The sequence below is a fragment of the Halorussus sp. MSC15.2 genome, from assembly GCF_010747475.1.
GTDB lineage: Archaea > Halobacteriota > Halobacteria > Halobacteriales > Haladaptataceae > Halorussus.
Map to the genome: position 1 here is coordinate 938455 of NZ_VSLZ01000001.1, position 55381 is coordinate 993835.

General features: G+C 65.2%; 61 protein-coding genes, 1 tRNA gene and 1 pseudogene (2 of these 63 running past the window's edge). 39 read left to right on the forward strand and 24 right to left on the reverse strand.

What is annotated here, in order from left to right:
• Window positions 1-656: the end of an aminomethyl-transferring glycine dehydrogenase subunit GcvPB gene (gene gcvPB, locus FXF75_RS04920; protein ID WP_163520391.1), read on the forward strand. 823 nt of this gene lie to the left of the window's left edge; only the last 656 of its 1479 coding nucleotides appear in the window; its start codon lies beyond the left edge, outside the window; it ends in the stop codon at window positions 654-656.
• A gap of 30 nt (window positions 657-686) precedes the next feature.
• Here the strand turns inward: gcvPB and FXF75_RS04925 are convergent, their stop codons facing one another.
• Entirely contained in the window at window positions 687-1043 is a 357-nt protein-coding gene (locus tag FXF75_RS04925; protein WP_163520392.1) for a response regulator, read from the reverse strand.
• Window positions 1044-1189: 146 nt separating this feature from the next.
• On the opposite strand from FXF75_RS04925, the gene FXF75_RS04930 reads away from it, so the two are divergent.
• On the forward strand, window positions 1190-2104 hold the full coding sequence (locus tag FXF75_RS04930; protein WP_163520393.1) for a class I SAM-dependent methyltransferase: 915 nt from the start codon (window positions 1190-1192) through the stop codon (window positions 2102-2104).
• Window positions 2105-2149: 45 nt separating this feature from the next.
• Here the strand turns inward: FXF75_RS04930 and thrS are convergent, their stop codons facing one another.
• The 3 genes from thrS to FXF75_RS04940 form a co-directional block, all read right to left on the reverse strand.
• Entirely contained in the window at window positions 2150-4078 is a 1929-nt protein-coding gene (gene thrS / locus FXF75_RS04935) for a threonine--tRNA ligase (protein WP_163520394.1), read from the reverse strand.
• Between the two features lie 883 nt (window positions 4079-4961).
• Window positions 4962-5129: a hypothetical protein gene (locus FXF75_RS21995; RefSeq protein ID WP_205427193.1), complete on the reverse strand. Its 168-nt coding sequence runs from the start codon at window positions 5127-5129 to the stop codon at window positions 4962-4964.
• Between the two features lie 387 nt (window positions 5130-5516).
• Window positions 5517-7031, reverse strand: a complete 1515-nt coding sequence (locus FXF75_RS04940; RefSeq protein ID WP_163520395.1) for a hypothetical protein — start codon at window positions 7029-7031, stop codon at window positions 5517-5519.
• 150 nt (window positions 7032-7181) lie between these two features.
• On the opposite strand from FXF75_RS04940, the gene FXF75_RS04945 reads away from it, so the two are divergent.
• From FXF75_RS04945 to FXF75_RS04965, 5 genes are all read left to right on the forward strand, one after another.
• Window positions 7182-7421 (forward strand): glutathione S-transferase N-terminal domain-containing protein, encoded by a 240-nt coding sequence (locus FXF75_RS04945; RefSeq protein ID WP_163520396.1) that lies wholly within the window; start codon window positions 7182-7184, stop codon window positions 7419-7421.
• A gap of 59 nt (window positions 7422-7480) precedes the next feature.
• The gene (locus FXF75_RS04950) at window positions 7481-8014 is read left to right on the forward strand and encodes a cob(I)yrinic acid a,c-diamide adenosyltransferase (protein ID WP_163520397.1); all 534 of its coding nucleotides are present in this window, start codon (window positions 7481-7483) and stop codon (window positions 8012-8014) included.
• 144 nt (window positions 8015-8158) lie between these two features.
• Window positions 8159-8710, forward strand: coding sequence for a hypothetical protein (locus FXF75_RS04955; protein ID WP_163520398.1), 552 nt, complete (start codon window positions 8159-8161; stop codon window positions 8708-8710).
• 128 nt (window positions 8711-8838) lie between these two features.
• Window positions 8839-9225, forward strand: a complete 387-nt coding sequence (locus FXF75_RS04960) for a nuclear transport factor 2 family protein (protein WP_163520399.1) — start codon at window positions 8839-8841, stop codon at window positions 9223-9225.
• 2 nt (window positions 9226-9227) lie between these two features.
• Window positions 9228-9425 (forward strand): hypothetical protein, encoded by a 198-nt coding sequence (locus FXF75_RS04965; RefSeq protein WP_163520400.1) that lies wholly within the window; start codon window positions 9228-9230, stop codon window positions 9423-9425.
• Window positions 9426-9548: 123 nt separating this feature from the next.
• Here FXF75_RS04965 and FXF75_RS04970 read toward each other — a convergent pair whose 3' ends face one another.
• A complete protein-coding gene (locus FXF75_RS04970) occupies window positions 9549-10502 on the reverse strand; it encodes a zinc-dependent metalloprotease (protein WP_163520401.1) in 954 nt (317 codons plus the stop codon).
• A 930-nt stretch (window positions 10503-11432) separates the two neighbouring features.
• Here FXF75_RS04970 and FXF75_RS04975 point away from each other — a divergent pair.
• From FXF75_RS04975 to FXF75_RS05005, 8 genes are all read left to right on the forward strand, one after another.
• On the forward strand, window positions 11433-12662 hold the full coding sequence (locus tag FXF75_RS04975) for a Cdc6/Cdc18 family protein (RefSeq protein WP_163520402.1): 1230 nt from the start codon (window positions 11433-11435) through the stop codon (window positions 12660-12662).
• Window positions 12663-12940: 278 nt separating this feature from the next.
• Window positions 12941-13117, forward strand: a complete 177-nt coding sequence (locus tag FXF75_RS22000; RefSeq protein ID WP_205427197.1) for a hypothetical protein — start codon at window positions 12941-12943, stop codon at window positions 13115-13117.
• Window positions 13118-13668: 551 nt separating this feature from the next.
• The gene (locus FXF75_RS04980) at window positions 13669-16401 is read left to right on the forward strand and encodes an AAA domain-containing protein (protein ID WP_163520403.1); all 2733 of its coding nucleotides are present in this window, start codon (window positions 13669-13671) and stop codon (window positions 16399-16401) included.
• 265 nt (window positions 16402-16666) lie between these two features.
• On the forward strand, window positions 16667-16858 hold the full coding sequence (locus tag FXF75_RS04985) for an LSM domain-containing protein (RefSeq protein WP_163520404.1): 192 nt from the start codon (window positions 16667-16669) through the stop codon (window positions 16856-16858).
• Window positions 16855-17028 (forward strand): 50S ribosomal protein L37e, encoded by a 174-nt coding sequence (locus FXF75_RS04990; protein ID WP_163520405.1) that lies wholly within the window; start codon window positions 16855-16857, stop codon window positions 17026-17028. The genes FXF75_RS04985 and FXF75_RS04990 overlap by 4 nt, the downstream gene beginning before the upstream one ends.
• 352 nt (window positions 17029-17380) lie before the next feature.
• On the forward strand, window positions 17381-18886 hold the full coding sequence (purF, locus tag FXF75_RS04995) for an amidophosphoribosyltransferase (protein ID WP_163520406.1): 1506 nt from the start codon (window positions 17381-17383) through the stop codon (window positions 18884-18886).
• Window positions 18887-19018: 132 nt separating this feature from the next.
• Complete coding sequence (locus FXF75_RS05000; RefSeq protein ID WP_163520407.1) at window positions 19019-19435, forward strand: hypothetical protein; 417 nt, start codon at window positions 19019-19021, stop codon at window positions 19433-19435.
• Between the two features lie 85 nt (window positions 19436-19520).
• Window positions 19521-19769: a hypothetical protein gene (locus tag FXF75_RS05005; RefSeq protein ID WP_163520408.1), complete on the forward strand. Its 249-nt coding sequence runs from the start codon at window positions 19521-19523 to the stop codon at window positions 19767-19769.
• A 42-nt stretch (window positions 19770-19811) separates the two neighbouring features.
• On the opposite strand, the gene FXF75_RS05010 is transcribed toward FXF75_RS05005, so the two are convergent.
• Entirely contained in the window at window positions 19812-20369 is a 558-nt protein-coding gene (locus FXF75_RS05010) for a DUF420 domain-containing protein (RefSeq protein ID WP_163520409.1), read from the reverse strand.
• Between the two features lie 124 nt (window positions 20370-20493).
• On the opposite strand from FXF75_RS05010, the gene FXF75_RS05015 reads away from it, so the two are divergent.
• Window positions 20494-20578 (forward strand) — tRNA-Leu (locus FXF75_RS05015).
• Window positions 20579-20779: 201 nt separating this feature from the next.
• Here FXF75_RS05015 and FXF75_RS05020 read toward each other — a convergent pair.
• The 5 genes from FXF75_RS05020 to FXF75_RS05040 all read right to left on the reverse strand — a co-directional run bounded on the left by FXF75_RS05020 (window position 20780) and on the right by FXF75_RS05040 (window position 23804).
• Entirely contained in the window at window positions 20780-21148 is a 369-nt protein-coding gene (locus FXF75_RS05020; protein ID WP_163520410.1) for a hypothetical protein, read from the reverse strand.
• A gap of 218 nt (window positions 21149-21366) precedes the next feature.
• Complete coding sequence (locus tag FXF75_RS05025) at window positions 21367-21957, reverse strand: PH domain-containing protein (RefSeq protein WP_163520411.1); 591 nt, start codon at window positions 21955-21957, stop codon at window positions 21367-21369.
• A 113-nt stretch (window positions 21958-22070) separates the two neighbouring features.
• Window positions 22071-22472, reverse strand: a complete 402-nt coding sequence (locus FXF75_RS05030) for a thioesterase family protein (protein WP_163520412.1) — start codon at window positions 22470-22472, stop codon at window positions 22071-22073.
• Window positions 22473-22662: 190 nt separating this feature from the next.
• Window positions 22663-23394: a DICT sensory domain-containing protein gene (locus tag FXF75_RS05035; RefSeq protein WP_163520413.1), complete on the reverse strand. Its 732-nt coding sequence runs from the start codon at window positions 23392-23394 to the stop codon at window positions 22663-22665.
• Window positions 23395-23396: 2 nt separating this feature from the next.
• Window positions 23397-23804, reverse strand: coding sequence for an ArsR family transcriptional regulator (locus FXF75_RS05040; protein ID WP_163520414.1), 408 nt, complete (start codon window positions 23802-23804; stop codon window positions 23397-23399).
• Between the two features lie 178 nt (window positions 23805-23982).
• On the opposite strand from FXF75_RS05040, the gene FXF75_RS05045 reads away from it, so the two are divergent.
• Window positions 23983-24486, forward strand: a complete 504-nt coding sequence (locus FXF75_RS05045; protein WP_163520415.1) for a multiprotein-bridging factor 1 family protein — start codon at window positions 23983-23985, stop codon at window positions 24484-24486.
• A gap of 181 nt (window positions 24487-24667) precedes the next feature.
• On the forward strand, window positions 24668-25636 hold the full coding sequence (locus FXF75_RS05050; RefSeq protein ID WP_163520416.1) for a sugar phosphate isomerase/epimerase: 969 nt from the start codon (window positions 24668-24670) through the stop codon (window positions 25634-25636).
• A gap of 275 nt (window positions 25637-25911) precedes the next feature.
• Here the strand turns inward: FXF75_RS05050 and FXF75_RS05055 are convergent, their stop codons facing one another.
• Together FXF75_RS05055 and FXF75_RS05060 are read right to left on the reverse strand one after the other, a co-directional pair.
• The gene (locus tag FXF75_RS05055) at window positions 25912-26367 is read right to left on the reverse strand and encodes an NUDIX hydrolase (protein ID WP_163520417.1); all 456 of its coding nucleotides are present in this window, start codon (window positions 26365-26367) and stop codon (window positions 25912-25914) included.
• Window positions 26364-26723, reverse strand: a complete 360-nt coding sequence (locus FXF75_RS05060; RefSeq protein WP_163520418.1) for a helix-turn-helix domain-containing protein — start codon at window positions 26721-26723, stop codon at window positions 26364-26366. The genes FXF75_RS05055 and FXF75_RS05060 overlap by 4 nt, the downstream gene beginning before the upstream one ends.
• A gap of 139 nt (window positions 26724-26862) precedes the next feature.
• Here FXF75_RS05060 and FXF75_RS05065 point away from each other — a divergent pair, with 139 nt between their 5' ends.
• From FXF75_RS05065 to FXF75_RS05080, 4 genes are all read left to right on the forward strand, one after another.
• Complete coding sequence (locus FXF75_RS05065) at window positions 26863-27327, forward strand: DoxX family protein (RefSeq protein ID WP_309221753.1); 465 nt, start codon at window positions 26863-26865, stop codon at window positions 27325-27327.
• A 37-nt stretch (window positions 27328-27364) separates the two neighbouring features.
• Complete coding sequence (locus tag FXF75_RS05070) at window positions 27365-28213, forward strand: VOC family protein (protein ID WP_163520419.1); 849 nt, start codon at window positions 27365-27367, stop codon at window positions 28211-28213.
• A gap of 131 nt (window positions 28214-28344) precedes the next feature.
• Window positions 28345-28728: a hypothetical protein gene (locus FXF75_RS05075; protein WP_163520420.1), complete on the forward strand. Its 384-nt coding sequence runs from the start codon at window positions 28345-28347 to the stop codon at window positions 28726-28728.
• Window positions 28729-28828: 100 nt separating this feature from the next.
• On the forward strand, window positions 28829-29998 hold the full coding sequence (locus FXF75_RS05080) for a Gfo/Idh/MocA family protein (RefSeq protein ID WP_163520421.1): 1170 nt from the start codon (window positions 28829-28831) through the stop codon (window positions 29996-29998).
• A 22-nt stretch (window positions 29999-30020) separates the two neighbouring features.
• Here the strand turns inward: FXF75_RS05080 and FXF75_RS05085 are convergent, their stop codons facing one another.
• Window positions 30021-30476, reverse strand: a complete 456-nt coding sequence (locus FXF75_RS05085) for a hypothetical protein (protein WP_163520422.1) — start codon at window positions 30474-30476, stop codon at window positions 30021-30023.
• A 117-nt stretch (window positions 30477-30593) separates the two neighbouring features.
• A pseudogene (locus tag FXF75_RS05090) lies at window positions 30594-31444 on the reverse strand (translation initiation factor eIF-2B).
• Window positions 31445-31939: 495 nt separating this feature from the next.
• Here FXF75_RS05090 and FXF75_RS05095 point away from each other — a divergent pair.
• A complete protein-coding gene (locus tag FXF75_RS05095) occupies window positions 31940-32287 on the forward strand; it encodes a hypothetical protein (protein WP_240334494.1) in 348 nt (115 codons plus the stop codon).
• A gap of 32 nt (window positions 32288-32319) precedes the next feature.
• Here the strand turns inward: FXF75_RS05095 and FXF75_RS05100 are convergent, their stop codons facing one another.
• Both FXF75_RS05100 and FXF75_RS05105 read right to left on the reverse strand, forming a co-directional pair.
• On the reverse strand, window positions 32320-32502 hold the full coding sequence (locus FXF75_RS05100) for a ribbon-helix-helix protein, CopG family (RefSeq protein ID WP_163520423.1): 183 nt from the start codon (window positions 32500-32502) through the stop codon (window positions 32320-32322).
• 184 nt (window positions 32503-32686) lie between these two features.
• Window positions 32687-32881: a hypothetical protein gene (locus tag FXF75_RS05105; RefSeq protein ID WP_163520424.1), complete on the reverse strand. Its 195-nt coding sequence runs from the start codon at window positions 32879-32881 to the stop codon at window positions 32687-32689.
• Window positions 32882-32951: 70 nt separating this feature from the next.
• Between FXF75_RS05105 and FXF75_RS05110 the strand changes: the two genes are divergently transcribed.
• A complete protein-coding gene (locus FXF75_RS05110; RefSeq protein WP_240334495.1) occupies window positions 32952-33764 on the forward strand; it encodes a CAP domain-containing protein in 813 nt (270 codons plus the stop codon).
• Window positions 33765-33894: 130 nt separating this feature from the next.
• On the opposite strand, the gene FXF75_RS05115 is transcribed toward FXF75_RS05110, so the two are convergent.
• From FXF75_RS05115 to FXF75_RS05125, 3 genes are all read right to left on the reverse strand, one after another.
• Window positions 33895-35376, reverse strand: a complete 1482-nt coding sequence (locus FXF75_RS05115) for an RtcB family protein (protein ID WP_163520426.1) — start codon at window positions 35374-35376, stop codon at window positions 33895-33897.
• Window positions 35377-35381: 5 nt separating this feature from the next.
• Window positions 35382-36485, reverse strand: coding sequence for a DoxX family protein (locus FXF75_RS05120; RefSeq protein ID WP_163520427.1), 1104 nt, complete (start codon window positions 36483-36485; stop codon window positions 35382-35384).
• A gap of 66 nt (window positions 36486-36551) precedes the next feature.
• The gene (locus FXF75_RS05125) at window positions 36552-36974 is read right to left on the reverse strand and encodes an archease (RefSeq protein WP_163520428.1); all 423 of its coding nucleotides are present in this window, start codon (window positions 36972-36974) and stop codon (window positions 36552-36554) included.
• A gap of 209 nt (window positions 36975-37183) precedes the next feature.
• Between FXF75_RS05125 and FXF75_RS05130 the strand changes: the two genes are divergently transcribed.
• The 3 genes from FXF75_RS05130 (at window position 37184) to FXF75_RS05140 (ending at window position 40081) form a co-directional block, all read left to right on the forward strand.
• On the forward strand, window positions 37184-37675 hold the full coding sequence (locus FXF75_RS05130) for an N-acetyltransferase (protein ID WP_163520429.1): 492 nt from the start codon (window positions 37184-37186) through the stop codon (window positions 37673-37675).
• A 161-nt stretch (window positions 37676-37836) separates the two neighbouring features.
• Window positions 37837-39033, forward strand: a complete 1197-nt coding sequence (gene priS, locus FXF75_RS05135) for a DNA primase small subunit PriS (protein ID WP_163520430.1) — start codon at window positions 37837-37839, stop codon at window positions 39031-39033.
• Between the two features lie 121 nt (window positions 39034-39154).
• Complete coding sequence (locus FXF75_RS05140; RefSeq protein WP_163520431.1) at window positions 39155-40081, forward strand: hypothetical protein; 927 nt, start codon at window positions 39155-39157, stop codon at window positions 40079-40081.
• Between the two features lie 128 nt (window positions 40082-40209).
• On the opposite strand, the gene FXF75_RS05145 is transcribed toward FXF75_RS05140, so the two are convergent.
• Window positions 40210-42471 (reverse strand): CDC48 family AAA ATPase, encoded by a 2262-nt coding sequence (locus FXF75_RS05145; RefSeq protein WP_163520432.1) that lies wholly within the window; start codon window positions 42469-42471, stop codon window positions 40210-40212.
• The gene (locus FXF75_RS05150; protein ID WP_163520433.1) at window positions 42468-42713 is read right to left on the reverse strand and encodes a hypothetical protein; all 246 of its coding nucleotides are present in this window, start codon (window positions 42711-42713) and stop codon (window positions 42468-42470) included. Before FXF75_RS05150 ends, FXF75_RS05145 begins: the two co-directional genes overlap by 4 nt.
• Window positions 42714-42921: 208 nt before the next feature.
• On the opposite strand from FXF75_RS05150, the gene FXF75_RS05155 reads away from it, so the two are divergent.
• The 5 genes from FXF75_RS05155 to FXF75_RS22005 all read left to right on the forward strand — a co-directional run bounded on the left by FXF75_RS05155 (window position 42922) and on the right by FXF75_RS22005 (window position 46027).
• Window positions 42922-43701 carry an alpha/beta fold hydrolase gene (locus tag FXF75_RS05155; RefSeq protein ID WP_163520434.1) on the forward strand — a complete coding sequence of 260 codons (780 nt, stop codon included), beginning with the start codon at window positions 42922-42924 and terminating at the stop codon, window positions 43699-43701.
• 192 nt (window positions 43702-43893) lie between these two features.
• Window positions 43894-44145, forward strand: coding sequence for a hypothetical protein (locus FXF75_RS05160; RefSeq protein ID WP_163520435.1), 252 nt, complete (start codon window positions 43894-43896; stop codon window positions 44143-44145).
• A gap of 326 nt (window positions 44146-44471) precedes the next feature.
• Entirely contained in the window at window positions 44472-44813 is a 342-nt protein-coding gene (locus tag FXF75_RS22410; protein ID WP_375335529.1) for a hypothetical protein, read from the forward strand.
• 46 nt (window positions 44814-44859) lie between these two features.
• Window positions 44860-45801 (forward strand): DUF1028 domain-containing protein, encoded by a 942-nt coding sequence (locus FXF75_RS05170; RefSeq protein ID WP_163520436.1) that lies wholly within the window; start codon window positions 44860-44862, stop codon window positions 45799-45801.
• A gap of 79 nt (window positions 45802-45880) precedes the next feature.
• Window positions 45881-46027: a hypothetical protein gene (locus tag FXF75_RS22005; RefSeq protein WP_205427199.1), complete on the forward strand. Its 147-nt coding sequence runs from the start codon at window positions 45881-45883 to the stop codon at window positions 46025-46027.
• Window positions 46028-46379: 352 nt separating this feature from the next.
• Here FXF75_RS22005 and FXF75_RS05175 read toward each other — a convergent pair whose 3' ends face one another.
• Complete coding sequence (locus tag FXF75_RS05175; RefSeq protein ID WP_163520437.1) at window positions 46380-46667, reverse strand: amphi-Trp domain-containing protein; 288 nt, start codon at window positions 46665-46667, stop codon at window positions 46380-46382.
• Window positions 46668-46843: 176 nt separating this feature from the next.
• On the opposite strand from FXF75_RS05175, the gene FXF75_RS05180 reads away from it, so the two are divergent.
• A complete protein-coding gene (locus tag FXF75_RS05180) occupies window positions 46844-47131 on the forward strand; it encodes a PadR family transcriptional regulator (protein ID WP_163520438.1) in 288 nt (95 codons plus the stop codon).
• Window positions 47132-47438: 307 nt separating this feature from the next.
• Here the strand turns inward: FXF75_RS05180 and FXF75_RS05185 are convergent, their stop codons facing one another.
• The gene (locus FXF75_RS05185; RefSeq protein ID WP_163520439.1) at window positions 47439-48629 is read right to left on the reverse strand and encodes an AI-2E family transporter; all 1191 of its coding nucleotides are present in this window, start codon (window positions 48627-48629) and stop codon (window positions 47439-47441) included.
• A 135-nt stretch (window positions 48630-48764) separates the two neighbouring features.
• Between FXF75_RS05185 and FXF75_RS05190 the strand changes: the two genes are divergently transcribed.
• The 6 genes from FXF75_RS05190 to FXF75_RS05215 form a co-directional block, all read left to right on the forward strand.
• A complete protein-coding gene (locus FXF75_RS05190) occupies window positions 48765-50030 on the forward strand; it encodes an MgtC/SapB family protein (protein WP_163520440.1) in 1266 nt (421 codons plus the stop codon).
• Window positions 50031-50120: 90 nt separating this feature from the next.
• Window positions 50121-51452, forward strand: a complete 1332-nt coding sequence (locus FXF75_RS05195) for an aspartate aminotransferase family protein (protein ID WP_163520441.1) — start codon at window positions 50121-50123, stop codon at window positions 51450-51452.
• A 174-nt stretch (window positions 51453-51626) separates the two neighbouring features.
• Window positions 51627-52073, forward strand: a complete 447-nt coding sequence (locus tag FXF75_RS05200) for a hypothetical protein (protein WP_163520442.1) — start codon at window positions 51627-51629, stop codon at window positions 52071-52073.
• A gap of 32 nt (window positions 52074-52105) precedes the next feature.
• On the forward strand, window positions 52106-53356 hold the full coding sequence (locus tag FXF75_RS05205; protein ID WP_163520443.1) for an alanine--tRNA ligase-related protein: 1251 nt from the start codon (window positions 52106-52108) through the stop codon (window positions 53354-53356).
• Window positions 53357-53459: 103 nt separating this feature from the next.
• Window positions 53460-54005, forward strand: a complete 546-nt coding sequence (locus FXF75_RS05210; protein WP_163520444.1) for a PAS domain S-box protein — start codon at window positions 53460-53462, stop codon at window positions 54003-54005.
• Window positions 54002-55381, forward strand: the 5' end (the start) of a protein-coding gene (locus FXF75_RS05215; protein ID WP_309221771.1) for a PAS domain-containing protein. The gene runs 1440 nt beyond the window's last position; 1380 of the gene's 2820 nt are visible here — the first part of the coding sequence; the start codon lies at window positions 54002-54004; its stop codon lies beyond the right edge, outside the window. Before FXF75_RS05210 ends, FXF75_RS05215 begins: the two co-directional genes overlap by 4 nt.

The window sequence follows — 55381 nt, forward strand, 5'->3', positions numbered from 1 at the left end:
TCCACAAGACGTTCGCCACGCCCCACGGCGGCGGCGGTCCGGGCGCGGGACCGGTCGGCGTCGTCTCGGACCTCGCGGAGTTCCTGCCCGCACCGCGCGTCCGGGAAGTCGGCAGACGCGACGGCGAGGGGACCGGAACCGGCGGCGTCTACGAGCGCTTCGACCCGGAGAACACGGTCGGCAAGGTCCACGGCTTCGCGGGCAACTGGCTCGTCCTCGTGAAGGCCTACGCCTACATCGCGCGACTCGGCGACGAGGGTCTCACGGACGCCTCGGCGAAGGCGGTCCTCAACGCCAACTACCTCGCCAGCCAGATAGACTACGACATCCCGTTCGGTCCGTTCCACCACGAGTTCGTCGCCAGCGCGGGCGACCAAGACGCCGCCGACGTGGCGAAGCGCATGCTCGACTACGGCGTCCACCCGCCGACGACCAAGTGGCCCGAAATCGTCCCGGAAGCGCTGATGACCGAACCCACCGAAATCGAGGGCAAGGACACCCTCGACCAACTCGCGGAGGCGTTCGACGCCGTCGCGGCCGAAGACGACGAGACGCTGGCGAGCGCGCCGAACCGGACCACGGCCGGACGAATCGACCAGACCAGCGCCGCGCGCGACCTCCGACTGTCGTGGCAGTCGCTGGACGACGCGGAGTGAGCGCCGAGCGAGGAAGGGAGCGTCGCCGCCTCAGAGAACCGACGCGATTTCCGAGAGGACGTCCTCGGGTTCGAAGGGCTTGGTCACGTAGCCGTCCGCGCCCGCTTTGACCGCCTCTTTCATCTTCTCCTGCTGGTCCACGCTCGTCACCATCACGACCACCGGCGGGTTGTCGCTCGACTTGATTCGCTCGGTCGCCGCGACGCCGTCCATCTCGGGCATCATGATGTCCATGGTGACCACGTCGGGCGAGTGCTGTTCGAACAGTTCGACCGCCTCGTTACCGTCTCCGGCCTCGCCGACGACGTCGAAGTCGTCCTGCACGGCCTGCCGGACCATCGTGCGCTGGAAGTCGCTGTCGTCGACGATTAACAATTCTGGAGCCATTCGTTACTTGTCCGTCGTTGGAGAGGGGCACCAAGATAAAACCCGTCGAAAGTCGCGCTTCAGTTTCGGTTCGAACCGGCCGACGCGACCTGCCGACCGGTGACGATTCGGTACGCTTTTTCTCGCCGAAGGTCGGATGGAAATCCGTGCGCGAACTCTCGCTTGACGACCTGCCGAAGCACTCGCCGTGGCCCGCGCGCCTGCTCGGACGCGAGGACTGGGACGAGCAAGCCGGGTTCGGCGGCATCGGCGTGTCGGTCTACGACGAGGTGTACGGCAAACTGCTATCGCTCGCCCGCGCGAACCCCGAGATGGACTACCGCGCGGTCCAGCGGTCGGCGAACCACCACGCCGAGGAGAGTCCCGTGGCGATTTCGCGGGGCGAGAGCCTCTATCTCGTGGACGTGGACGAGAAGCAGGAGCTACAGGACGAGGCGCTGGTAGCCTCGTTCGCGGGGACGCTCTCGGGCGGCGAGACGGTCGTCGCGCTGGGGTGTGGTTGGGGGTACGAACTCGGCGTCCTCGCCGACGCCTACCCCGACTGCGAGTTCGTCGGCGGCGACCCCGCCGAGAACGGCGTGGCGCTGGCCCGCGAACTGTTCGCCGACCGCGACCGCATCACGGTCGGCGAGTTCGACTTCCGCGACGACCGATGGGACCTGTTGGAGGACGTGCTGGCAGACGGGAGTGCGGACGACGGTACGGGTGCAGACGACGGCAGGAATGCGGAAGGCAGCGAGGGGACGGGCGACGTGGTCCTGTTCACGCAGGGGTCGCTGACCGCGCTTCCGAGCGTCCGCGACGTGATATCCGAAACTCTCGCGGACTATCTCGACCGAGTCCGGACCGGTGTCCACCTCGAACACGTCTTCGAACTCCACCCCGAGGACACGCTCCTCGGGCAACTCCGCCGGAGCTACACCGACCGGCGGGAGTACAACGACGACCTGTTGACCGCGCTCCGCGCAACCGACGGTATCGAAATCGCCAGCGCGACCTACGACGTGGTCGGCGGTAACCCGCTCCATCCCCTCTCGGAGATTCGGTGGGAAGCGGTCTGAGACGCGGAAACCGGCCGTCACAGAGAACCAGCGACAGTTCGCTCGTCAGTCGAGGAAGTTCGGTTCGACCGCCTTGCTCTCGACCTCGCCTTCGAGGTGGTCGCGGAACGCCTCGACGCTCACGTCCTTCTCCTCGCGCTCCTCGCGGTCGCGAACCGAGACGGTCCCGGCCTCCTCCTCGTTGTCGCCGACGACGAGCATGTAGGGCACGTTGTCGTCGTGGGCCTGCTGAATCTTCTTGCCGACCGTCCACGACCGGTCCTCGATTTCGACCCGGAAGTCGCCGAGGTAGCGGTTCTGGAGCTGTTTGGCGTAACCGATGTTGTCGTCGCTGACGGGCAGGATGCGGACCTGCTCGGGCGCGAGCCACGTCGGGAAGTTGCCCTTGAAGTGCTCGATGATGACGCCCATGAACCGCTCGAAGGAACCGAGTAGCGCGCGGTGGACCATCACCGGGCGGTGTTCCTCGTTGTCCTCGCCGACGTAGGTCAGGTCGAGGCGCTCGGGGATGTTGAAGTCGAGTTGGACCGTGCCGATGGTCCACTCGCGGCCGATGGCGTCCACGGCGTTGATGCCGATTTTCGGGCCGTAGAAGGCCGCTTCACCGTGTTCGACGTCGTACTCCAGCCCCTCGGATTCGAGGGCGTCCTTCAGCGCGTCTGTCGCCTCCGACCAGATTTCGTCGCTGCCGACGGCGTTGTCGCCCTTGGTCTCCAGTTTGTACTGGACGTCGAGGTCGAAGTTGCCGTAGATGTCGTCGATGACGCTCAGCGCCGAGAGGATTTCGCCGCGAATCTGGTCCTTCCGGATGAAGGCGTGACCGTCGTCCTGCGTGAACCCGCGAACGCGGAGCAGGCCCGAGAGTTCGCCGGACTGCTCGTTGCGGTAGCAGGTGCCGAACTCCGAGAACCGGACCGGCAGGTCCCGATAGGAGTACTGGTGGTCGTCGAAGATGTGGGCGTGGTTCGCGCAGTTCATCGGCTTCAGGCCGTACTCGGTGTCGTCCTGCTCCCACGCGAACATCTCGCCCTCTTCCTTGAAGTTGTCGTAGTGACCCGTGGGCTTCCAGAGTTCCGCCTTGTTGAGTTCGGGCGTCCAGACCTCGTCGTAACCCAGTTCGTCGTTCTTGCTCCGGATGTAGTCCTCCAACTCGCGCCGAATCGTCATCCCGTTGGGGTGGTAGTGGGGCGCGCCCGGCGAGTGGTCGGGGATGGAGAACAGGTCCATCTCGCGGCCGATTTTCCGGTGGTCGCGCTCCTCGGCCTCCTCTCTGCGCTCGATGAACTCCTCCAACTCGCCCTCGCTCTCGAAGGCGGTACCGTAGACGCGGGTCAGCATCTCGTTGTCCTCGTCGCCGCGCCAGTACGCGCCGGAGATAGAGAGCAGCGCGAACCCGCCGATTTCGCCGGTGGACTCGACGTGGGGTCCCTTACAGAGGTCCTCGAACTCGCCCTGCTCGTAGAAGGAAATCGACTCCTCGTCGGCGGCCTCCTCGTCCAGAATCTCGCGCTTGAAGGGGTTCTCCTCGTAGAACTCGAACGCCTCCTCCCGAGAGCGCTCGAACCGTTCGATTTCGAGGTCTTCCTCGATGATGGCGTAGGCCTCCTCTTCGATGGCCTCGAGGTCCTCCTCGTCGAGTTCGACGCCGTAGATGTCGTAGTAGAACCCGTCGTCGGTCCACGGCCCGATGGTCAGTCGGGCCTCGGGGTGGAGGCGCTGGAGCGCCTGCGCGAAGACGTGTGCCGCCGAGTGGCGGAGCACGTCGAGGTACTCGTCGCTGGAGGGCGTGACTATCTCCAGTCTCGCGCCGTCGGGGAGTTCGCTGGCTTTGTCCACGAGTTCGCCGTCGATGACGCCCGCGACGGTGTCCCGGCCGAGACCGGGGCCGATTTCGTACGCGGCGTCTTCGACCGTGGCCCCTTCCTCGAGTTCGAGTTCGGACCCGTCGGGAAGGACGACCGTAATCTGGCTCATGTTTCGTTTACGGTTCTGGTTACCTGATAACCCTTTCTACACGAGGGTTGTCCTCGCCCAACGCGCGTCGTGGCACCGACCCATCTATGGCTCACCACCGACCCATCAACGCTTCTCGACCTCCACTGGGATATACTCACTTTCAGTCCTGCTGGTCGCCCGAAACCGGTGAGAGGGAGTGCGTGCCTGTCGAGAACACTCATATCTCCGGTTCCTTCTGGTACACCGTCGAGTGATTCCGTTCGGGGAAAAAAGTGATGTCACTGCCATCACCCCCGGTGTTTTCGTATACCAGAATACGATTTACGAGTTCGTCCAGTATCGAATCCTGACCGCTGTTCGGCGACGGATGCGTCGTAAATTCGGAACAAGACCTACGAACTCTACGATGGGAGACCGGAGCGCTGCCGCGAGTACGAGTCGGTGACGTCGCCAAGGGAGGACGAGACGGACCGGAATAGCCGACGACCGTCCACCGACGTGACGTCTGACCGTTCGATTTTCGATTCGGGTCTGGGTGCACGTGACGCAGCAAACGCCACGGCCCGGGTCCATCAACATCATCTCCGCCTTTCGCACGTTCACATGGAATCTGACGGCCGCCGAACCGGGAATTCGACGGTCCGGACGTGCAATCTCCGGTCGTACGCCCGGGTTCGTCCCGTCGAGACGCCGCTTCGGATGCCTCGAGTTGCGGTCGCTCGTGATAACTACCGACGAACGGCACTCTCGGCAGGACCCCTACAGTGGTCTCTCGGCCAGTGTGTGTGTGTGTGTCCAGAAGACGCGTTTCCGGGATGGCTCTTTCAGGTGGTGCAACACGCAGAAGTTGCTACGAGGAGCCGTGGGGTGGAGAACCTAAAGTCCGGACTTGGGCCGGTGCTCAAGCTTCGGCCGAGTCGATGTCGCCGTCGATGCGGACGAACCGGTAGTCACACTCCGGGCATCCCCACTTGGTCTTCTCGCCGAGGTGGAGGTGCGTGCTCGCGGTGCGGTAGAACGTCCGCTCGGTGCCACACTGCGGACAGTCGTGGTCGAGTTCCTGAGCCATGTTCCAACGTCGAATCCCGTCGCATTTCAGGATACTGGTTTGGTCGCGCTCGTCTCTCCGTCAACGTCGTGTTGAGCGTAGATGCGTGGGGTCTGCGCGCTCGTCGTCCCCCCACGGTACGCTCGTCGTCGTGTCTCGGCTCTTCCGAGCGTTCGCCTCGGCCGGTGGTGAAGTAGAGAACGCGCCGACGAAACGGCAATAAATTAAATAACGATATATCAATACTCTTCGTCTGCGATGGTTGGACAGTGTGGGTAAACGACTGGAAAGAGAGGTCCTCCGAGGCGATACGCCTCTCTAAGCAACCGTCGGCGTTGCCCGACTGTGAAGGCCGTCCGTCCGCGTTCGGTCTCTCGAACGCGGTGACTACGTCACGATTCGGACGGTTCAGTCGTTCAGCCACTCGTGGAAGGTCCCGTCCACGAGGGTCTCGGACTGCCGTTCGACGTAGGCCGCCTGCATCCCCCGGACCGCCGATACGAGCGATTCGCCGTCTTCGACGCGTCGGCGGACTTCCCGACGTTTCCACTCGGCCGGGGTGACGCCCTCGGTGAGGCGGACGCGAAGCAGGTCGAGGTACTCGTCGGCCTCGGACGCCGAGAGACCGCGTAGCGAGAGACCGTCGCGAGCACACTCCAACAGTTCGGCGAGAATCGTCTCGGTGTCGGTGACGTCCTCGCCGTTCGAAGTTATCCACCGGAGGTCGGCGTCGAGACCGTCCCGCATCGCGGCGTCGAAGTTCTCGCGGGCGACCTCCCAATCGAGGGCCAGTACCGGGTGTTCGCGCCGCGGGAGACTCTCCATGAGTCCGGCGAACGCCGCGACGAACGCGAGACTGTCGCGAATCGTCGGTTGGGCCGGGAGCGCTCGGAACTCGATGCGGGCGTTGGCGGCCGACCGAGTCGCGCCGTCGAACACGGGTCGTACCCACCGCCAGAAACTCCCGTGTTTGTGCTCGAAGTGGCGGAACGTGTCGTCGAACCGTCCCTCGGATTCGACCCGCATCGGCACCAGCGTCGGGTCGGTCGCGATGCGGTCGATGGCCTGCTCGACGGTCGTCACGTCCGCCGGGAATCGAACCTTGTCCCGGCGTTCCTCGGGGTTGAACACGCCCTCGAAGACCGGGATTCGATTCTCCATCCACTGGTCGTCGAGGACTGCGTAGGCGTCGTCGGTGTCGTACAGTTCCGGCGGGAAGAACGGCGAGTTGACCCCGAGCACGAGCAGCGGCCCGGCGACCCGGAGCGCGTACCGGAAGCGCTCGGGCAGGTCGGGAGCATGGGGCACCTGATAGTGCGGTTGGATGGAGGTGGTCAGACTCTCGGGCATCACCACGTCCGCCGAGAGTTCGACGTGGGGCGTCTCGATTCGCCGCTTCGGCGAGTAGGTGTCGGCGTTCGCCATCGCCTGATACCGCGTATCGTCGGCCATGTTCGTCGTGATGCGCGTTCCATCGCGGACGACGCTGTCGGTCAGATACGTCTCGGCCGACTCGCCCGCGGGCGGAACGGTCCAGAGACCGTCGCTCACCAGCCTTATCTCCTCGGTCCGCGCTCTCGTCTGGGCGGCTTCGAGTCGGGACTGCGCCTCGGTCTGCTGGGCGCGCAGGCCGAACGCGTTGAACGGCTGGGGGTTCGTGTGGAACTCGGCGTTGTGCAGGCCCAGTTCACCCTCGAAGTTGACGAGTTCCAGCAGCGGACGCGGCATCCGTTCGAGGGTGGCGTCGTTCTCCGCGACCCCGTACAGTTCGTATTCGAGACCGACGATGGCCTGCGGGTTGTCGAACGTGCCGTCGCGGAGTTCCTCCTTGAGTCGCTCGGCCTCGCGTTCGACCGTGGCCGCGAAGTCGTCCTCCGAGACTGTCAGTGCCTCCTGCACCGAATCGACCAATTCGGCGCTCATGTGCGGGCGTTCAATCTCTTCCGACGTGAATCTAATCCCGGAATCGAAGTCCGTCCGGAGTCCGCGCCGTCAACCGTTCGGAGTCCGTGGTATCAACAGTCCGGAATTCGCGGCATCAACTACTTGCCCGGCGAGGACGAACTGTCGCGCATGTCAGTGATACTCTACGCGCTCGACGGTTGTCCGTACTGCGAAACGGTCCACGACGCGCTCGACGACAACGATATCGAGTACGAGACGCGATGGGTCGAGGCGCTCCACTCCGAACGCGACGAGGTGAAACGGGTCAGCGGCCAGCGCGGCGTCCCGGTTCTGATAGACGAAGACGCCGGCGTGACGATGGCCGAGAGCGAGCAAATCGTGGAATACGTCGAAACCTCGCTGGCCTGACCGCCGACGAACCGTAGTTCGGGACGGGAGTTAAGTGCGGTCGGTCGGTAGTCGGAGGCATGAAGATTTACACCGGACGCGGCGACGAGGGCCAGACCGACCTCCGAGACATGTCGCGAGTCTCGAAGGCCAGTCCCCGAATCGAGGCCTACGGCACGGTAGACGAGGTGAACGCGCTCGTCGGGCGGGTTCGACCCACGGGACACGACGACGTGGACGACCAGTTACGGGAGATTCAGAACCACCTCCACGTCGTACAGGCGGACTTCGCCAATCCCGACCCCGACGAGGACGACCCGCGCGTCCGCGAGGAACACGTCGAGCAACTGGAGAGGTGGATAGACGGCTACGACGACGAACTCGACCCTCTCGAATCGTTCATCCTCCCCGGCGGCGGCGACGCGGGCGCACGACTCCACCACGCCCGGACGGTCTGTCGCCGCGCGGAGCGCCGCGCCGTGGCGCTCGAAGCGGAAGAGGACGTCAACGACGCCGCGGTGACGTACCTGAACCGACTCTCGGACGCCCTGTTCGTCCTCGGACGGGTCGTCAACCAGCGCGAGGACGTGCCCGAAGAGTCGCCGACGTACTGACCTCGATTATCGCCGACGTACCCGCCTCGATTATCGCCGACGTACCCGCCTCGATTATCGCCGACGTACTGACCTCGATTCTCCGATGGAGTAATGCAGAGACCGACACGTTAATTCAGTCTCGGCCGCATGTAACGTGTAAGCATGCGGATACGCGAGTGGCAGGACATCGTCGAGGACGTGGTCGAGAAAGACGTTGACCCCGACGACTGGCGGGCGGTCGGCGGTAAGCGGGCCGGCGGCGTCGGCGAGGACCTCTACCTCGGCCACCCGCGCGGGGGCGTTTACCACCTGAAGACCTACGCCAAGAACCCCTACGAGGTCCGCGGCGTCGGCGCGCGGGTCGCGCGCAAACTCGACGACGAAATCGGGTCGTTCCTCCCCGAGCAGGAGACGGAGGGCCGCTTCGCGGTCCAGAACCCGCCCGAGAGCGAGGACGACGCCGAGGAGAAGGCCCGCCACCTCGAAGCGGTCGTCGAGGCCCACGCCGAGGCACCGACCACGCCCAACGACTTCTTCGACGACGTGATGGACGCGCTGGACAGTCCGGCGTTCGGTCCCATCGACTTCGACAGGTACGACCGTCCGGACTCCACCGAGGAACTCGCCGAGCGGTTCGAAGAGGCCGAGGAGTTGCTGAACGAGGAACTGGAGGACCTCGTCGAGGAGGACGACGTGGGTCGCGGGTTCCAGTAGAACGCTCTGTTCGACTTCGGGTCCGGTGTACTCGTGGATACGGGTCCGGGATTGTGAGTTCGGGGCTGTAGTCCGGTATTCGGTGCGGGACGAGTAGTCTTAAACGAGTTGACGGACACTACTTCCCCATGAACCCGACCGAGACCGTCGAGGACTACTACGCGGCGCTCCGCCGTGGCGACCCTCTCGCACCATTCTTCGCAGAGTGTGCGGACGCGGTGAAGTTCGGCGTGAGCGAGCGATTAGAGGGGTACGACGCCATCGCGGAGGGACTGGCCGAACAGACCCGGACGACGAAGGACTGGAGCGTCGAGAGCAGACGATTGCGGGTTAGCACCAGCGACTCCGTCGCGTGGTTCACGGACGACGTCGGACTCGCGTGGACCGATTCGGCGGAGACCCGACAGTCGTTCGACACGCGGTGGAGCGGCGTTCTCGAAAGCCAGTCAGACGAGGGTGAGGAAGCGCGCTGGCGATTCGTCCAGATGCACGTCAGCGCCCCGCACGAGATTTGACGATGGTCAGTCCGACATCCGAAGAGGAGAAGCGCGAGGCGATGGCCCGGCTCAAGGCCACCATCGTCGTACTGGTGGGGGCCTCAGCGGGTCTCATCACGCTATCGGGCGGCGGGTCGCTGGTACAGATAGGGGTCGCAGTCGTCGTGGGTTCGGTGGTCGGGACGGCCCTGCTCGCGTACGTCCTTCGTATTCTGTAGTCGCCCGTTCTTGTCGGGGATTTTCGCGGTTCGCTCGGGCTTCCCAGAGAATTTCGCGACTCAGTCCGGTTCACTAGCGTCCTTCGGTTTCGTCGGCTCTTTCTCCGGAGTTCCCCGGTTTCGTCAGGGACTCACCCGCGCCAACCAGCGTTGCGGGTCGTCCAGTTCCGCGTCGGTCGGGAGATTCTCCGGGCGGTCCCACACCACGCTCGCGCCTTCGATACCGCGCGCGGCCGAGACTACGTCGAAGAAGGCCTTGCCGCGCTCGTACTGCCTCCGTTTCAGGCCGAGACCGAGTAGTCGGCGGACGAGTCGGGAGACCGGGTCGCCGCCGCGCCTGCGTGCCTCCATCTTCTCGCGGAGGTCGGCGTACTCGTCGTCGAACGCGCCGTCCATCAGGAGTTCGGCGTACCCTTCGACCGCGGTCATCGCGGCGTCTAACTCGCGGAACGCCTCGCGGTCGAGGTGTCCCGTCGCCAGCGCGTCGATGCCCGACTCCATCCGGGATTCGAGGTGGTCCGAGAGCCACGGGGCCGCGCCGAACTCCGCGGCGTGGGTCACCTCGTGGAAGGCTATCCAGCGCCGGAACCGGTCGTAGTCTACGTCGAGTTCCCCGGCGATGCGCTCGATGTTCGGCCGGACGAAGTAGAGGGCGTGTTCGTCGCCCTCGGCGAGGAGAAGGGGGTCGTACTGGCCGAGGACGTTCTTGGCCAGCACCGTGAGCATCACCGACATCGTACCGGTGTTAATCGTCCGGGCGACCCCCGGCATGACCGCGGGACCGTGTTCCTCGACGGGTCGCATCACCCGCCGGAAGGTGTCGATGTTGGCGTCAATCCAGTGGTGGCGATTCTGCACCTCGATGGTCTCGGGCACGTCGAACTCGGCCCCGGACACCTCGCGTACTCTGCTTCGGGCGTCGCGAACGTCCGCCGCGTACCCTTCCCGTTCGGTCTCCGAGAGGTCGAGCGAACCGGGAGGCGTCACCGCCTTCGCGGCCTCGGCGACGGCGGTCCAGTCGATAGGTCCTTCGCCCGATGCGTCGGCAATCGCCCGGACGCTGCGATAGAGACTCACGGCTTCGAGTTGGGGACGGGCGGTCAAAATCTTTCTGCTGGGTCTGGGCGGGTCTCACATCGATTCCGACGCAGTAGACCGATATCGTCACGCGTCGTGAGTCGGACTCCGGTCTCGTTCGACGGGGTGGGACACACCACCGTCGCGTTTGTAAGAGGGTCGAGAGGGGGTTCGGTGCGTCGGCGGTCTCGTCGGCCGCTGACACCACTACCGCGGATGTATTCGCAAGCAGTAGATATAGCAACATTAGAACAGCTACAATCAGCTATCTCAGCCTGAGATGTTCGATTTTCGTGTATTTACATTCGAGACGGTGGTGTGTGTTTCACTAGTTACAGCGTGAGTCGTTACAGACGCGATGGAGGTGTGTGAGTCCCTCACTGACCGCATCACTGTCTAGTCTATTTTCCGTTTCGAGTTTACGGATTTATATTCGTATTTCGGTCTAATTTTCGTTCGTCTGCGCCTCGTACTTCTGTAGTCTTCGGTTATCGTCTCGCCATCTGGGATTCGTCGTACGGTTTCTTCGCAGCCTTATCCACGTCGTGTCAGTCGGATACCTCGCGGCCACCCCTCCTCCCCCTCCACTTACATCCGCGAGGTAGGTGTCTGTGGCAGTCGGCCACCCTACTCGAACCACTCGACGGTCCCGTTCCGAAGAAGCGCGTCGAAGGAAGAGGTGTCCCAGAGAGGCGAAAAATCACGACGAGTAGAACGTCTACGGGAATCCCCGGTGCACCCGGTGAACCGCCAGAGCTTACGCGAGAGCATTCAGCGAGGTCACGGGACGAGAACATCCGCGAGGGTACTTCGAGCGGTCCTTCCCGGGAACTGGTTTCAAACCCTTGCTTTTCATCGTTCGACGGGGAGATACATCCGCGACGATACCCCCTCCATTTATATGCTGAAGTGCGAAGCAACTGCCATCAGATGGCTACCGACGACGACGTAGACCGCGACCCGCTCTTCCGGTACGACGAACCGATATTTGCCGATGAGGACCTCCTTCGAATCTCCCACCTCCCCGGGCCGAACCGAATCGTCGGCCGCGACGAACACATGCAGAAGGTCGCAGAGGCCCTCAACCCCGCCATCTTCGGTCAGGAACCCACCCACCTCTTCATCTTCGGAAAGACCGGGACCGGCAAGTCGCTCATCTCCCGCAGCGTCTCCAAGCGCGTCGAGAACGAGGCCCGCCACGAGGACGTGGACGTGGAGACGGCGTTCATCGACTGCGGCGAACAGACGACCGAAGCGTCGGTCATCAAGACGGTCGGCAGAGAACTCAACGACCGGAGCGAGACCGGCATCTCGGTTCCCCAGCGCGGACTCGGCACCGGCGACTACTACGACCGCCTCTGGCAGATAATCGACGCGTGCAGCGACGTGGCGATAATAATCCTCGACGAAATCGACATGCTGGAGGACGACGAGGTACTCCGAAAGCTCTCGCGCGCCGGTGAGAACCGCCGCGTGACCGACTCGACCATCGGTATCATCGGTATCTCGAACAAGATAGATTTCCCCGACGAACTCAACGAGCGCGTCAAGTCGAGCTTCGCGCACGACGAACTCGTGTTCCCACCGTACGACGCTCACCAGCTCGTGGACATCCTCCAGAACCGTGCCGACGCGTTCCGGGACGAGGTCCTCTCCGACGACGCCATCCCACTCACGGCTGCGTTGGCGGCGCAGGAACACGGCGACGCCCGAAAAGCGATAGACATCCTCCGGAACGCCGGGCGAATCGCAACCAAGGAGGAGGACGAGAAGGTGACCGAGCAACACGTCTACGCCGCGAAGGAGAAGACCGAGGCCGACCGGTTCGCCGAACTCATCGAGGGCGCGCCGACGCAGGCGAAGGCGATTCTGCTCGCGCTCACCGTACTGACCGAGAACAAGCCTCACGACCAGTTCCCGACCCAACAGATTTACCGGCAGTACCAAACCATCGCGCGGAAACTCGACATGGACTCGCTGTCCGAGCGCCGCGTTCAGGAGATTCTACAGGAGCAGGACTTCCTCAACGTCATCAACTCCGAGACCAAGGGCCGCGGCCGGGGCCGCGGAGTCCACACCAAGCACAGACTGCTCGAAGAACCCGAAATCGTGAAGAAGGTACTCAACCGGGATTCCCGAATCGCTGACCTCGGTATTTGACCCCGGATTCGCTATCGTGGTTCCGCTCCATCGGCGTATCTCCCTTTTTCAGTTCTCCACTTCGACTTCTCTTCTCGGTACTCCGCCCCTTCCTCTTCTCGGTACTCCGCCCCTTCCCCAGACTCGTCTCGCTGCTAAACTGTCTCACTGCGTCGAACGGGTCGAACGACTCCTCCGAGTGGCTGCCCCGGAGATATATTAGGGCCATATTATGACAGTAAAGGTATTTTAAATATATCTGGACAGAATTTATACGGCAGGACGTCGCGGTAACGTCCATGTCAACGACAGCAACGTGGAGCGACCCGAACGACTGCCCGTTCTGCGGTAGCGAGCTTCGGAACCCCGGTGCAGGGTTCATCGACCACATCGACGAGAATCCGGACTGCGAAGCGGGGTTCCAGACGTGGCGGAGTCAGATAGCCGACGATATCCGCGGCGGTTGGTCCGGATAAGCCGTCTACACCGTACCAGATTCATTTTCTCGGGTCGAACTATCGGGAGTTATACCTTCGAAATCCGGTACTGAGTTCCTCGTAAACTCATTTACTAGCCTCATTCGGCTGTCACTCGCAACTCGACAATATTCCGAGTACGTAACCGGAGAGAAGTCTCCGAACCATCCCTGCCTTATACGATAATAGGATTTTAACCGATATCATAGGAAGGCTTAAGCTCTAGACTCGGCTACCGACTCCTACGATGAGATGCCCACAATGCAGCGGTGAACTCGTGGCCGCCCACGGCTACGAGTCGTGTGCGGACTGCGGTCACGTACCGCCACACGGTGCCGACTGACGACCCACGAGTAGACCGAGAGAGTACGGCCGGACCGTTCGTGGTCCAGTCCATTCGAGACGTGATTCCATTCGGGACGTAATTCCACTCGAGACGTAATTTCGGTCTACCCGAGACGTATCGCATCCGGAAACCATCCTCCGTTTTTCGACCCGAGTTCGACCGCGACCGAAGGGGTTTTTCTACCGCCGGACGCTACGGTGTTCCCGTGAACGTCCGGGGAGAAGTCGTGGATGTCGGAGAAGTTCGTACCGTCAGTACGCAGTACGGCGAGCGCGAACTCGCCGAGGTCACGGTCCGCGAGGACACCGGTCCCAAGCGCGTCACGCTGTGGGGCAAGTGGACCGAGAGCGCCGACCTCCTCGAACCGGGTATGGAACTACTCGTGACCGACGTCGAGGAAGGCGAGTATCAGGGCGAGATGACCTACTCCACCGGCGAGGACTCGTACGTCGTCGTGGAACCGACCTTCCTCGTGGACGTGACCGACATCCGGTCGTGGGTTCAGTGTCCGCGGATGTACTATCTCAACAAACTGTCCGGCATCCCGCTGGTCTATCCCGTGGTCAAAGGGACTATCGTCCACGAGGTCTTCGGAGATTTGCTCCGGGGCCGCGACTTGGAGGAGTCCATCGACGAACGCGTCGCCGAGGCGGGACTCGAACTCGGTCTGCTCGGCCGGGAACGCGAGGAGGTCGCGGAGGAGGTCCGTCAGAACGCGGCGGCCATCGAAGGCTGGCTCGCGCAGGGTGCCCTCACCGACGAGGACGACTGGCGGAGCGAGCAGACGCTCATCAGCGACCGATTCGGTATCAAGGGTCGGGCCGACGCGCTCCGACGCGGGATGCCCGTCGAACTCAAGACCGGCAAGAACCTCAAGCGCGACCCGCGATTTCAGGACAAGATTCAGGCGGCGTGCTACGCCCTCATCCTCCGGGAGAAGGGCGTCCCCGCGGACACCGGCACCTTGCTCTACACGAAGAACTCCGCGCTCGACCGGACCGAAGAAGACGGCGACCTCTCGCCGGCCAAGGAGTTCACCATCGGCGACGGTCTCCTCGACTTCGTCGTGCGCACGCGTAACGAAATCACGGCGATGGAGTACGACGCGGTCGCCTCGGAGGCGGACGGTGCGGGCGTCCCCACCGGCTACGAGGCCGACGCCAAGTGCGAGTACTGCTTCGAACAGGACACCTGTATGGTGGTCTCGGGCCGACTCGACCAAGAGTCCAAGGCCGGCCAAATCGGCAACGCGATTCCCGAAGAAGAGCGCGACTACTTCGACCGCGTCTACCGACTGATAGAGGAGGAGCGTCGAGCGACTCACGCCGAGTACGCTAAACTCTGGGAGCAAACCGCCGAAGAACGCGCGGACGACGACCGCGCACTCATCGGTCTCGAACCCATCGACCACCGCCAACTCGACGGCGGTCGGTGGAAGATGCGGGCCAAACGCACGGGCGGTGCGGTCTCTAAAATCCGCGAAGGCGACGTGGTGCTCGCCAGCGATGGCGACCCGGTGGACGGCCACGCCGAACTGGCGCGCGTGGAGCGACTGGGCCGCGAGTCGCGCAGCGATTCGGACCTGTCGAGTGAGGAGCGAAGCGACCCGCGAGACGGGGAGGTCGTCGTCACCGCAGACGAACCGGTCGAACTCCGACGACTCGACGTCTACCCCTCGGAACTCTCGGCCGACCGGATGCTGACGGCGCTCCACGACTTCCTGTTGAAGGGCAACGAGCGCCGGAAGGACGTGCTGTTCGGCCGTGCGGAACCCGAGTTCGAGGACGGCCGCGAGACGTACATCGACAACAACGAGGCCCAGAACGACGCGGTCAACCTCGCGGTGAACGCCGAGGACTTCGCGCTGGTCCACGGGCCGCCGGGCACGGGCAAGACCTACACCATCGCGCGGACGATTCGAGCGATGGTCGAGCGAGGCGAGCGAGTTCTCCTCTCGGCGTTCACCAACCGCGCGGTGGACAACGCGCTCGAAGCACTGCGCGACCAAGGGTTCGAAGACGTAGTCCGCGTCGGCACCGAGAGCGGCGTCCGCGAGGACATGCAGGACCTGCGACTGGAGCAGGAGGGCGACCCCGGCGAGCGCGTGGCGGAGTTGCGCGACGCCAGCGTCGTCGCCGCTACCACCGCGACCTGCGGGTCGCGCGTCATGCGCGAGCAGTCGTTCGACGCGGCGCTGGTGGACGAGGCGTCCCAGTTGACCGAACCAAACACGCTCGCGGCGGTCAACCTCGCCGAGCGGTTCGTCCTCGTCGGCGACCACCAGCAGCTACCGCCGGTCGTGCGGACCGAAAACGAGCTATCGACTTCGCTGTTCGAGCGTCTCATCGAGGACCACCCGGACGCGGGCGTGATGCTCGACCGCCAGTACCGGATGAGCCAGCGGATTCAGGCGTTCGCCTCCCGCGAGTTCTACGACGGTGAGTTGCGCCCCGCGTCGGGCGAAGTTGCCGCCCAGCGACTCGCGGACCTCCCCGAGGTCGCTCACACCGACCTGCCCGAGGACCTGCGAGGCGGAGGCGGCGTCTCCTTCGTGGACCCCGACGGATACACCGACGGCAACACCAACCCGGTGGAGGCCGAACGCGTGGCCGAAGTCGTCGGCGAGTTCCTCGCGGCGGGCGTCGACCCCGAGGAAATCGGAGTTATCGCTCCGTTCCGCGCGCAGGTCGCCGAAATCGGTCGCCGAGTCCCCGACCCGGTGACCGTGGACACGGTGGACCGATTTCAGGGGTCGAGCAAGGAGGTCATCGTGGTCTCGTTCGTCGCCACCGAGAATCTGGAGAGTCCCATCTTCGAGGACCCCCGCCGGGTGAACGTGGCGCTCACGCGCGCGAAGAAGGCGCTGGTGCTGGTCGGCGACGCGGACGCCCTCCGGAGCGAGGGTCTCTACTCGCGCATGGTCGATTGGGCGGAATGAGCGCGTCGCACATCTTCGTGCGACGTACCACTGGGGGCGTCCTCACCATCGCCGTCGTTGGACGCCACTGTAGAACTCACAAACCGGACATAGAACGCGCGAACCGGTGTCTTTCGGGCGACCGTTCTTCGGCCGTCTCCGGCACCGTTCGGTTCGGCGTCGGTCCCGAACCGGCCACACTTCAATTCGTTGATTAAATATTGAAACTTTCCACGAAGAGCCGTTTCCGGTACGTTTAAGACTTAGACGGGTGGCGCTATTGTATATGAGTGGACGACCGCTCGACGTGCTGGAAGCCTCTCTCGACGAAGAGGTCACAGTGCGATTGAAAGGCGGCGAAGAGTTCGAGGGCGTTCTCACCGGGTACGACCAGCACATGAATCTGGTGCTGGAAGACACCGAGGAGGAAGACACAACCATTATACGCGGCGATAACCTCGTGTCGATAAGCCCATGACTGGAGCAGGAACCCCGAGCCAGGGGAAGAAAAACACGACGACGCACGTGAAGTGTCGTCGCTGTGGCGAGAAGTCGTATCACGCGAAAAAGAAGGAGTGTTCGAGTTGCGGCTTCGGCAAGTCCGCCAAGCGCCGCGACTACGAGTGGCAGAGCAAGTCCGGCGAGTAGTCGCCGCCTGCCACCGAAGATGCGACTCTCCGTTCTCTCTATCGTCAGTCTATTAGCGACAGGTGTGTCTCCTCTCGGTGCGTCCGCGGCGGTGTCGTAAACTCGTCCATCCCGTGCAGTCTCCCCTTACCGGGCGCATTCTAGCGACTCACGTTATCGAGTCATACCAGTACCGTACACCACCGAGTGGTACCGGACCGAACACCCCGACCGACCGACGTTGCGCTCGCTGTCGCGAACTATCGTCGTGACAACTGGAAGTATACATGTTCGTGTGTACTTCTACGGCTTCTGGCGGAAAATCCCGCACGATAGCGAGAGTTTTTACTACGGTGACCCAGTATCTCCGACCATGCCAGACGGCCGGGACCCGGTCCCCAGTAGTCCGACCGAGAACGCTAATTCGGGACGCTCCGAGACGGCCCTCTCGGGACCGACCGAGAAATGCGGCGTCGTCGGCGTCTCGCTCACCGAGCGGGACGCCGCGCGGCCGCTCTACTACTCGCTGTACGCGCTCCAGCACCGCGGGCAGGAGTCGGCGGGCATCGTCACCCACGACGGGTTCCAGCAGCACGACCACGTCGAGATGGGTCTCGTCGGCGACGCCTTCACCGAGGACGACATCGGGAGTCTGCGCGGGAGCGCGGGCATCGGCCACGTTCGCTACCCCACTGCTGGGAGCGTGGACAAGTCCTGCGCCCAACCGTTCACCGTCTCGTTCCGGAGCGGTGCCTTGGGCCTGAGCCACAACGGGAACCTCGTCAACGCCGACGAAGTGCGCGACGAACTCGCCGCGGAGGGTCACGCGTTCACCTCGGACGGCGACACTGAGGTCATCGCCCACGACCTCGCGCGCAACCTGCTGGAAGAGGACCTCGTCCGCGCGGTCAAGCGCACGATGGGCCGCATCCACGGGTCGTACTCGCTGACCATCATGCAGGACGACACCGTACTCGGCGTCCGGGACCCCGAGGGGAACCGGCCGCTCTGCATCGGCGAACTCGACGACGGCTACGTCGTCGCCAGCGAGTCGGCCGCCATCGACACCCTCGACGGCGAACTCGTCCGCGACGTGAGACCCGGCGAACTCGTCGTCCTCCAACCCGACGGCGAGGGGTTCGACTCCTACCAGTTGTTCGAGCGCGAACACACTGCCCACTGCTTCTTCGAACACGTCTACTTCGCCCGGCCCGACAGCGTCATCGACGACAAACTCGTCTACGAGGTTCGGCGCGACCTCGGGCGCGAACTCTGGGAGGAGAACGGCATCGACACCGACGTGGTGATGCCGGTCCCCGACTCCGGGCGAGCATTCGCCTCGGGGTACGCCGACGCCGCGCAGGACGACGGCGCGACCGTCGAGTTCGCGGAGGGACTGATGAAGAACCGCTACGTCGGCCGGACGTTCATCATGCCGACGCAGGACGAGCGCGAGCGCGCGGTCCGTCTGAAACTCAACCCCATCAAGTCCACCGTGGAGGGCAAGACGGTCACGCTCGTGGACGACAGCATCGTCCGCGGGACCACCTCCACGCAACTGGTCCAACTGCTCAAGGACTGCGGCGCGGCCGAGGTCCACATGCGAATCGGCGCGCCCCCCATCGCCGCGCCCTGCTACATGGGTATCAACATGGCGACCCGCGAGGAACTCATCGCCGCCGACCGGTCCACCGAGGAGATTCGGGACGAAATCGAGGCCGACAGCCTCGGATACCTCTCGCCAGACGCGGTCGCCGCCGCGCTCGGCGAGGACCGCGACGACCTCTGCATGGGATGTGTCACCGGCGAGTACCCCTACGACATCGACGGCGAGGAGATGGACTCGGCCCACGCCGATAACCCCCGTCCCGAACTGTAGCGGACGCGCGATACGGACCGGGGACCGGACGCCACCGGTCGTACGGGACACACCGATTTCTCACGCCGCGCCGCTCACCGCCTCGACTCTGTCGGCCACAGTTGCTACCTGTCTGGACGACGACGTTCCCGTATGGTCGAAGAAGACCTCGGCGAGGCGACTATCACCTACGAGGGACCTGACGGCGACACCGTCGAGAAGAACGTCCAGAACGAACACGTCGCGTACTTTCAGGACCACTGGATGGTCAAGACCGGCGAGGACGACGAGGGCCGGGACCTCGTGCGCCGCATCCCCGCTTCCCGGGTCTACCACGTCGAGCGGACGGTCGAGCAGTTCGAGCGCGAAGTCGAGACCCTCCGCGACCAAGTCCAGTCGGTCGCCGACGACCTCCGGTCGAAACTCCTCGGTAGCGGGGGCGGCGGCAGTGGAGGCAGTGGCGGAAGCGGCCGAACCGGCCGTGGCGGCGAGAGCGAGACGCTCCACATCGACGTGGAGAGCGGGAAGTCCGTGACGGACGACGGAGGCAGTGAGGGCGACGAGCAGTAGTCGTCTGCGAGGTAGCCTGTCGAGACGAATCCGGTGCTCTGAGGGGCCACAACGGTTAATCATCGCGGAACCGTTCAAAACGGTGATGGCTCGTGGCCGCGACAGGAGCGACCGGCGACTCCCCCGGGAGGAAGGCGAGGACCGCGCGCGAACCGACGCGGAAGCGGCGGCAGAGACCCGCCCGCAGGCCGAACTCCGGTGGGTCCAGATTCCGAACCCGAGGGAAGCGGTCGAACTCGGGCGCAACGGCCGCGTCGTCGACAGCCGCTTCCACGCCGGCTACGACTCGTGGGAGGTTCTGCTGGAGACCTACGAAGGCGAACTGTCGCGGTGACTGCGTAGTACGGAGACCCGTCGGAGTGGAAACGCCGCGCTGTCAGAACAGGTAGAGCATGAGGTAGACGACCACGCCGAGCGCGAAGGAGGTCAACCACAGCGAGGCCGCGACCCGGCCGACCCTCGCGTGGTTCGTCTTCGAGAGTTCCGACGCGGGCCGGGTCAGCGCCAACAGGAGGACGTAGTAGAGAAGCGGGATGCAGACCACGGCCAGCAGGACGTGAATCCCGAGAATCGGGTAGTAGACGAACTGCTCGACGACCGCCGGACCGTCGAAGTGGGTCGGGCCGAGGAGCGCGACCCGGTAGAGGTACAGCGTCAGGAACGCCGCGAACAGGACGACGCCCGCGAGCATGCCAGCGCGGTGGCGCGCGACCTTCCCCTGCCGAATCCACCGCCACGAGGCCGCGATGACGCCGAACGCGACGACGCTGATGACGGCGTTGACGTGCGGGATGGCCGCCAGCACGGCGTCGGGCGCTCGCGGGAGCGTTCCCGCGGGCACGACGCGGAGCGCGGCCGCGAACACCAGCGCGAGCGAGACGACTGTCAGTAGTCCGGTCACCGCGGGGACGTGCCGCTCGACGAGTCGCTGCATAGTCGGGCGTAGGGAGCGGAGCGAAATACGCCTTACCGTGTGTGGCGGTGCCGTCCCCGTGTTGAAACGAAAGGCATTTTATTCGGGTAGTGTCTACATCTGAGTGCAGCAAGAGAACGAGCGAGCGTGGGTAGCCAAGCTAGGCCAACGGCGCAGCGTTGAGGGCGCTGTCCCGTAGGGGTCCGCCGGTTCAAATCCGGTCCCACGCATCGCATAGCGTGGCTTTGCCACGTTGAAAGAGTGGGCGAAGCCCACTGTAACCGAGGTGGTGTAACCGCCGAGGACGATGCAGGTGGAGTCCCTTGGGACTGCACCCACGCACAATTCCTTTCGGACGCGACACCTTGAGCGACAGCTACGGCGGTACTCGTCTACGTCGAGTAACTAGCACACGCTGATTCCCGGAGTACTCACTCCGTCCGCGAACGCGTCGGGCGGAACTTGACCGTCACCAGTCGCCCCGACCGGACGGACCGCACCGCCGTGATGCGGTACGCCTGCGTCGGCGAGACGCCGGCCTTCGGGCCGACGAGAAGCGTCGTCGGTTCGCCTTCGACTCGGACCGCGAGTGTCCGGTACATCTTCGTCTCCTCGCGCTGGCGAACTGGACGCCGGACGAACGTCGCGCCCCGACTGGCGTAGTCGCGGGGCAGGAGTCCGGAAGCGAGAGAATCGCGGTCGCTGGCGGTGTCGTCGCGTTCGGAGAGCGCTTCGCACTCGGAGGGAGCGTCACGGTCGGTGGCGGAGCGGCCGGCATGCCTTCGGTCGAAGTCGTTCACTACGCGGCGGTTCCACCGAGAGGCGAATAAACCGTGACGACGGTTCATTCCGACGGCGCGTCCCCGGCCGGAATCGCGACCGATGAACGGTTCCGTCGCGGTCCAAACGGTTCACACGTTCCGGAAAGCGCCGGTTACAGCCTCTCGAACATCCGAACCGACTCGCAGTAATCGGCGATTCGACCGCAAAACGGCGGCGTCTCGACTCGCCGGGACGGCTACATCTTGTCGAGGAGGTCGTTCTTCTTCTCCTCGAACTCCTCGTCGGAGAGGACGCCCTGGTCGTGCAACTCCTTGATGTTCTTCAGTTGCTCGGTCGGGTCGGGTTCGGAGGCCGCCGGCGCGTTCGCCTGCTGGCTCTCCTTCATCTTCTCGCGGATGAACCGGACCATCTCTCGGACTTCGTCGGCATCGGGGTCTTGAACCCCGAACTCGTAGGCGCTCCCGCTGGTCTTGACGGTCAACTTCTTGGTCACCAGTCCGGTGTCGAGGTCCACGCCCTCGATTCGGCTGTACGGGATGGTCTGTTCGTCGTCGCCGGTCATCTGCGGAATCTTCGAGACCAGTCGCTTGTCGGTCGCGCCCGTGAGAATCGAACTGAGGAGGCTGTTTTTGGCGTCCACGTCCGAACCCAGTACGCCTCGCCCCTCGCCTTTCTCTTGGATGTTCTTGCCCTCGATGAGGAACATCACCTCTTCGTCGGGGTCGAGAACGTCGTCCATCTTGCCGATACGCTCGGCCGTTACGTAGTCGCCTTCTGGTTCGTAGTCGAGCGCCGCGTTACTTGTGTCACTTCCAAATAATCCCATGGAATGATACATCAAACAGTAATGCAATAACGTTAACTGTATATTCTAACGCACATGTGTGGGGAATAAAATTATCTCGCTATCAGATTCGCTCGACCGTTCGAAAGCAGCGATTACAGCCCTTCGAAATCCCGAATCTGCTCGCGCCACGCCTCCGGAATCGGCCGGGAGGACCCGGTCTCGCTATCGACCGCCACCTGAACCGTCTCGCCGGTCGCCGCGATCTCGCCGTCCGCCCGGACCTCGTACTCCATCGGAATCGACGTGGTCCCGAGTTCGGTGACTCGCACTCCGACGGTCACTTCGCCGACCATCTCGACCGGCCGTCGGAAGTCGATTTCCAGATTCGCAAGTACGGATTCCACCTCGTGTAAGGGCACGTCGAGCACCTCCTCGAAGTAGGCCACGCGGGCCTGTTCGAAGTAGGTCGCGTAGACAGCGTTGTTGACGTGACCCATCGTATCGAGGTCTTGAAATCTCACGTCCACGTCGACGGTAAACGAGTAATCGCTCATCGGTGTCACCTCGGAGTGCCCGATAGTTCGGTCTATCGCTTTCCGGCGTCGGGGTAGCCTCGCGAATCGGGTCAGTTGGAACGCCCGCACTCGACGCACAGCGATAGGAATTAGCGAACCGTGTCGGACCCCGGTAACGGAGCGCCGCGAACGCCGCCGGAACCGACGAGTACAGCCACTCGTCCGCCGCTCAGTCGTAGGTCTCCCGGAGGTAGGCGTCGATGTCGGCGACGGTCTCGGGGTCGTAGGTCCAGAACCCGCGAAAGATTCCGGAGTCGTCGCCGATTTCCTCGCCGAGGAGCGCGCAGGCCCGACGCTCGTCGCCGCCCCCGTCGAAGACGACGAACCAGAACGCGCCGATTTCGTCGGCGTCGTCCTCGTGGACCGTCGCACCCGGCACGTCCGGCGACCAGTCTCGTTCGCCGTAGACGTGTACGTCGAGCAGACTCTCGCTCGCCAACGCGGCGTAGAGGTCGCGCTGGGCCTTCAGCGCCGACAGCGATTGAAACCCGGTCCGTAACGTTCCCCGCCCGTGCCGGTAGGCCCGGTCCTCGATTTCGCGGGCCGTCAGCAGCATCTGGCGCTTGTCGAACGAGGCGAACGTGGTGTCCGAGAGCAGGTCGAGCAGCGCCCGAGTCGCTTCGTCGTGGGTCGGGGCCGTCCCGTCTCGACCGAGTTCGAGGTCGGACTCGCTCGGCGATACGAGGTGGCGGACCGCGGCCGCACCGACGCTTCCGACGAACTCTCCGCCCGCGGTCACGACGACGAACCCGCCCGACCCGTCGTCCGGGAGGTGTTCGTGTTCGACCGTCACGTTGCGCGTCTCGAAGTGCGATTCGAGACCTTCGTAGGGGTCGGGCGCGAACACCGTGACGGTCTTCCGGCGGTCTGCGACCGCGTCGAGGAACTGGCGGAGACCCATCGTCACCGTCCCGTGTGTCGGTCGAACGCCGACTCGTCCGACTGTTCGACCCCGTCACGCTGCTGGGCGAGCGAGCGGTCGAGGACGGTCTCGACGAACTCGGGGAGCGATTCGAGCGTCACGCCGCCGGCGTCGGCGTCGTAACTGACGTACCCGGCGGCCGCGAGTCGCGGCAAGTGGACGTGGTGGAGTGCGGTCCGAACGCTGTCGCGGTCTCGGGGCGTGACCATGTCGGCCGGGTCGTCGTGAGTGCCGAGCCATCCGGCGACGACGGTGGCCACTTCGTCGAGCGTCGCCGACTCGCGGCCCCGGAGGTAGTACAGCACGTATCTGCGGTGAACGTCCGCGAGAACCCCGAACGCGGCGTCCGTTTCGGCGGCCGCGTCGGGGTCCGGCGCGTCGTAGTTCATGCTCCCAAGAGAATTAGTCACGAACGACCATTAACTAGCGGGTCGTGACGGACGACGAACAACTAGTCGAGTCACGACGAGCGACGAGTAACTGGTCGGCAGGTGTCGGCACGAACGGTATTCAGGTTCGAATGACAAGCGGGGTATTCAAATGCGTCGTACCCTAACTGGGTCTCACATGGCTAAGTACTCGACTGGTGGGTCGTCCGGCGGCAGTAGCGGCGACTCGTGCGAACTCTGCGGGAAGTCGAGCGACTCGCTGACGGCGGCCAACGTGGCCGGAGCGCAGTTGCAGGTCTGCTCGGACTGTGCGTCCTCGCACAACGACAACGCCCAGACCCAGACCTCGACAGACGACGACCGGGAGCGCAAGCGGAAGGCCGCACAGAACACAGCGAAGGCGAGCGGCGTCTACGACGGCGATTCGAGTCACTGGGAGGAGGAGGGCACCGACTACGACGACGACCCGCTGCCGTATCTGGTCTCGGGCTACGGCGAGACGGTCGAGGAGGCGCGACGCGACGCGGGTCTCCAGCGCGACGAACTCGCCGAGGAACTCGACGTGTCGGAGAACGACCTGCTCGCGGTCGAACAGGGTCGCGCGAATCAGGCCAACGTCGGCGGGTCGCTCATCGAGGCGCTCGAAGACCGCCTCGACGTGCAACTGGCCGAAGAACAGTAACTTCGCCGAGCGAACGAGGTCTCCGCCTCGCGGACGGTGACTCCGCAGAACGAAGGTGACGAATCGAGCAAACTGTTACTCTCGCGCTCGCGCGACTCTCTCCGAGGAATCGGCCTCTCGCCGTCTCTCGACGCGTTCCCCCTCCCGTAATCTTATTTACGCCGACCGTGGTGCAACGGACATGGACATCGGCGTTCTCACAGTTCCGCTCGGCGGACAGTCGCTCGACGACGCGCTCGCGTACCTTCACGGTATCGGCGTGGACGCGGTCGAACTCGGGTGTGGCGGTCACCCTGGCGACTCCCACCTGCCGCGCGAGGAGTATCTGGACGACGACGCAGCACAGGACCACCTCTTCGACCTGCTCGACGAGTACGAGATGCGTATCTCGGCGCTGGCGACCCACAACAACCCGCTGCATCCCGACGAGGAGACGGCCGAGCAGGCCGACACCGAACTCCGCGAGGCCATCGAACTCGCCGACCAGTTGGACGTGAACACGGTCACGTGCTTCTCGGGGCTTCCCGCGGGGAGTCCGAACGACGAGACGCCAAACTGGGTCACCGCGCCGTGGCCGGGCGAACACGCCGAGGCCCACGAGTACCAGTGGGAGGAGGTCGCCGTCCCGTACTGGTCGGACCTCGCGGACCACGCCGCCGACCACGGCGTGGACGTGGCAATCGAGATGCACCCGAACATGCTCGTCTACGAACCCTCGGGCATGCTCCGCCTGCGCGAGGCGACCAACGAACACGTCGGCGCGAACTTCGACCCCTCGCACCTCTACTGGCAGAACATCGACATCACCGACGCCATCCGCTTCCTCGGCGAACACGACGCCATCCACCACTTCCACGCCAAGGACACCAAGGTCTACGACGCCAACGCGCGGTACAAGGGCGTCCTCGACACGACGCCCTACGACGAGGAGGCCGACCGCTCGTGGCTCTTCCGGTCTGTGGGCTACGGCCACGGCGAGGAACATTGGAAAGACATCGTCAGCACGCTCCGGATGGTGGGCTACGACGGTGCGCTTTCCATCGAACACGAGGACTCGCTGACCAGTTCCAACGAGGGTCTGGAGAAGGCGGTGGCGATGCTCCAGCGCGCGGTGTTCCGCGACCGACCCGGCGAGGCGTACTGGGCCTGACTAGAGGGCATAGAGAAATAGAGGGAGATTCGTTTTGCCCAGATTAGGTGATTTTATACTCTAGCTCAAGCTACTTCTATTATGGCCAGTCCAAACCCAATAGAGCTTATTATTCCGACGCTCGCGCTTGGAGTCTTTGGTTTTGTCCTTTTTGGCCCGTTTGGTGGTGTAATGGGTGCCGTCGTTGGGATGATTCTTGGCGCGGTCGCCAACGTCTCGGGCGAGGACGGTCCAGACGACGAGGGACGCGCTGGCGACGAGTAGCGGGCTGAAGATTAGAGTTCCGAGAGCACCCCGTCGGGATAGAAGGTCTCCTCGGTTTCGAGTGCAGCACGCGACTTCCAGACGCACTCGATTTCCTCGCCCGTCTCGGGTTCGCGGGCCGTGAACTCCTCGCGTTCGTAGGGCCAGTCTTCCACGACGTCGGTCTCGTACACCCGCCACACCTCGTGGTGGGTCTCACCGTCGAACGTGAACACGTCCTCGTCGGTCCCCAGATAGGAGACCCCCGTCAGTTCGACGCCCAGTTCCTCCCGGAACTCCCGGCGGAGCGCGTCTTCGCTGCGCTCGCCGAACTCGACGCCGCCGCCGAGCGGCCGGTAGAACGTCTCGCCCGACTCGGGGTCGCGGTGGCGCTCGACCAGCAGTTGCTCGTCGTCGGTAACCCGGTCGTCGCTCGTCCGGCGACTGACGACCCCGAGCGCGACCATCCGGATACGCCGGCCGGTCATGCGCTCTCGTCGGACGCGTGGTCGAGGTTGTCGGTCCCCCACTCCCGCAACTCCTCGAACACGGGCGCGAGTTCCCGGCCGCTCTCGGTCAGACTGTAGTACGTCGCCAGTCGCTGTTCGTCCACCCGACGGTTCACCAGTCCCGAGTCCTCCAGTTCGTCGAGGACGCGCGAGAGTGTACTCGAACTCGCGTCGGTCTCCTTCCGGAGTTCGCTGAACCGCCGCTCGCCGTCCTGAAGCACGTGGAGGACGATGAGTCGCCACTCCGACCCGATTCGCTCTATCGTTCCTACGACCGGGCAGATGCCGTCGTTCTCCGCCTTCACGTTATCAGATGGATTAGGGGACGGTGCCATGAGTAGCAGTCACTTCGAGTCGTATTGCCGAATCTACATATGGGTTCGGAATCGAAGTAGCATCCGTGATGAAATCGAGTTCCCGAACGACAACTCGAATCGGTCCTGAACCGCCGGAGAACGCAGGAGGTGGTCGGCCGTGAGTGGTGACGCCCCTGTCGGCCGGGGGTGGAGTCCGGTCGCGCTCAGACTGGCACTGGGGATTCCGATGCTCGTGGCCGGTCTCGGAAAGGTGGCCGGCGTCGGGCCGAAGGCGATGGGTATCGAGGGGTTCTCGGGGTTCCTGTCGAGTCTCGGCGTCCCGCTGCCGACCGCGTTCGCGTGGGGGGTCGGTCTCTTGGAACTGGTCGGCGGCCTGCTGTTGCTGGCCGGACTCTTCGTCAGAGTCGTGGGCGTTCTCGTCGCCCTCGACATGGTCGTCGCCACCGTGCTGGTCCACCTGCCGAACGGCTACCCGGCCGGCGACGGCGGCGTCGAACTGACGCTCACGCTGGCGCTCGTCGCCGTCGCGCTCGCGCTGAGCGGTCCCGGCGCACTCTCGCTAGAACGGGCGTTGTTCGACCGAGAGCTGGCGGTTCCACCCACGGGGGCCGAATCGCGATGAGGGAGTTACGTCGCGCGCGACGGCGAGTGGTTCGGTCGTGACCCGACCGACCGTCCCCGACCGCACGCGCGTCGGCCGCACCGCCCTGACCGTCGCCGACCTCGCGGAGACGACCGACTTCTACCGCGACGTGGTCGGTCTCGCCGTCCAGTCGCGCGACGACGAGTCGGCCACGCTGGGCGTGGACGGGACGCCGCTGCTCGTGCTGTCGGAGAGCGACGTGCCCGACCGCGACCCGGAGAGCGCAGGTCTCTACCACAACGCGTTCCGGGTTCCCTCGCGCGGTGCGCTCGGCGACGCGCTCCGCCGGGTACGCAACCGCTGGCGACTCGACGGCGCGTCGGACCACCTCGTGAGCGAGGCGCTCTACCTCACCGACCCCGAGGACAACGGCGTCGAAATCTACCGCGACCGGCCGCGCGAGGAGTGGGAGTTCGGCGACGACGGGACGGTCCGCATGGACACGCTTCCGCTGGACGTGGACGCTCTCGTCGCCGACGCGAGCGGGACGCCCGACGCCGGGGCACCGCCGGGGACCGCAGTCGGACACGTCCACCTCGAAGTATCGTCGCTGGCCCGGTCACGCGAGTTCTACGTCGACACGCTGGGACTCGGTGTTCGAGCGGCCTACGGCGACTCCGCGCTCTTCGTCGCCGCGGGGGAGTACCACCATCATCTCGGACTGAACACGTGGCGGCGTCGGTCGCGCCCGGCCGCGGGCCGCGGGCTGGCGTGGTTCGAGTTGGTCGTCCCGGACGAGGACGCGCTCGCGGCGGTGCGGCGACGACTCGCGGACGCGGGCGAGTCGGTGACCGACCGCGACGACGGCGTGGCGGTCACCGACCCAGACGGCGTCTCCGTCCGGTTGCGGGTCGATTCGAACTGACGCTACGGCCGACGCGTTCTCGTCGGCCGTAAACGCTTCCACTCGTCACGTCCTGCGTGTTACGTCAGCGGCGACCGGTGCGGACTGCCCGGTTCGCGCCGCGCGAAGTCGCGTTCGAGAGGTGACGACAGATGTCAGACAGCTCGGCCAACGATATCCCCGAACAGCTCAAGAGCGCCTGTAGAACCGCTATCGGAGACGAACTCCGGAGCATCACCTACTTCACCGAGGACGGCGAGGAGCAACTCTACCTCCGCGAGGACCTCGACCCCGGCGCGGACCTCGTGGGGTTCGCGGACAACGAGCGCCTCGGGTTCCGGACGCAGGCGGTGTATCAGGACACCGAACTCGGCGGCTACCGGTTCAACATACGCGTGTTCGAGCGCGGCTACCTGACCCGGGTCATCGTCGGCGACCACGGCGCGTTCGTGACGACGGACGAGATGGAGATGGACCTGTTCAAGGAACTCGCTTCGGCAGTCGAGTCCGTGCTCGCCGAAGAGGACCCGGAGTGAGAAATTCACTGGCCGACGACCGGAACCGGGCGACTCCCGACGACCCGCATCGGACGACCTCCTGAAACATTAAGCGTCTCCCCCGAGTACCTCCGACGACATGACTGTTCGAGTCGGCGTTCTCGGGTACCGATTCATGGGGAAAGCCCACGCCAACGCCATGGCGCGACTGCCGATGTTCTTCCCGGACGCCCCGGACGTCGAGCGCCACGTCCTCGTCGGCCGCGACGAGGACGCGCTCGCGGACGCGGCCGACCGCCTCGGATTCGAGAACACGGCGACCGACTGGGAGGACGTGGTCGGGGAGGTGGACGCCTTCTACAACCTCGGTCCGAACCACGTCCACGTCGAACCCTCCGTCGCGGCGCTCGAAGCGGGCACCCCGGTCCTCTGCGAGAAACCGCTGGCGAACGACCTCGACGGGGCCGAGCGCATGGCCGACGCCGCCGAAGATGCCAGCGTGCCGACCGCCACCGCGTTCAACTACCGGTTCGTCCCGGCCATCCGGTACGCGAAGAATCTGGTCGAAGACGGCGCTCTCGGTGAAATTCGTCACTTCCGCGGGCGGTACCTACAGGACTGGCTGGCTGACCCCGAGGCCCCGTGGTCGTGGCGCAACTCCGCGGAGATGGCCGGGAGCGGGGCGCTGGGCGACTTGGGTGCCCACACCGTCGACCTCGCCCGGTTCCTCGTCGGCGACGTGGAACGCGTCTCGGGCCACCTCCGGACGTTCGTAGACGAGCGCCCGGTCGAGGGTGAGGCGGGCGAGGACACGAGTGGCGAACCCGAGACCCGGCCCGTCACGGTGGACGACGCCTACTCCGCGCAGGCCGAACTGGAGGGCGGCGTAATGGCGACCTTCGAGGCCTCGCGGTTCGCGACCGGCCACAAGAACGACCACACCATCGAAATTCAGGGGACGGAGGGGAGCCTGAAGTTCTCGCTCGAACGACTGAACGAGTTGGCGGTCCTCCGCGAGGGGAACCGCGGGTACGAGACGATTCTGGTGACCGAGGAAGACGACCCCTACGTCGAGCACTGGTGGCCGCCGGGTCACGTCCTCGGTTGGGAACACACCTTCGTCCACGAGAACTACGAGTTCCTCTCGGCGGTGGACGGCGCGGCGTCGGAGATGAGGAGCGGAGGCGGTGAAACCGCCGACGGGTCGGGCGACTACCACCCGAACTTCGAGGACGGACTGGCGGTCCAGCGCGTCCTCTCGGCGATTCAGGAGAGCGACGAGCGCGGCGAGTGGGTCGAAGTAGCATAGTTCGTCCGGCGGCGAGCCGTTTTCACTCTATCTCTTCCGCGTCCTCGCCGAATCTGGTGGCTTCGACGAACTGCCGGGAGAGGAAGTCCTCCAGCAGAAGGAACACGTTGTACAGCACCGTGGCCTGAAACCCCACGAGCGGGAAGGCGAACCACCCCGGCGTCGAGTGGGTGACGACGAACCGGACCAGCAGGTAGGCCACGACGAGGTTGCCCAGCGTCGAAACCACGTGCACCATCGAGGTGACGACGAGGGGCGTTTCGTCGGATTCCGGTTCTCTGACTATCTCTCGAAACGCCACCGCCCCGAGAACCCCGAAGCCGAGTATCGCGCCGAACGCCAGCAGGAGGATGTGAAAGAGGTCCGGCGTCTGGACCTTGTATATCAGCATCGCCCCCGACCCCCAGATGGTGAGCGTGTAGCCGTAGGCCTCCGACTCGGCGGTGAGGTTGTGGGCGAGTCGGCTCCTCGCGTCCATCGACGGGAGTGAACACGGGCAACTCCTTTGGCTTGCTGGGCGGACCGCGCAACGGCCCCTGTCGGTCAGAACTCCCGAGCGCGCTCGCCGGTCAGCATTCTCGGACCTCCTCGCCGGTCAGAACTCCCGGACTCCTTCGTCGGTGACGACCGCGTCGAGCAGGTCGGTCGGCGTCGCGTCGTAGGCCGGATTCTCCACCGAGAAGCCCTCCGCGGGTTCCAGCAGGACCTCGCTGGGCGACCGGAAGTCGTTCTCGAACCGGAAGCCCTCGCCGACGAGTTTCGCCGACGACCCGACGACGGTCACGGGGACGTCCACTCGGTCGGCGGTCGCGGCCAGCGGGAACGTGCCGATTCGGTTGTAGAGGGTGTCACCGACGATGCAGTCCATGCCCAACAGCACGCGGTCGCACTCGGGGAGGAAGTGGCCGGACGCCCCGTCCACGACGAGGTGGGCGTCCACGCGGTCCATCTCGGCGAGGACGCGGGCGGTCTTGCGCCCGAGGTAGCGCGGCCGGGCCTCCGTGACGTACACCGTGAGATAGCGACCTTCGGAGACGGCCTGCTCGATGGTCTCCAGCACCGTCGAGGAGTAGTCGTGAGTCAGAATCGTCGCGCCGTCCTCCACGAACTCCACGGCGTTCTCGGCCGCTCGGCGCTTGGCGGTCTCGACCTGCTCGACCACGTCCTCCACTGCCTCGCCGAGTGCGTCCTTCGCGTCCACGACGTCTCGACGTCGGCGTCCTCGACCATCGAGACGATGGCGCGCTGGGTCGTCACCAGCGACGCGTGAGAGGGGTTGGCTCGCCGGAGCGCGGAGGAGTTGCGTTCGAGGTCGCGCTCGAAGTCCTCGACCGAGGCGAACTCGCGCTCGCGGAGGTCCTCCAGCGCGCGGGCGGCCTTCACGGCGACCACGGAGGAGCTGTGGGTCTGCATCTCCCGAATCTCCTCGACCGTCTCGTCTATCATACAGAAACGGTCTCCGCCGCGGGCCAAATGTCTTGCCTCTCCGGGCGCGAGCGACCCGTTCGCGGGGTCGGCACGTCGTCGTTCCGAGATTCACGGGCGGCGTGTCTCCTGTCGAGCCATCGATTCCGTCGCCCGAGGGCACTGCTTTGCCTCCCCGACTGACCGAACCACCCGTTCCACGTGGTGCCCACGACCAACTCTTCGAACGAACTGCTCCGCTCTGTCGTTCTCGGACATCGGATTCGTGCTTCAGTCGGTGGTCTTCTGGACGGCTATCCCTCTCGATTACCGGATTTGGGTATATACTATAGCTCTAAAATATATACTATCGGGTCCTACAGCGACTACCAAAGAGGACCGAGTAGGCAGGACCTTCAGGAAACCCGGACGGAAACCGGACCATCGAATCTCGTGCTCGCGGAACCGTCCTACCGGACCACCACCACGACGGTTCGCGGCGACAGTAGAAAGTACGCGCCCCATGTACCACCGCGTATGACCGCAGTTCGCTACTACTGCCCGCGGTGCGGGGCCATCGCCGAACTCGACCGGGAGGGGTACCTCGCGGACAAGTGCGTGACGCCCGTTCCCCTCGACGGGTGGGAGTACGCCGACGCGTACGACGACTTCGACGATAGCGCGGCCGACGGCGTCGAAATCGTCTGCGGGGCGGCGGAGACGGAGGGCGAAGGCTGTGGCGACGTCTACTACCTGAGTTTCGTGAAGTTCGAGGACGGCGAGGAGGTGGACCCGAAGGAACGGTCGTTCGTTCCGCCCTCGGTGGACGGTCCCTCGATAGGAGAGTCGGAGGACGACGGGCCGCGATTCGACTTCGAGCCGTAATCGCGGTCCACGGCCCGCCGCATCTACAGTTTTCAGTCCTCGTCGTCGGCCGATTCACTGTCGGCGCGCCGTTTCAGGTACTGGTCGAGGAGTTCTCGGATGGCGGCCTCGCGGTTCTCCCGGTGGTCCGCGAACGCGATGTCGTCGATTCGTTCGAGTTCCCCCTCGTCGAGTTCGAGCGTGACCGTCTCCATGTCGAGGTGGTCCTGATGCATATTGGGAATCCACCGAAGCACGGACACAAATAAATTCGTCAGACGGGCGGCCGACGCCGACCGAACGTGAACAGCTACTGGGTGAAACGAGAACGCAAATCCGGAAGAAGAGAAGTCGGAGACGGAGAAGACCGCAGACGAAGAACGAGAGAAGAGGTAGTAGCGTAAATCGCGTGTTTTCAGTTTACTGCTGGACGGCCGGAGCGACCGGCGTCTCGGACGGCGTCCGGACGAACATCGCGTGACCTATCATCCCGACCGAGACCATGCCGGCGAGCGGGACGGCGGTCGTGAGACCGAATCCGACGACGGTGAGGAGGGCAGTCAGGCCGAGGAGTGCGAGCGGGATTAGACCGAGAATCAAATCATAATAATTCATCGTACTATATACTACGCCACACGGGTATATAAATCTGCAGGGTTGGAGACGGAACGGATGGTAGTATGTTATGCATAAGTTATGGCTCTCGCGGACGGTCGTACCGAAGAGTCGAACTGAAACGCGACTAGCCGGACGATTTTCGTCTCTCGCGGCCGATAGCGTGGTCTGTACGGTCAGGGAGCTACTGCTCCGAATCTACGACCGCTCTCCCGATGCCGTCACAGTCGGCATTGCGGTCGTCGTGCTGTCCAGCGCGTTACTCGGTGCAACGTCGCCAGCTATCGCGGATTCTATAGATGGAACTGATTCTATTGAGTCTTCTCCGGAGTCCAGTAAGACGGTTATCGCTGCAAATCAATCGGGTTCCGACGCGGCGACTCGGCAAGCGAACGAGACGACGCAGTTCTCCCGCGAGCGAGTCAGACGGCTCGTTCACCGATTCGTCAACCGCGAGCGGGCACAGCGCGGTCTCGACCCGCTGGCACTCAACGAGACGCTATCGAGGATTGAGCGATACCACAGTAGAGACATGGCCGAGAGCGACTACTTCGCTCACGTCTCCCCGGGTAACGAGACGCTGACCGACCGATACGACCGTTTCGGCTTCGAGTGTCGAGTGTCGGTCGGGGAGAACCGATACGCCACGGGAGCGGAGAACATCGCCTACACGTACTACGAGGAGTCGGTAGACGTGGGTAACCGGACGGTCACGTACTCCACGCCAAAACAACTCGCACGGGGAATCGTCGCGCAGTGGATGAACTCGTCGTCCCACCGGAAGAACCTCTTGCGGCCGTACTGGCGTCGCGAGGGCATCGGCATCGCGACGGAGGAGACGCCGACCGGGACTCGGGTGTACGTGACCCAGAACTTCTGTTAGGGCAGGTCGTCTCGGCGCGCCGTCACTCGCTCGGCGAGGAAAGCGCCACCGAACACGCTCCGATAACTGGACAGGTTCGGAGAACACGCGTCAGGAAGCGAGCCATAGACGATGGCTACGCGAGGTCGGACTACCCTTTGATGTTACAGACCGGGAACGTCCGGGCTACCTTGTCGCCGATGCCGAGCGCGTCCGAGACCCGGACCACTTCGTCCACGTCCTTGTAGACGCCGGGCGCTTCCTCGGCGACGGTCGCGCCGCTCTGTGCCTTGACGTAGATGTGTTCCTGTTCGAGGTCGTCCTGCACGTCGCCGCCCCAGAAGTCCTGCTTGGCCTGCGTCCGACTCATCGTCCGGCCCGCGCCGTGGGCGGTCGAACCGAACGTGAGGTCCATCGAGTCCTCGCCGCCCCGGAGGACGTAGCTCCCCGCGCCCATGCTCCCGGGGATGATGATGGGTTGGCCTACGTCGAGGTACGCGCCGGGGACCTCCTCGTGGTCCGCGGGGAACGCGCGGGTCGCGCCCTTCCGGTGGACGTAGAGTTCGCGCTCCTCCCCTCCCTCGACCGAATGGGTCTCCTTCTTGGCGATGTTGTGGGCCACGTCGTAGAGCAGGTCCATGCCGAGCGACTCCCAGTCCGAGTCGAAGACCTTCTCGAACACCTGCCGGGTCCGGTGCATGATGAGTTGGCGGTTCACCCACGCGAAGTTGATGGACGCGCACATCGCGTCGTAGTAGTCCTCGGCGAGTTGGCTCCCGGCGGGCGCGGCGGCGAGTTCCTTGTCGGGCAACTGCGAGAGCAACCCGGCGTGGGCCTTCTCGATGTCCCGGAGGTAGTCGGTGCAGACCTGATGGCCCAGTCCCCTGCTCCCGCAGTGGATGAGGACGACGATTTGGCCCTCTTCGAGTCCGTAGGCGTCGGCCACGTCGTCGAGATACGTGTCGGTCACACGCTGGACTTCGAGGAAGTGGTTGCCCGACCCGAGGCTCCCTATCTGGTTCTTGCCGCGGTCCTTGGCCTTCTGGGACACCTTCGAGGGGTCGCTGTCGTGGCGCACGCCTTCGTCCTCGCAGTGGGCCAAGTCCTCCTCGACGGCCCACCCCTCTTCGAGCGCCCACTCCATCCCCCGGTCGAGGATGGCCTCCACGGTGTCGATGTCGCCCTCCACGACGCCGCCGCCGCCGAGTCCGGAGGGAATGTTCGCGAAGAGGGCGTCCACGAGTTCCTCTTCGCGGCCCCGAACGTCCTCGTACGTGAGGTCGGTCTTCATCATCCTGACGCCGCAGTTGATGTCGTAGCCGACCGCTCCGGGCGAGATACAGCCCTCCTCGGCGTCGATTCCGGCCACGCCGCCGACGGGGAAGCCGTACCCCTGATGGCCGTCGGGCATGCAGACGTTGTACTTCCGGACGCCCGGCAGGTGAGTGGAGTTCCGCAACTGTTCGAGGGTCTTGTCGTCGGCTATCTGGTCGAGCAGGGTCTCGCTCGCGAGGACGCGCGCCGGAGCGCGCATGTCGCCTTCCTGCGGAATCTCCCAGACGTAGTCGCGCACCTTGCGGAGGGTGACCTCTCCGGCGTCGTAGGTGGTGTCTCCGTCGTCGTTCGCGGTCATACTCGTCAGTTGGTCGTCCTACCGGAATACGTTTCGCCATCGGTCTCGCCGCGCGAGGCGTCGACAGACGCGCGCTCCCTTAGCCAGTCGTCCACCGCGAGCGGACCCGGTCCCGTGATGAACAGCATCGACACCATCCCGAAGAGGGTGACGTGGGCCAACACCGGGTCGTCGGCCAGTCCGAACAGCGTCAGGGTCAGCATCGTGAACGCCGTCGCCGCGGTGGCTCTGGTGAACAGGCCGACGAACAATGCGAACCCGACGGCCATCTCGGTCAGTCCCGCGCCGACGACCCAGAGACCGGGGTCCACGGGGACCACGGCGGTCAGGTCGTACTTCTCGACCACCGCGAGCGCCGGGCCGGGCGCGAACAGCTTCTGGGTGAACCCGAGGTAGAAGAAGTTGAACCCCAGCGCGAGTCGGACCAGCGTCGGGGCGTACTCGTCGTACGGTTCGGTCCGGGCGTTCAGCCACGACGCCGCTCCGTGGACCGGGTCGAGGCGACCGTAGAGGGTGCCCTCCGCGTCGGCGACCCGCTGGAGCATCTGGTCGGCGCTGGGTCGGCCGCCCCCGAGCAGCACGAGCGCGAGGAACCCGCCGACGTACTCGCTGGCGAGGACGAGCGCGGGGTCGGCCAGCAGGCCGAAGGCGTAGACGAGCAGGCCGACCAGCGCGACCACTCGCGTCGCCAGTCCGAACAGCAGGAGGAAGCCGATGCCGACCTGCAGGACCCGCGCCTCGGCGTGGACGACCGGACTGAAGAAGTAGCCCGCGAACCCCGCGCCGACGAGCGGAAGCCCGATGGAGAGTCTGAGCATCCACGGGACGAGGTCGCCGTAGCCCCGGAGCGTCTCGCGCAGGACGTCGAAGTCGCGCTCGGCCGGGCGGAACCGGAGGTAGGCGAGCAGCGCGGCGACGACCGCGAGCGCACCGCCGCCCAGCAGCGCGGCGTTGAACGGGTCGGCGACCACGTCCAGCAGGAACGCGAGCGCGTCCTTCACGTCGGCCGCGCTATCGACCACGTACCGGACGTGCGCGCTGGCGGTCCCGGAGACCGAGAGGAGGAGGACCGCGAACGAGAGCGGGAGCGTCGGACGTCGCCAGTTCATATCGCGTTCGACGCCCCCGCAGGCCGTAAAAGCCGGGTCTCGTTCACGGGTCGAAGCGCGTCTCGTTCACACGTCGAAGACCACGTAGGCCCGCCACCCCTCGTCGGTCTCCTCCAGCGCCATCTCGGAGTACGTGACCGCCTTGAGGTCGCGCGCCGAGACGTCGGCGAGCGGAACGCCGCGGGCGCTCCCCTCCAGCACCCACTCCCCGTCTGCCTCGCGTTCCTCCCGGACCTCGGCCTCGTTGTCCACGGGGAGGACGCCGCGTACGTCGCGCTGGTAGATGAGTTCGTCCAGATAGTCGAACAGCAGCGCCTCGCGGCCCTCGGCCCGCACGTCGAACTCGAAGCGCTCGCCGCCCATCTCTGGAATCTCGTCGCACATCGCCGCGGCCATCCCGTCGGCCGCCGCGGCGAACACCGCGTCGAGCGTCGGTGCGTTCGCCGCCACCGCCACGTCGGCGGTGTGGTCGCGGAGTTCGTAGCTCATACTCCCACTCACGGAACCCCGCGGGAAAGGTTTCGCTTTCTCGCCGACGGTGGGTTCGCACCCGGCGTCCGGCAGTCCTCGGAGCGTCGTCCGGTGGAGGCGGGGAACCGAAACCGGCCGCGAGGCGTCGGCCGCCGGGAGGGAGGCGGGAGTCGGCCGTCCGGGACGGGGCGGTGGAATTATATTGACCACGGACCTACGCCAACCTAGTGAGCGTCAACGTCGATACCGAAATCGCTCGCCCCGGCGACGAGAGTCACGTCGATGCCGCGTGGGAACTCAAAGAGCGTATCCGGCAGGCCGAGGACGTCCTGAAACAGCGCAAGGGCTTCTTCACCGACGCCTACCGGCGCTCGACGGTGTACGTCCTCCTGACGCGCGACGGCGACGGCGACGAGAACCTGATGGGGTTCGCGGCGGTCCGACGCGACGGCTACATTCTCTTTCTCGCGGTCGCGCCCGAGTTCCGCGGCGAAGGCGTCGGTAAACGCCTCGTGGGACAGGTCGCGGAGAACCACGACAGCGTCACCTGTCACGCCCGCGCCAGCAACGAGAACGCGCTAGGGTTCTACGAGCATCTGGGATTCGAGGTGGAGCGTCACATCGAGAACTACTACGAGGACGGCGGCGACGCCTACTACCTGAAACTCGGCGACCGCGGCGGCTTCACCGAGCGACTCTCGGAGTTCGTGCGGGGCTGACGGCGGCGAGACCGGCGGGGCAGTAGAGCGAGTTCGAGGAGAGTTCTCTGGGAGAGTCGAGTTCGAGCGGACGCTGTCGTCCGGTCCGAACAGACGCTGGCGTCGAATCCGACGGGGGATAGATAGCCTTAAAGACGCGGCCCGAGCATAGCCCAGACAGCATGGAAGAGCGCACCCGAGCGTACCTCCGCGGTCGGTTCCGCGACCACTATCGCCGGAAAGAGTGGCTCCCCGAGTCCTCCGGCGACGCACGCGGGTCCGAGGAGACGCCGCCGCCGGACCCGGAGGCGCGCGAGTGGGGGTACATCCCGTGGACCTCGGGAGCGACGACGATGGTCCGCCACCAGTCGCTGCTGGAACTCGGCGAACTCGGCGACTTCCTCCAGCGCGAGCGTCCGCGCCACGTCTACTTCTCGGCCGGGCGCTACGAGGACCCGGGTGCCGACGAGATGGAAGCCAAGGGGTGGCGCGACTCCGACCTCGTGTTCGACATCGACGCGGACCACCTCGAAGGCGTGGACCCCCAGCGGGACGCCTACGGCGAGATGCTCGCGGCGGGCAAGGAGGAGGTGCAGAACCTGCTGGACCTGCTGGAGAACGACTTCGGCTTCTCGGACCTGACGGTCGTCTTCTCGGGCGGGCGAGGCTACCACGTCCACGTCCGCGACGAGGGCGTCCGCGGACTCAACCGGGACGAGCGCCGAGAAATCGTGGATTACATCCGGGGCGAGGGCATCGAACGCGACGCCATCCAGCGCGTCGAGATGGGCGGCACCGCGACCCGGCGCGTCCTCAAGAAAGACGGCGGGTGGGGTCGCCGGGTCCACCGCGAACTCCTCTCGCTGGCCGACGAACTGTTGGCGATGGAAGACGACGACGCGCTCGAACGCCTCAAGGAGTTCGACGGCATCGGCGACGGTCGGGCGCAGACCATCCTCGGTGCGGTGTCCGAAGACTACGAGAAACTCGAAAGCGGGAACGTCGAGCGCGGCGGGCAGGGTATCCGCGAACTGACGAAGGTGATGACCCAGAAGGTAGTCGCCGAGCAGTCGGCGGCCATCGACGAACCCGTGACCACCGACCTCCGGCGACTCATCCGCCTGCCGGGAAGCCTCCACGGCGGGACCGGACTCGAAGTGACTCGCATCCCCCGCGACGAGGTGGCCGATTTCGACCCCCTCAGCGACCCGGTTCCCGAGACGTTCGAGGGCCACGAGGTGACCGTCGAGGTGACCGACCCGGGACCGGTCGAACTCCGCGGCGAAAGCTTTACGCTCTCGGCAGGTGACGTATCGCTTCCCGAATACGTGGCCGTCTTCCTGATGGCGCGCGGCCGCGCCGAGAAGGGGAGAGAATGACGGACTGCGGCCCCTCGCGGTACGGAAACCGACCGAGCGCGCGACGAAACGGCGACTACCCCCGAAGAACTGGCGCGACCGAACGCGACGAACGTGACAGAACGACCATGACAGCACGACGATGAATCTGGACGAACTCCGCTCCGTACAGAGCAAGGAACGGTCGAAGGACAGCCTCCAGCACCTCCGGGAGTCGTTCTACGCCGACGTCGCCGACTACATCGCCGACCTCAAGGACCAGCGCGACCAGGCGGCCGACCGCGCGGAGAGTCCGTTCGACGACCCCGAAGTCAACCGACTGACCGACGAGATACACACCGCCGAGGACGTGGTCGAGGCAGTCTACGAGCGCCGGGTCGGCAAAATCGTCAAGCGCGCAAGCCTCGCGGCGGCGGGGATGCCCGCCGACGAGGAGGGGTTGACCGGCGAGGAACAGGAACTGTTCACCGAACTGGTCGAGCGCATCGAGTCCAACAAGGAGGACGTGCTGGACATCCTCTCGGGCGAGGCCGACGACGTCGGGGCCTCGCCGACGTCCGCACCCGGCGACTCCGCGACGGCCGACTCGGCGCCGGACCCCGCCGGGCCGTCCGACGCGGGGGCCGCACCCGACCCCGGCGACGCGCCCACGGCCAGCGCGAGCGCGTCGAGCGAAGATGTGAGCGCCGCGGACGTGATGGGCGGCGACGACGGCGCGACGGACGCGGTGTCCGCCGCTGCGAACACCGATTCGCCTACCCCCGACTCGACGCCTCCCTCCGGCGAGTCGGACGCGGACGGCGCGCGCCCGGCCACCGCGGAGGCGGCCGCAGTCGCCGACGCCGACGCGGAGCAGTCGGCCGAGAGGGAGAGCGAGGCGTCGGAATCCGATTCGGACCCTCTCGACGGTCTGGACGAGCGAACGACGGTCCGCCTGACCGACGACGTGGGCGAGATTTTCGGCGTGGACGAGCGCACCTACGACCTCGCCAGCGAGGACGTGGTGACGCTGCCCGAAGCGAACGCCGAACCGCTCGTGGAACGCGGTGCGGCCGAGAAACTGGAGTAGTCGGTTTTCTAGCCGAAGAATCAGCAGTCGCTACGCTCGGCGTAGTATTTCGTTCGAGAAAATTGTACAACCGTGAGAGTACATCTGCAAGGGAGAGCGCCGTCGGCGCTCCCCCGCTGGAAACGGTCCTATTGGAACGTCCGGCCCAGCTGGTCCTTCTCGGCCTCGGGGTCGGCCGAGTCGAACTGCTCTTCGATTTCCTCGTAGCGCTCTCTGGTGTCCTCGGTGACGCTCGGCGTCACCTCGTCGAGCGCCTGCTCGAAGTGGTCCGCGTTGATGCGGACGTTGCCGACGCTCTCGTCGATGTCCTCGGGGTCCACGCTGTTGATGAACTCCCGGCTGGCGGCCATCGACGCCTCGCGGGTGACGGCTTCGATGTCCGCGCCGACGTAACCGTCTGTCCGTGCGGCCAACTCCTCGAGGTCAACGTCGTCCGCGAGCGGTTTGTCGCGGGTGTGGACCTCGAAGATGGCGCGGCGAGCGTCCTCGTCGGGCACCGGCACGTGGACGTGACGGTCCAGCCGTCCGGGCCGCAGGAGCGCGCTGTCGATGAGGTCCGGTCGGTTCGTGGTGGCGACGACCACCACGTCTTCGAGTTCCTCCAGTCCGTCCAGTTCCGTGAGGAGCTGGGAGACCACGCGCTCGCTGACCTCTGAGCCGCCGCCCTGACCGCCGCCGCGTTCGCCCGCGATGGAGTCTATCTCGTCGAAGAACACCACGGTCGGGGCGTTCTCGCGGGCCTTGCTGAACATCTCACGGACGCCCTTCTCGGACTCCCCGACCCACTTGCTGAGGAGTTCGGGACCCTTAATCGAGATGAAGTTGCTGTCGCTCTCGTTGGCGACGGCCTTCGCCATCAGGGTCTTGCCGGTCCCGGGCGGGCCGTACATCAGCACGCCCTTGGCGGCCTCCATGTCGAGCGTCTCGAACACCTCGGGGTAGTCCAGCGGCCACTGGATGGTCTCCCGGAGGCGCTCTTTGGTGTCTTCGAGTCCGCCGACTTGGTCCCACGTCACGTCGGGGACTTCCACGAACACTTCGCGCAGCGCCGAGGGTTCGATTCCCTTCAACGCCTCCTTGAAGTCCCGTTCGGTGACCTGCAGGGAGTCCAGCACGTCGGCCGGAATCTCGTCGGATTCGAGGTCGATATCGGGGCGGATGCGCCGGAGCGCGTTCATCGCCGACTCCTTCGAGAGGCTCTCCAAGTCCGCGCCGACGAAGCCGTGCGTGTTGTCGGCGTACTCTTCGAGGTCGATGCCGTCGGCGAGGGGCATCCCGCGGGTGTGGACCTGCAGGATTTCGAGGCGACCCTCGCGGTCCGGGACGCCGATGTCGATTTCGCGGTCGAATCGGCCGGGGCGACGGAGCGCGGGGTCGATGGCGTCCACGCGGTTCGTGGCCGCGATGACGGTGACCTCACCGCGCTCTTCGAGACCGTCCATCAGCGAGAGCAGTTGGGCGACGACGCGTCGTTCCACGTCGCCACCGGCCTCCTCGCGCTTGGGCGCGATGGAGTCCAGTTCGTCGATGAAGATGATGGCCGGTGCGTTCTGCTCGGCCTCCTCGAACACCTCGCGGAGTTTCTCCTCGGACTCCCCGTAGTACTTCGACATTATCTCGGGGCCGGAGATGGTCTGGAAGTGGGCGTCGATTTCGCTTGCGACGGCCTTCGCCATCAGGGTCTTGCCGGTCCCCGGCGGGCCGTGGAGCAGCACGCCCTTCGGCGGGTCGATGCCGAGGCGACTGAACAGTTCGGGGTGACGCATCGGCAGTTCAATCATCTCTCGAACCTGTTCGAGTTCGCCTTCGAGACCGCCGATGTCCTCGTAGGTCACGCTGGGGGTGCCTTCGCCGCCGGCGCCGCCCTGCGCGATTTCTTCGGCGGCGCGTTCGCTGACGTTAATCTCCGTCGAGTCGGTGACGACGACCGTCCCCTCGGGGTTGGTGCTGGCGACCTTCAGCGGGATGGACTGTCCGGAACCCATCCCCATCAGGCCGAAGCCGAACGGGACGTTTTGGCCCTGCGTGATGGCCTGTCCGCTGAGTTTGTCCCGGATGTGGGGCGTGATGTCGCCCCGAATCTGGAGATTCTGGGGGAGCGCGATGGTGACCGAGGTGGCGGGCTTCACGTCCGCCTTCTCGATGCTGACTTTGTCGTCGATGCCGACGCCCGCCTCCTGACGGAGTTGGCCGTCGATTCGGACGACGCCGCGCCCCTCGTCCTCGGGGTATCCGGGCCAGACTCGGGCGACCGCCCGACTCTGGTTCTTCCCCTCGATGACGATGTAGTCGCCGTTTTCGACGCCGAGTTCGTGCATGGACTGGCGGTCCACGGCGGCGAGTCCGCGACCGGCGTCTTTCTGCTTTAACGGCTTGACAGTGAGTTTCATAGTCCCACCTCGATAGTGAGAACGCCGTTCGTGATAAACGCTTCCGCCCCGCCGTCGGGCAGTTGGAGTTCTATCTGGCGGGTGCCGTCCTCGTCCTCGAAGACCACGATGGCCTCGTTACCGAGGACGTCCACGGACGCGTCGCCCGCGTCGCCGAGGTCGGCCACGAGAACCTCCTCGTCGCCGTAGTCGTAGCGCCGGGCGAACACGTCGTCTCGTTCGGTGATGTGCTTCAATGACATTTGATGCTAACTATAGGTTAGGGACTTTAGTACTTAAGGCTTTCCCTGAAAAACCGCAGGAAGGCGTCGGTGTGGGGGATTAGTGATGAATTGCGGTTCAGGGTATGGACCGTCCGCAGCGCCGACCGAGAGGTCCCGAATCGTCCTCCGGAAGTCTCTCGAACCGCCGACCGGAGGTTTGTTGTCTCGCCCGCGCGAAGAGGTCGGCATGCAACGGGTTACGCACCACGGGAGGGCCACGGCCTACAGAGTCGCCGACCGGGGCGGCGAGGGGTCACCGCTACTCGCCGTTCACGGGTCCGGCGGTACCCACGAGGTCTGGAAGGGGCAACTCGGCCGACTGGCCGGTCGGCGTCCGGTCGTCGCCCTCGACCTGAGTGGGCACGGTGAATCGGAGGACTTCGAGGCCGACCACGGGTGGGAGACGCTCTCGGCCTACGCCGACGACGTGCTGGCGGTCGCCGAGGAGACCGACGCGGGTGTGTTAGTCGGCAACTCTCTCGGCGGGGCGGTGGCTCTCCAACTGGTAATCGAGCGCGACCACGACTTCGACGGACTCGTCCTCGCCGGGACGGGGGCGAAACTCCCGGTGCTGGACGACCTGCTCCGGTGGCTCGACTCGGATTTCGACCGGGCAGTCGAGTTCCTCCACGGCGAAGACCGCCTCTTCCACGACGCAGACTCCCGGTACATCCAACTCTCTACGGAGGCGATGAAAGAGGTCGGCCGGCGCGTTACGCGCCGCGACTTCGAGTCCTGCCACGCGTTCGACGTGCGCGACCGACTCGGCGACGTCGACGTTCCGGCGCTCGCGGTCGTCGGCGAACACGACCACCTCACTCCGCCGGCGTACCACGAGGAACTGGCCGACGGGATTCCCGACTGCGAGTACGCGGAAGTCCGCGGCGCGGCCCACCTCGCCATGCTCGAAGAACCCGAGGGGTTCAACGCCGCGATTATGGACTTCTTGGACGCGGCCGACGTCTGAAGCGAGTCTTCGGCGCGGGCGTCGGAAACACGGTCACCGTGACCGCGATGGTCGTGCCGTCCGGTCCCAGAAGACGTTCCTCACCACTTCTACCGGTAAGACTCTCCCCACTCCGTCTCGGGCCAGAATACCGAAATCAGGAATCCGGTCTTACCTAAAAACTTATGCCCGAAAACGATAGTACACTTACGTATGCAACCGGGTGGCGAGCGCCGACTGCTCGAATTTCGTGTGCCAGTTTCGCGGGCGTTCTGGCGCGCGTACGGCGTCCCGCTCGGGTTCGTACTGCTCGTGCCGTCCGCCGTCGCGGTGGCAATCGCCCGCGAACCGGGGGACGGCGTCGTCGTCGGCGCGACCTTCGTCGCGCTCTCGGTCGGGGCGGTGCTGGCGGGGTTGGTTGTGTACAACGTCGTCGTCGCGGCGCTGCTGGCAGCGAAACAGTGAATCGCGCCGCGAGAGGGGGTGTGTAATGGATTGTGTCGATGGTCCCCGACATTTATTATCCTGCTTTCGTTACACACACTCTATGTCGAGCCACGGCCTCACGACCGAGGCGTCCGAGGATAGAGTAAGTCGCCAGTCGGCGGCTGGTCGAGAAATTCTCCGCGGAGTGTAACTCTCGTTCCGACTCGGCCCGTCCCGACCCGGACGACGGGGACCGTGACGGTTCTGCCGACGCACGCGAGACGGTCGCAGTCACAGTTGCTGGAGACACTCACGAACTCACTAGAGCCGAGGCCGACCGACTACGCGCGGCGCTCGGCGAGGCGCTGACCGAGCGCCGCGAGTTCGTCCGCACGGTCGGGACCCATCGCGAAGACGGAAGTTACGTCGTCGCCCGGCGGTGTGCGGACTCGTCGGGTCACCGCAAGGTGTTCGAGAGCTTCGCGGCCCTACAGCGACGCTACGACCGACTGCCCGACGAGTTCACCGCCGAGGACGTCGGCGAATCCGGACTGACCGGCGGGCGTCGTCACATGCTCGTGCATCACTTCGCCGAGCATCCCAGCTTCGACTGCGAACTGGAGAAGCGTCAACCGCTCACCGCCCGAAAGCGAGCTGGCGACGGGCCAGACCCCCGAGGCGACGCCGGGGGTGAAACCGGATACTGACGCCGCCGGGCGAACGCTTTTCGTCGTCGCTTCCGACGGTTCGGGCATGGAACCGCGACCATCCACGTTCTCCATCGTCGCGCGCGACCCCGACACCGAGGCGGTCGGCGTGGCGGTTCAATCGAAGTTCGTCAGCGTCGGCTCCGTCGTGCCGTTCGCCAGCGCCGACGCCGGAGCGATAGCGACGCAGAGCTTCGCCAACGTCGCCTACGGTCCCGACGGTCTCGACCTCCTCCGCGGAGGCGCGTCGGCCGAGGAAGTCGTCGCGACGCTGACCGACGATGACCCGGAGTCGGCCCAGCGCCAGGTCGGCGTCGTCGGACGGGACGGCTCCGTCGCGGCGTTCACCGGCGAGGAGTGCTTCGAGGTCGCGGGCGACCGACAGGGCGAGACCTACACCGTGCAGGGCAACATCCTCCAAAACGAGGAGACGCTGCGCGCGATGGAGACCGCCTACGAGGAGACCGAGGGCGGCCTGCCCGAGAAGCTCCTCGCGGCCCTCCACGCCGGTAACGAAGCGGGCGGCGACAAGCGTGGCGAACAGAGCGCGGCCCTCTACGTCGCCAAGCCCGAGGGCGGGTACGACGGCAAAAACGACCGCTGGATAGACGTGCGCGTGGACGACCACGAGGAACCTATCGACGAACTCGAACGCGCGTTCAAAATCTACGACGTGACCCTGCTCGAACGCGAGGAACCCGAGGACGTACGTGAACTCTCGGGCGAGACGGCAGCGGAAGTCGCGGAGACGCTGGCCGACCTCGGATTCTACGACGGCGGTGAACCCGCGAACGACTCCGTCGGGAGTTTCGGCGACGGGGACCGCGACGCGCTCGAAGCGTTCCGCGGGATGAACAACTTCGAGAACCACGACCTCGCGGTCATCGAGGACGCGCTGGCCCGCGGGTGGACCGACGCCGACGGCGAGGGCGAGGACCGGATGGTCGATGCCATCTGGCACGGTCTCTCGCGCCTCGACCGGAAGTAGCGGAGTCGGTGAGAGGGTTCGTTCCGTCTCTCGGGGAATCCCACCGAACTCATTACGCGCGAAGCCGAATCGTCGGCACATGAGGGACGAAGAGGAAATCCGCGAGCAGTACGAGTTCCTGAAGGAGCAACTCGACGACGAGAACATGCGTCACGAGGGAGTTCGACAGATGTTCACGTATTACAAGCGAGCGCTCGGCTGGGTCCTTGAAGAGGAACACATATAGGCTGTCTAACGTTTTTCGGAATGTTTCACGGTGGAGGTTCCGAAACTGGTGTTCAGCCCCGGAATCGGTACAAGGTTCCGGCGGCGTTAGGTTTAAGTTCGTAGGGCGTTTTGTTCCAGTTGACGCTTCGCTTGGAGGGCCGAAGCGTCAGCGGGGACCAATTCAGGGCGGCAAGCGGTTCGCGGGGCTTTTTCACCCCCGCGTTTTCCGCTTTCCTTTCCATATTCCTTTCCGAGTACGTTCGACTCCGAGCCATAGCTTCGTTTCGTTCGATAGCTGTGATTCTCACTGTCGAGACGAGGCGCTGCCTCGGGTTCAACTGCGCTCAGTCGGACCACCTGTTCAGACGACCTTACTCTATCTCCAGTCCGGCGTCGGTCTCGCCCCCGCTGTCGTCTTCGTCCCACTCCAGTTCGAACTCGATGCTGAGTTCGCCCGACCCGCCGCCGCTGGGCGTCTCGCGTTCGGCCTTGACCTCGAACGTCGGTTGCGTCGGTGGGTCGAGGGTCACCGATTGGTCGCCCGCAGACAGCGTGATGTCGCCGCCGGACTCCAACTTCTCGGCGACGGTCCGGAGGTAAGAGGCCACGTCGGTTCGGTTCATCCGGCGCTCGGTCTCGAAGAGAACTTCTTCTGGCATACTCGTAGACAGGTGGACGACCGGCTTAAAGTCGCTGCCTCTCCTGACGGTGACCGGAGATGTCCGTGTCTCGTCCCCGATTCTCCGGAGACGTACCGCGTCGATTACACGCCGAGAGTCGGTCACGAGGGGCCGTTATCTTCATTTCCATCGGTATCCTAGTTCGTACGTTACCGATGCACGACTTGACAGGATTCCAACGTGATTTGCTGTACACCATCGCGGGACTCGACGAACCGCACGGTCTCGCTATCAAGGACGAATTGGAGAACTACTACGAGAAGGAGATTCACCACGGCCGCCTCTATCCGAACCTCGACACCTTGGTCGACAAGGGGCTTGTCGAGAAGGGCCAGCGAGACCGTCGGACCAACTTCTACACGCTGACCCGGCGCGGGGACCGCGAAATCGAGGCCCGCCGCGAGTGGGAGTCCCAGTACATCGACCTGAGCGTCGAGGCCTGAGACGTGTCGGCGGACCGCCACCGACGCCGGCCGGCCGGAGCATCGCGGATAGCCCTCCGCGGGACCCCGCGTCCTCCCCTCCCGTTCGCTGACCGAGTGACAGCGAGGAGAGTGCGTCTCCCCGACCGTCCGGTGAACCTCCGCCCTCCGCTCTCGTCTCTCTCCGTTCCCGTTGCCCCGCTCGCTGTACCCCTCCGAACTTTCGGCCTGTTTCCGCCGCGGGTCAAGCTCCGCTCTCCAATCGGTCGCCGATTGCGCCGCCTCGTCAGAAGGGTGTTCGCGCGTCGCCCGTCGACGAGAATCGTCTCTACTGGTGGGAGACGCCCACGCTCTCGTCCGCGGCCTCGGTCTCGGTCGTCTCGACCCCGGCGGTCTCCGTCGCCCCCGTTTCGGGCGTCTCGGGGTCGAAGAGATAGGTCGGGTCCACGGCCCACGGCCGGATGTCCTCGCCAGCGACCAGTTCCGGCAGCACGACGCGAACGAAGTGGACGACCAGCACGAGTATCATCGGACCGAGGAAGATGCCGTACCACCCGAACAGGAGCGGGCCGAAGATGTACGCCAGCATGACGAGTCCGACGTGGAGGTTCCGGCCCGAGACGTACGGTCGGAGGACGAGGTCCGGAATCGTGTCCACGACCACGAGCGAGACGCCGAAGAACAGCGCCGGGAACCAGAGGAACGCGGGGTCGGCCATCGCGGTCTCGGCCCCGAGAAACGCCGAGACCGGGAAGTAGACCAGTTTCATTCCGACGATGGGGATGAGGCTGGCCGCCCCGGTCAGCAGACCCAGCAGGGTCGGGTACGGAACGACCACTTGGGTGGGTGCGAACATGTTGATGAGGTTGTACGAGGCCGCGCCGATGGTTCCCGTGAGCAGCGCGTTCAGGATGTTCCCGAAGAAGATGCTGTTGAAGTCCCTGTCCACCGCTCGGAGGTAGGCCTCGACCACCCCGCCCTCGTCGCCGAACTGCCGCCGGAAGAACCGCGAGAGTCGGTGGTCGTCCCGCAGCAGGTAGAACGCGATGGCTATCATCACGAACAGGTGGAGTATCGCGTTGCCGATGAGACCCACGTACTGGAGCGCCGCCTTCCCGAACTCGCTGACCAGCGCGGGGTCGGGGTTCGCCAGCAACTCCTCGGGACTCCGGGCGAGCGACGAGACGTCGATGTACGGTTGAATCGCCGTCTGGAGGACGGTGACGTCGGTCCGGTTGGCGATGTTGTTGAACTCCTGTAGTGCGATAGCGCCGGTGTAGGCCATCAACAGCAACACCGGAAGCGCCAGCGCGAACAGGGCGGTGGCGGCCGCGAGACTCGCCGGACGGATGCGTCGCCGAAGTCGCTTGTACACCGGTCGCGTCGCGTAGTAGAGGAAGATACCGAAGACGAACGTCCCGATGAACGAGTAGACGACGAACAGCACGGCTACGCCGAGCGATAGCCCGACGAGCCACCAAGCGGTTCGCGCGCGGTCGATGTTTACACCGCCGACCATACGTTGGGGACGGGAGCGCTGTGGTAAAAATGTTCGCAGTTAGTAGAGTTCCGGACCGCGCTCTCGCGGCGAACCGTCACGGTTCCGGACGTTTCGGGGAGAGATATTTATACGCACGTCGTCATAGTTGCGGAAGTGCCGAGTATCGTCGAGTTCCTCACGCAGGTACCGTTGGACAGTGAGGTCGTCCGCGTCGCGCTCGCCGCCGCGCTCGGACTCTTCCTCGGACTGGAGCGCGAGTGGTCACACAAGCCCGCCGGGATTCGGACGTTCACTCTCATCAGTCTCCTCGGGGCGGTGTTCACCCTGCTCGACCGACAGGCGCTCCTCCTGCTCGGTGGTCTGCTCGTCATCGTGCAGGGCATCATGCTCGGCGTTCAGGGGCTGATGGCCGACGAGGAGGAAGACGAAGGCCTGTCGCTGACGACGTCCGTGTCGATGCTGGTGGCGTTCGGCGTCGGCGCGCTCGTGATGGACGGGTACATCCTCGTGGGCGTCACGGTGGCGGTACTGTCGTCGCTGCTGCTCGTCCTCAAGCGCGAACTCCACAGTCTCGCGTGGGGGATGTCCCGCGAGGAACTCCGGTCGGCCGTCGAGTTCGCCATCCTCGCGTTCGTCATCTACCCGTTGCTCCCGAACGAGCAGTTCGCCTACGGAATCCAACCGCGGACGGTCTGGCTGATGGTCGTCACGGTGGCGGCCATCGGTATCGTCAACTACGCGGTCGTAACGACCTACGGTGGCCGGGGTATCGCGGTCACGGGGTTCTTCGGCGGACTCGCCTCCTCGACTGCGGTGGTCGGGACGATGCTCGACCACGTCCGTCAGCGTCCCGAGGCGGCCTCCTACGGCGTGGCGGCCATCCTGCTCGCCGACGCCGCGATGGCGGTCCGGAACCTCGCCATCGCGCTGGCGTTCACGTTCGGTAGCTCCAAGCCAGTCCTCTACGGCGCGGTGCTTCCGCTCGGGGCGGTCATCCTCGGGAGCGTCGCCATCGCGGCGTACGCGGCCGACTGGTCCGAACACGTCGATATCGACCTCGAAAGCCCGTTCTCGCTCCGGAACGCGCTCGGGTTCGGAGCCATCTTCCTGCTGGTCATCGTGGGCGGTGCCGTCGCCCAACAGCAGTTCGGGTCGGCCGGATTCTACGTGACCGCGCTCCTCTCTGGACTCGTCTCCAGCGCGGGCGCGACCTCCTCGGCGGTCTTACTTTACATGGGCGGGACCATCGATTACCAGACCTCGGTGTTCGGCATCCTGCTAGCGACCGCGTCCTCGATTGCGGTGAAGGCCGCGCTGACCCTCTCCGCGCCGAACCGGGCGTTCAGCTTTCGGGTCGCGGCGTGGAGCGGCGTGTTGCTCGCCGGGTCGGCGCTCGCGGCGGTACTGGCAGCAGTCTAACTTTGGCGGTGGAACTCGAAGCTGTTGCAAGTATTGCCCGAAGCGCAACGAACCAATTCAATTAAAGGGTGTGTGTCCCAACCACGCTTCATGGACCGAGACTCCGCAGAACCGACGGTCGATGTGATGCCCGGCGAACGGGCACAGGAGTGGGCCGACTACCACCACCAGTTCTCCGCACCGAGCACCTACGTCTACGACTTCGTGTGGGACTTCACCGAGGAGGCCATCGGGCCGTTCTGTACCGACGTCGACGGGAACGTCCTGATGGACTTCACCAGCCACGTCGCGGCCGCGCCGCTGGGCTACAACAACCCCAAAATCATGGAGAAGTTCGAGGAGTTCGACCTCGTGGACCCGACCAACATCGCGGGGCAGGACTTCTACGCCGCGGGCGGGTGGTCTCCGGAGGACCCCGAACTCCCCAGTCCGACCCAACTGATGGACCGGTTGACCGACCTGACGAGCCACTACGACATGGACACCGTCTTCCTCTCGAACTCGGGGGCGGAGGCGGTCGAGAACGCCATCAAAATCTGCTACGCGCAGGGCGGCCACCGAGCATTCACGTTCGACGGGGCCTTCCACGGCCGGACGCTCGGCGCGCTCTCGCTGAACCGCTCGAAGGTGAACCACCGGAAGGGCTATCCCGAAATCGGCGGCGTCGTCTCTGTTCCCTACCCGTCCACGCAGGAGGCCTACGAGAAGCAGTGGCTCACCGACGGGCCGGGCGGCAACGTCCTCGCCGACAAACTCGACCCCGAGCAGGGCGTCATCGCCCCCGAGGAAGTCGCCTACCTCGTCATCGAACCCGTGCAGGGCGAGGGCGGCTACCGGGTGCCCCACGACGGCTTCGTCAGCGACCTCGCCGAGATTCGGGAGCGCTTCGACGTGAACGTCATCGCCGACGAGATTCAGTCCGGACTGGGCCGGACCGGCGAGATGTGGGGCGTAGACCACCTCGACCTCGACCCCGACGTGATTACGTCGGCGAAGGGTCTCCGCGTCGGTGCGACCGTCGCCAACTCCGACATGTTCCCCAAGGAGAAGGCCCGCCTCTCCTCGACGTGGGGCGCGGGCAAAATCGTGGACTCGATGCAGGGCGTGTTCACCATCGACGCCATCCAGGAGTACGACCTGCTCGACAACGTCGCCGAGCGCGGTCGCCAGATGCGCGAACTCCTCGAAGACGCCGACCTGCCGAACGCCATCGACGTCCGGGGCCGAGGGCTGATGCTCGCGGTCGAGTTCGACACCAAGGAGCGCCGTGAAGCCGTCGTCAAGGCGGCGCTGAAGCGCGGTCTGCTCGTGCTCGGATGCGGGTACAAGACGCTCCGCCTCCTGCCGCCGCTCGACGTGACCGAGCGCGAAATCGAACTCGCGCTCGACGTGTTCCAGTCGGCGGTCGAAGACGTGGCTTAATCGTCTCGTTCGTCCGAACCCCCGTTTCGATTCGTTCTGCTATTCGACGCGCACGTAGACCCTCTGCCGAGAGGGCGTTCGTCCGGTGTCACATCTGACTCACACGTTTTGGACGTCGGTGGCCCGACGGACGCCCCGACAAGATTGATAACGCGAATGGTCGTTGTGACGAGCATGTATCAGCTCAGTGATTCCCTCCGCGAGGAGTCCTCGGCGCTCGCGAGACTCCTCGGCGCGGTCAGGAGTCGGGCCGCGGGCGCGTTGGGCATCGCGGCAGTCCTCGCAGTGGTCGCGCTCCCGGACCCGCTTCCGGCGTACCCCGCGGGGGCCTACGCGCTGGTCGGAGTCGCGGAGGGCGTGGGTCTCGCGGTCGCGGCCGAGAACCTCGTGTGGCGACCGGCCAAGCGGTTCGACTTCGGTCGCGCGAGCAGGCGCGTCGGCGGCGTGGTCGGAACCGCGGCGCTGTTCGTCGTTGCCATGGCCGCGCTCGGCGTCGAACTCGGCCCGCGCGACCGGGCGCTGTTGGCCGGGTTCTGCCTCTCCGCGCCGTCCGCGATAGCCGCCATCGACTACCTCAAAGCGCGGGTGCAGGCCGACTTACTCACGTCCGACTCGGCGTGAGACTTTAGTCACCGCGCCGACTCCCGACTGGTATGAGTCAACTCGCGGCACGCGAACCCGACGTACGGCGCTTCGAGGCGACCGTCGCGGACGTGGACGGTCGGACGGTCACGCTGGACGAGACGCACTTCTACGCCGAGAGCGGCGGGCAACCCGCCGACCGCGGCACGCTGGCCGGGACCGTGGTCGAGGACGTCCAGAAGCGCGAGGACGGCGAAACCGTCCACCGCCTCGCCGACGACCCCGACTTCGAGGTCGGCGAGACCGTCCGGGCGGAGATAGACGAGGAGTTCCGGACCTACTGCATGCGGGCGCACACCGCCAGCCACGCGCTCTACGGCGCGGGCCGCAGGATTCTGGACGACCTCGGCTACGGCGGGTTCGACATCGGCGAGGAGAAGGTCCGGGTGGACTTCACCACCTCGACCGACATCACCGACGAGACGCTGGCGGAACTGGAGCGACTCACGAACCGCGCGGTGTGGGACTCGCTCCCGGTCTCGTGGGAGGAGATTCCTCAGGCGGAAGCCAGAGAGCGTGAGGAAGTAGCGTTCAACACCAAGACCGAGGAGGGCGTGATGAGCGAGTCCGACGCGGTGCGCGTGGTCACGATAGACGGGTGGGACTGGGCGGCCTGCGGCGGCACCCACGTCTCGAACACGAGCGAAATCGGTCCCGTCACCGTCCTCGACCGGTCGAACCCCGGGGAAGGGCTGACTCGCGTGGAGTTCGCGGTCGGACCGACAGCCATCCGGCGCCGGGCCGCGGACGTGCGCGCCGCCCGCGAGGCCGCACGGACGCTCGACGTGGGCGTGGGCGAACTCCCGGACGCCGCCGAGCGAGTCGGCCAGCAGGTCGAGGAACTCGAATCCGAACTGGACGACGCCAGAGAGGAACTGCTCGACGCGCGCCTCGCCGACCTGCGAGAGGACTCGGTCGAGCGCGACGGCGGCGAGTGGCTGGTCGGCACCGTCTCGGACTTCGGTCCGAACGAGGTCGCCGACTCCGCCAGAGCACTCGCGGGCGACGGTGCAAACCCCGAGGAGGGTGAGTCGCCGAGCGAAGCGGAAGCGCCGCAGGCGTACGACGCTGTGGTCCTCGCGGGCGAGGACGGCGCGACGTTCGTCGTCGCCGCGACCGACGGAACGCCGGACGCGGGCGACCTCGTGGACGACGTGACCGCGGAGTTCGGCGGCGGAGGCGGCGGCAGTCCGACGTTCGCGCAGGGCGGCGGACTGGACGCGAGTCCGGCGGACGTCGCGGCGTTCCTCCGCGAGCGATGAACTGACGACGGAGCGGTCCCGGATTCGGCTTCGGGAGCGCCGTTGCTGCCCGAAATCGGGGTCGTGTGAAGACTTATCCGCCTCGGTACGTAGTACAGCGTGTATGAGTGAACGGGTGGAGGCCTCAGGGACGACCTTCTGGGAGGACGCCGACGACGCCGAGGCCCTCCAGCGCTATCGGACGCTCGTGAACACCATCGACGACGGTATCTGCCAACTCGACGCCGAGGGCCGGTTCGTCGCGGTGAACGACGTTATCGTCGAGACGACTGGCTATACGCGGGAAGAACTCGTCGGCACGCACGTCTCGTCGCTGCTGGACGCCGCCGACGCCGCGACTCTGGAACGCGAAATCCGCGAGCGTCTCGACGGGTCTGCCGACCGCAACCGGACGTTCGAAATCGCGGTGCAGACCGCCGACGGCGACCGGATACCCTGCGAACTGCGGTTGAATCTGCTCGTCGAGGACGACGCGTTCCGCGGGACTATCGGCGTCGTTCGCAACGTCACCGAACGCGAACGAACGCGGCGAGAACTCGACGAGCGCGAGCGCCAACTCGACCGCGAACGCGACCTGACCGACGAGATGGTCGAGGCCAGTCCTATCGGCGTCGGGGTCTTCGACGCGACGGGTCGGTCACGCAGATAAACGAGCGCGCCGGAGAACTCCTCGGCGTCTCCGACCCGGAGGCGTACGCGCCCGGCGACAGACCGGCCTACGACGAGAGCGGCCGACTCGTCCCGTCGGAGGAGCGGCCCTTCGCGCAGGTCGTGGCGACCGGCGAACCGGTGTACGACCGAGTCCTGCAGGTCGAACTGTCCGACGGGAACCGACGCTGGCTATCGGTCAACGCCGCTCCCGTGCTGAACGACGACGGCGACGTGGAGCGGGTCATCACCACCGCGGAGGACGTCACGGACATCAAGGAGCGCGAGCGCAAACTCGAAGACGAACTGAGCGAAATCTTCGGTCGAGTCACCGACGCGTTCTACGCGCTCGACGACGAGTGGCAGTTCACCCACGCCAACGAGCGCGCCGAGGAACTCATCGACTACCGCGGCGAGGGTCTCGTCGGCCGGGACCTCTGGGAGGTGTTCGAGTGGGCCACCGACTCGAAACTCGGCGAGGAGTACCGGACCGCGATGGAGACACAGGAGCCGACCTCCTTCGAGTTCTACTACCCCGAACCGCTGGCGGCGTGGTACGAGGTCCACGCGTACCCCTCCGACACGGGGCTGTCGGTGTACTTCCGGGACGTGACCGACCGCAAGGAGCGCGAGCGAGAACTCGAAGAGTCCGAACGGCGGTATCGGACGCTCGCGGAGTACTTCCCGAACGGAATCGTGACGCTGTTCGACCACGACCTCGAGTACACGCTGGCCGCGGGCAAGGGATTCGACGACATCCCCGTCGAACCGGCCGACGCCGAGGGTGAGCACTTCCGAGACGTCTGGGACGAGGACACCGCCGACGAACTCGAACCCGTCTTCGAGGCCGCGCTCGACGGTGAGGAGCGCTCGGTCGAACTCACTTACGTCGGCCGCGAGTGGGTCGTCCGCGGGGTCCCCATCACCGACGAACGCGGCGAGGTGTTCGCGGGCATGACGATGGCTCAGGACATCACCGAGCAGAAGGAGCGCGAGCGGTACCTGCGTGACGCCAAGTCGCAACTGGAGGCGGCGGCGGAGGCCGGAGCGGTCGGGACGTGGGAGTGGCGCGTCCCCGAGGACGAGTTCGTCACGGACGCCTCGTTCGCCAAGACGTTCGGGGTGGACCCCGACGCCGCCCGCGAGGGCGTCTCGATAGGCCGATTCGTCTCCGCCATCCACGAGGACGACCGCGAGCGAGTCGAGCGCAAGATAGAGCGGGCGGTCGAGTCCTGCGAGGAGTACGAGGCGGAGTATCGCGTCCGGAACGCGGACGGCGACGTTCGGTGGGTCGTTGCCCGCGGCCACGTCGAGTGCGACGACAACGGTAACCCCGTCACGTTCCCCGGTGCGCTCGCCGACATCACGGAGCGAAAG

Coding starts and splice junctions, on each gene's coding strand:
- FXF75_RS04925 (WP_163520392.1), bottom strand. CDS start 1,043: ATGGCTCCAGAATTGTTAATCGTCGACGACAGCGACTTCCAGCGCACG.
- thrS (WP_163520394.1), bottom strand. CDS start 4,078: ATGAGCCAGATTACGGTCGTCCTTCCCGACGGGTCCGAACTCGAACTC.
- FXF75_RS21995 (WP_205427193.1), bottom strand. CDS start 5,129: ATGGCTCAGGAACTCGACCACGACTGTCCGCAGTGTGGCACCGAGCGG.
- FXF75_RS04940 (WP_163520395.1), bottom strand. CDS start 7,031: ATGAGCGCCGAATTGGTCGATTCGGTGCAGGAGGCACTGACAGTCTCG.
- FXF75_RS04945 (WP_163520396.1), top strand. CDS start 7,182: ATGTCAGTGATACTCTACGCGCTCGACGGTTGTCCGTACTGCGAAACG.
- FXF75_RS04950 (WP_163520397.1), top strand. CDS start 7,481: ATGAAGATTTACACCGGACGCGGCGACGAGGGCCAGACCGACCTCCGA.
- FXF75_RS04955 (WP_163520398.1), top strand. CDS start 8,159: ATGCGGATACGCGAGTGGCAGGACATCGTCGAGGACGTGGTCGAGAAA.
- FXF75_RS04960 (WP_163520399.1), top strand. CDS start 8,839: ATGAACCCGACCGAGACCGTCGAGGACTACTACGCGGCGCTCCGCCGT.
- FXF75_RS04965 (WP_163520400.1), top strand. CDS start 9,228: ATGGTCAGTCCGACATCCGAAGAGGAGAAGCGCGAGGCGATGGCCCGG.
- FXF75_RS04975 (WP_163520402.1), top strand. CDS start 11,433: ATGGCTACCGACGACGACGTAGACCGCGACCCGCTCTTCCGGTACGAC.
- FXF75_RS22000 (WP_205427197.1), top strand. CDS start 12,941: ATGTCAACGACAGCAACGTGGAGCGACCCGAACGACTGCCCGTTCTGC.
- FXF75_RS04985 (WP_163520404.1), top strand. CDS start 16,667: ATGAGTGGACGACCGCTCGACGTGCTGGAAGCCTCTCTCGACGAAGAG.
- FXF75_RS04990 (WP_163520405.1), top strand. CDS start 16,855: ATGACTGGAGCAGGAACCCCGAGCCAGGGGAAGAAAAACACGACGACG.
- purF (WP_163520406.1), top strand. CDS start 17,381: ATGCCAGACGGCCGGGACCCGGTCCCCAGTAGTCCGACCGAGAACGCT.
- FXF75_RS05000 (WP_163520407.1), top strand. CDS start 19,019: ATGGTCGAAGAAGACCTCGGCGAGGCGACTATCACCTACGAGGGACCT.
- FXF75_RS05005 (WP_163520408.1), top strand. CDS start 19,521: ATGGCTCGTGGCCGCGACAGGAGCGACCGGCGACTCCCCCGGGAGGAA.
- FXF75_RS05010 (WP_163520409.1), bottom strand. CDS start 20,369: ATGCAGCGACTCGTCGAGCGGCACGTCCCCGCGGTGACCGGACTACTG.
- FXF75_RS05025 (WP_163520411.1), bottom strand. CDS start 21,957: ATGGGATTATTTGGAAGTGACACAAGTAACGCGGCGCTCGACTACGAA.
- FXF75_RS05030 (WP_163520412.1), bottom strand. CDS start 22,472: ATGAGCGATTACTCGTTTACCGTCGACGTGGACGTGAGATTTCAAGAC.
- FXF75_RS05035 (WP_163520413.1), bottom strand. CDS start 23,394: ATGGGTCTCCGCCAGTTCCTCGACGCGGTCGCAGACCGCCGGAAGACC.
- FXF75_RS05040 (WP_163520414.1), bottom strand. CDS start 23,804: ATGAACTACGACGCGCCGGACCCCGACGCGGCCGCCGAAACGGACGCC.
- FXF75_RS05045 (WP_163520415.1), top strand. CDS start 23,983: ATGGCTAAGTACTCGACTGGTGGGTCGTCCGGCGGCAGTAGCGGCGAC.
- FXF75_RS05050 (WP_163520416.1), top strand. CDS start 24,668: ATGGACATCGGCGTTCTCACAGTTCCGCTCGGCGGACAGTCGCTCGAC.
- FXF75_RS05055 (WP_163520417.1), bottom strand. CDS start 26,367: ATGACCGGCCGGCGTATCCGGATGGTCGCGCTCGGGGTCGTCAGTCGC.
- FXF75_RS05060 (WP_163520418.1), bottom strand. CDS start 26,723: ATGGCACCGTCCCCTAATCCATCTGATAACGTGAAGGCGGAGAACGAC.
- FXF75_RS05075 (WP_163520420.1), top strand. CDS start 28,345: ATGTCAGACAGCTCGGCCAACGATATCCCCGAACAGCTCAAGAGCGCC.
- FXF75_RS05080 (WP_163520421.1), top strand. CDS start 28,829: ATGACTGTTCGAGTCGGCGTTCTCGGGTACCGATTCATGGGGAAAGCC.
- FXF75_RS05085 (WP_163520422.1), bottom strand. CDS start 30,476: ATGGACGCGAGGAGCCGACTCGCCCACAACCTCACCGCCGAGTCGGAG.
- FXF75_RS05095 (WP_240334494.1), top strand. CDS start 31,940: ATGACCGCAGTTCGCTACTACTGCCCGCGGTGCGGGGCCATCGCCGAA.
- FXF75_RS05100 (WP_163520423.1), bottom strand. CDS start 32,502: ATGCATCAGGACCACCTCGACATGGAGACGGTCACGCTCGAACTCGAC.
- FXF75_RS05105 (WP_163520424.1), bottom strand. CDS start 32,881: ATGAATTATTATGATTTGATTCTCGGTCTAATCCCGCTCGCACTCCTC.
- FXF75_RS05110 (WP_240334495.1), top strand. CDS start 32,952: ATGCATAAGTTATGGCTCTCGCGGACGGTCGTACCGAAGAGTCGAACT.
- FXF75_RS05115 (WP_163520426.1), bottom strand. CDS start 35,376: ATGACCGCGAACGACGACGGAGACACCACCTACGACGCCGGAGAGGTC.
- FXF75_RS05120 (WP_163520427.1), bottom strand. CDS start 36,485: ATGAACTGGCGACGTCCGACGCTCCCGCTCTCGTTCGCGGTCCTCCTC.
- FXF75_RS05125 (WP_163520428.1), bottom strand. CDS start 36,974: ATGAGCTACGAACTCCGCGACCACACCGCCGACGTGGCGGTGGCGGCG.
- priS (WP_163520430.1), top strand. CDS start 37,837: ATGGAAGAGCGCACCCGAGCGTACCTCCGCGGTCGGTTCCGCGACCAC.
- FXF75_RS05140 (WP_163520431.1), top strand. CDS start 39,155: ATGAATCTGGACGAACTCCGCTCCGTACAGAGCAAGGAACGGTCGAAG.
- FXF75_RS05145 (WP_163520432.1), bottom strand. CDS start 42,471: ATGAAACTCACTGTCAAGCCGTTAAAGCAGAAAGACGCCGGTCGCGGA.
- FXF75_RS05150 (WP_163520433.1), bottom strand. CDS start 42,713: ATGTCATTGAAGCACATCACCGAACGAGACGACGTGTTCGCCCGGCGC.
- FXF75_RS05155 (WP_163520434.1), top strand. CDS start 42,922: ATGCAACGGGTTACGCACCACGGGAGGGCCACGGCCTACAGAGTCGCC.
- FXF75_RS05160 (WP_163520435.1), top strand. CDS start 43,894: ATGCAACCGGGTGGCGAGCGCCGACTGCTCGAATTTCGTGTGCCAGTT.
- FXF75_RS05170 (WP_163520436.1), top strand. CDS start 44,860: ATGGAACCGCGACCATCCACGTTCTCCATCGTCGCGCGCGACCCCGAC.
- FXF75_RS22005 (WP_205427199.1), top strand. CDS start 45,881: ATGAGGGACGAAGAGGAAATCCGCGAGCAGTACGAGTTCCTGAAGGAG.
- FXF75_RS05175 (WP_163520437.1), bottom strand. CDS start 46,667: ATGCCAGAAGAAGTTCTCTTCGAGACCGAGCGCCGGATGAACCGAACC.
- FXF75_RS05180 (WP_163520438.1), top strand. CDS start 46,844: ATGCACGACTTGACAGGATTCCAACGTGATTTGCTGTACACCATCGCG.
- FXF75_RS05185 (WP_163520439.1), bottom strand. CDS start 48,629: ATGGTCGGCGGTGTAAACATCGACCGCGCGCGAACCGCTTGGTGGCTC.
- FXF75_RS05195 (WP_163520441.1), top strand. CDS start 50,121: ATGGACCGAGACTCCGCAGAACCGACGGTCGATGTGATGCCCGGCGAA.
- FXF75_RS05200 (WP_163520442.1), top strand. CDS start 51,627: ATGTATCAGCTCAGTGATTCCCTCCGCGAGGAGTCCTCGGCGCTCGCG.
- FXF75_RS05205 (WP_163520443.1), top strand. CDS start 52,106: ATGAGTCAACTCGCGGCACGCGAACCCGACGTACGGCGCTTCGAGGCG.
- FXF75_RS05210 (WP_163520444.1), top strand. CDS start 53,460: ATGAGTGAACGGGTGGAGGCCTCAGGGACGACCTTCTGGGAGGACGCC.